The organism is Sphaerotilus uruguayifluvii (assembly GCF_013294065.1).
Taxonomy (GTDB): Bacteria; Pseudomonadota; Gammaproteobacteria; order Burkholderiales; family Burkholderiaceae_C; genus Sphaerotilus; species Sphaerotilus uruguayifluvii.
In genome coordinates this window covers 1-54,101 of sequence record NZ_JABSNM010000025.1, presented here as the reverse complement: position 1 = coordinate 54,101, position 54,101 = coordinate 1, and the positions used below count along the sequence as shown (strand labels likewise).

Here is a 54,101-nt window from a genome sequence, read left to right as displayed (position 1 = left end):
CCGACGCGATCAAGCGTTTCTTTGTCACGCTGCGCGATGCCAATCCGCAACCCGCCTCCGAGCTGGAATACAGCTCGGTGTTCGAGCTGCTCGCCGCCGTGCTGCTGTCGGCGCAGGCCACCGACGTGGGCGTCAACAAGGCGACGCGCCGGCTCTTTCCGGTCGCCAACACGCCGGCGAAGATCGTCGCGCTGGGCGTGGAAGGCGTCGAGGCCTACATCCGCACCATCGGCCTGTTCCGCAACAAGGCGAAGAATCTGGTGGCGACCGCGCAGATCCTGCTGGACCAGCACGGCGGCCAGGTGCCGCGCAGCCGCGAGGCACTCGAGGCGCTGCCCGGCGTCGGGCGCAAGACCGCCAACGTGGTGCTCAACGTCGCCTGGGGCGAGCCGACCTGCGCGGTCGACACCCACATCTTCCGCGTCGGCAACCGCACCGGGCTGGCGCCGGGGCGCACGCCCTACGAGGTCGAGATGAAGCTGCTGGCGCGCATCCCGGCCGAGTTCGCCAAGGACGCGCACCACTGGCTGATCCTTCACGGCCGCTACGTCTGCCAGGCGCGCAAGCCGCGCTGCCGCGCCTGCGCGGTGGCGGACTGCTGCGACTTCGACGCGAAGACCGATCAGGCGTGAAGCCGCGCCCAGTCCTGCAGGCGGCGCTGGATCTGGCGCACGCCGTCGGTCAGCGCGGCCGGCCCGGGCTGCAGGATCTCGCTCGACTTGATCTCGAACACCTGCGCGTTCACGACCGCCGGCACGGATTCCCAGCCGGCCCGAGCCATGACCTGCTCAGGCCGGAACTTGCGGCCGCACCAGGAGCCGAGGATCACGTCCGGCGCGCGCCGCACGACCTCCAGCGGGTCGGCGACGATGCGGTCCTTGCCCAGTGATTTCCCCGCCAGCTCGGGAAAGCATTCCTCGCCGCCGGCCAGCCCGATCAGCTCCGACACCCAGCCGATGCCGGTGATGATCGGCTCGTGCCATTCCTCGAAGTAGACCCGCGGGCGGCGCGGCAGCGCACGGCCGGCCGCGGCGACCGCATCCAGGCCCTGCTGCAGCTCGGCCAGCAGCGCCGCGGCCTGCGCCTGCGCGCCCACCATCGCACCGACCATCGCGATCATGCGCAGGATCTCGGCCACCGTGCGCTGGTTGAAGACATGCACCGCCACGCCGGCGCGCACCAGCTGGCTGGCGATGTCGGCCTGCAGGTCCGAGAAGCCCAGCACCAGGTCGGGCTCCAGGTCGAGGATCCTGTCGATCTTCGCGCTCAGGTAGGCCGAGACCTTCGGCTTCTCCTGACGCGCGCGCGGCGGGCGCACGGTGTAGCCGGAGATGCCGACGATGCGCTCCTCCTGGCCGAGCAGGTAGAGCGTCTCGGTCGTCTCCTCGGTCAGGCAGACGATGCGGCGGGGGAACAGGTCGGAGGAAAGAGAGGCGGCTGCTTGCATGGGGCGTCATGGTAGGCGCTCCGGCCGGCCGGCGCCGCGACCTTCAGAGCAGCACGCCGCCCGACGCCTCGATGCGCTGGCCGTTGATCCAGCCGGTGCGATCGGACAGCAGCGCGCTCACGGCAGCGCCGATGTCGTCGGGCAGGCCGACCCGCCCGAGCGCGGTCTGGGACGCGATCATCGCGTTGAGCGCCTGGTTGTCGCGCACGGCACCGCCGCCGAAGTCGGTCTCGATCGCGCCGGGCGCCAGCGTGTTGACACGGATGCGACGCCCGCCCAGCTCCTTGGCCAGATAGCGCGTCATCACCTCGACCGCACCCTTCATCATCGCGTAGGCGCCGTAGCCCGGCAGGCTGAATCGCGCCAGCCCGCTGGAGACGTTCAGGATGCTGCCGCCGTCGCGCAGCAGGGGCAGCAGGGCCTGCGTCAGGAAGAGCACGCCCTTCAGATGCACGTTCACGAGCGCGTCGAACTGCGCCTCGGTCGTCTCGGCGAGCGGGGCGTGCACGCCGAACCCGGCGTTGTTGACCAGCGCATCCAGCGCCGCACCGCCGAAATCGCGCGCCAGCACCTCGCTCAGCTCGGTGACGAAGCGGGCAAAGCCGGCGGTGCTCGACGTGTCCAGCCGCAGCGCGGCGACTCGGCGGTCCGAGGTGCGCGGATCGGCGGCCAGCTCGGCGCGCAGCGCATCGGCCGCATCCACGCGCTGGTGGTAGGTGAACACCACGTCCCAGCCATCGCGGGCCAGGTGCAGCACGGCCGAGCGGCCCAGGCCGCGACTGCCGCCGGTGACGAGAACGACGCGGCGCGGGGAGAGGAAAGAATCGGTGCTCATCGGGGGCTCCTGGGAACGAAGGAAGAAGGTCGCCACTCTATTCAGGCGCCCGATCCGGACAAACCTCATCTCTTCGATCACACTGTCTCGCCTCATCGTCCAATCCGGCCGGAATCGGGCATGATCGGGCATGACTTCTCCCGCCTTCTCGCCGGACGACCTGCGCGTCTTCCTGAGGGTGGCCGCGCTGGCCAGCTTCAGCGAGGCCGCGCGCCAGCTCGACCTGCCCCGGGCCACCGTGTCCTCGGCGGTGCAGCGGCTGGAGGCGCACCTGGGCACCCGGCTGCTGCACCGCACGACCCGCCGCGTGCAGCTCACGCCCGATGGCCAGGCCTTCGCCGAGCGCGGCCAGGACGTGCTGGCGGACCTGGACGAGCTGCGCACGCTGTTCCAGCACGATCCGGCGCAGCTCACCGGCCGACTGCGCGTGGACATGCCGCTGGGCGTCGCCCGCGGGCAGGTGCTGCCCCGGCTGCCCGAGTTCCTGGCCCGGCATCCGGCGCTGAAGATCGACGTGTGCAGCACCGACCGGCGCGTCGACCTGGTGCGCGAGGGCTTCGACTGCGTGCTGCGGGTGGGTCCGGTGGTGGCCGAGGGGCTGGTGGCCCGGCCGCTCGGGGCGCTGGAGATGGTCAACATCGCCAGTCCGGCCTATCTGGCCCGTCACGGCGTACCGACCGGCCTGGCCGATCTGGAACGGCACCGGCTGGTGCATTACCAGCCCAACCCGGGTGTGCGGCCGGCGGGCTTCGAGTTCGTCGACCCGGATGGCGCGCCCGGCGACGACCGCCCCCGCTCGATCGCGATGCCGGGCGCAGTCACGGTCAACAACAGCGAAGGCTACATGGCCGCCTGCGAAGCCGGGCTGGGCATCGTGCAGATCCCGCGCGCCCGGGCCCGCGAGCGCATCGCGGCCGGCACGGTGGTCGAGATCCTGCCCGACCACCGGCCGGCGCCGATGCCGGTCACGCTGCTTTACGCGCACCGGCGCCACCAGCCACGGCGCGTGCGCAGCTTCATGGACTGGCTGGCCGGGCTGTTCGGGCCCGACGCGGCGTCCTGAACCGCGCCCAGGCCACCGCGCTCAGGCGCGGGTCTTCATCCCGAGCTTGTCCAGCAGCGCGCGGTCGCGCTCGGACTGCGGGTTGCCGGTGGTCAGCAGCTTGTCGCCGTAGAAGATCGAGTTGGCGCCGGCCAGGAAGCACAGCGCCTGCACCGCCTCGCCCATCTGCTCGCGGCCGGCCGACAGGCGCACGCGCGCGGTCGGCATCGTGATGCGAGCCACCGCGATGGTCCGCACGAATTCCAGCGGGTCGAGCTTGTCGGTGCCGTGCAGCGGCGTGCCTTCGACCTGCACCAGCTCGTTGATCGGCACCGATTCCGGGTACGGCGTCAGGTTGGCGATCTGCGCCACCAGCCCGGCGCGCTCGCGGCGCGACTCGCCCATGCCGACGATGCCGCCGCAGCACACGTTCATGCCGGCGCGGCGCACGTTCTCCAGCGTGTCCAGGCGGTCCTGGTAGTCGCGGGTGGAGATGATGCGGCCGTAGGCCTCGGGCGCGGTGTCGAGGTTGTGGTTGTAGTAGTCGAGGCCGGCGTCCTTGAGGGTGTGCGCCTGCGACTCGCTCAGCATGCCCAGCGTGCAGCAGGTCTCCAGGCCCATCGCCTTCACGCCCGAGATCAGCTCGGCGACCTTCTCGATGTCGCGGTCCTTCGGCGCGCGCCAGGCCGCACCCATGCAGAAGCGGGTCGCGCCCTGGCCCTTGGCGCAGCTGGCGGCCTCCAGCACCGCCTTGATGTCGAGCATCTTGCCGGCCTCGACGCCGGTGTCGTGGTGCACCGACTGCGGGCAGTAGCCGCAGTCCTCCGGGCAGCCGCCGGTCTTGATCGACAGCAGCGTCGAGAGCTGCACCTCGTTGGCGTCGAAGTGCTCGCGGTGGACCTGCTGCGCCTTCCAGAGCAGATCGTTGAAGGGCAGATCGAACAGCGCCTCGATCGCCTCGACGCTCCAGCGGGCGTCCGCGGCGGGCTCGGCCGCGCGCGCCGGCCGCACCAGCGTGATCGGCTGCGAGGCGTCGGCGGACGGGGCGGCGCAGGCGGACGGGTTCTGGACAAGGCTCATTCGGGAATCTCCAGCGCGGGAACAAGAAGCGCGCAACAGGTCAGGACAGATCGGACGGATCAGGACAGGAAAAGGCTCGGCTGCCAGCCCTGGGGCCAGCGCGAGGCGTGCGGCACGTCGGCCAGCAGCGGCGCCGGGATGTGCCGGCGCAGGAAATCGAGGTTCTCGTCGGCGCAGGCCATCGCCGGGTCGATGCGGTTGGCGACCCAGCCGGCCAGCGTCAGGCCGCGCGCGCGCACCGCCTCGGCGGTCAGCAGCGCATGGTTCAGGCAGCCCAGGCGCAGGCCGACCACCAGCACCACCGGCACGCCCAGCGCCTGCGCCAGATCGGCGCCGGTGAGCAGCGGCGCGCCGGGCGCAGGATCGCCATCGCCCTCGTCCAGCGGCACGAGAAAGCCGCCGGCGCCCTCGACGATCACCCGGTCGGCCTGGGCACACAGCGCGCGGTGCGCCGCGACGATCGGCGCCAGCGTGATGCGCCGGCCGGCGCGGCGCGCCGCCAGATGCGGCGACAGCGGATCGGGCAGGCAGAACGGATTGACGAGCGCCGGATCGGCCGCGACGTTGCCGGCCGCCTGCAGCGCCAGCACGTCGCCGCAGGCCCGCGAGCCGTCGGGCTGCAGGTCGAGCCCGGCGGCCACCGGCTTCATGCCGACCGCGCGCAGCCCGGCCTGCGCCGCGCCGCGCAGCAGCGCCGCGCTCACCAGCGACTTGCCCACGCCGGTGTCGGTGCCGATCACGAAGACGGAGCGCAGATCAGACTGATCAGACCGCATCGATGGCTCCGGTGCCGGACGGGGCGGCCGAGGGCGCGGGCGCGACCTCGCCCTCCTGCGCCAGCGTGGCCTCGAGCGCCTCCAGCGCGGTGCGCGCCAGGAAGGCGCCGCTGCCGTCCTCGCCCGCAGGATCGATCGCATAGGGCGGCATCAGGTAGAGCGTGCGGCCGATCGGGCGCAGCAGCAGACCGCGCTCCAGCGCCGCGCGGCCGTAGCGGCGGGCGAAGTCGGGCAGCGTCGTGTCGATGTCCCAGGCCCAGATCATGCCGGTGCGCCGGGCGTGGCGCACCCGCGGGTGCGCATGCAGCGGCGCCAGCCGGGCGTCGAGCGCGGCGGCCGTCTCGCGGTTGTGCGCCAGCACCGCCTCGCGCTCGAAGAGGTCGAGCACCGCCAGCGCCGCACGGCAGGCCAGCGGGTTGCCGGTGTAGGAATGCGAATGCAGGAAGCCGCGCGCGACCTCGTCGTCCCAGAAGGCGCGGTAGACCGCGTCGGTGGTCAGCACGGCCGAGAGCGGCAGCATGCCGCCGGTCAGGCCCTTGGACAGGCACAGGAAGTCCGGCCGGATGCCGGCCTGCTGGTGCGCGAACAGCGTGCCGGTGCGGCCGAAGCCGACCGCGATCTCGTCGAGCACCAGATGCACCCGCCAGCGGTCGCACAGCTCGCGCACCCGGCGCAGGTAGACCGGATCGTGCATCGCCATGCCGGAGGCGCACTGCACCAGCGGCTCCAGGATGACGGCGGCCGTCTGCGCGTGGTTCGCCTCCAGCCATACGGCCAGTGCGGCGGCGGCCCGCTCGGCCACGTCGGCGGCGCTTTCGCCCGGGCGGGCACCGCGGGCATCGGGGCTGTCGACGGTGGCGGCCAGGCGCACCAGCGGCGCGTAGGCGTCGCGGAAGATGCCCAGGTCGGTGACCGCCAGCGCGCCCACCGTCTCGCCGTGGTAGCCGCCGGCCAGGCCGACGAAGCGGGTCTTGTCCGGCTCGCCCTGGTTGCGCCAGGCATGCGCGCTCATCTTCAGCGCGATCTCGGTGGCCGAGGCGCCGTCGCTGCCGTAGAAGGCATGGCCCAGGCCGGTGAGCGCACCCAGCCGCTCGGACAGCTCCACCACCGGCGGATGGGTGAAGCCGGCCAGCATGACGTGGTCGAGCCGGCCGAGCTGGTCGACCAGCGCCTCGCGCAGCGCCGGGTGGTTGTGGCCGAACAGGTTGACCCACCAGGAGCTGATGCCGTCGAGGATGCGGCGCCCCTCGGCGTCATGCAGCCAGACGCCCTCGGCGCGCACCACCGGCACCAGCGGCAGGCCGGGGCGGCCGCCGGGCTGGCCCTCGTGCAGCTTCATCTGGGTGCAGGGATGCCACACCGCGCGCAGGCTGCGGGCGCGCCAGTCGTCGTTCAGGCTCACGGGCAAGGCGGTCCGGTCGGGGTCGTCGGCTCAGCGCAGCGGCGAGGTCTGCTCCGGGTTCTCCGGATGCGAGCGCAGCTCCTTCACCTGGTTCTTCTCGTCCATGAAGACGAGCTTGGGCTCGTGGGCGGCCACGCCCTCCTCGGCCACCAGGCCGAAGGCGGCGATGATGATCAGGTCGCCGACCGAGGCGCGACGCGCCGCCGAGCCGTTCAGAGAGAAGATGCCGCTGCCGCGCGGCGCCTTGATCGCGTAGGTGACGAAGCGCTCGCCGTTGTTGATGTTCCAGATGTGGATCTGCTCGTTCTCGCAGAGGTTGGCGGCGTCCATCAGGTCCTCGTCGATGCCGCAGGAGCCTTCGTAGTGCAGCTCGCAGTGGGTGACGGTGGCGCGATGGATCTTGGACTTCAGCAGCGTGCGGAACATGGCGGTCGGGGTCGGATGAGTCGGTCGGAGGCGGCGGATGGTAACGGCTGGCGGGACGATTCGCCGCAGTCCGGTCGAGTCGGACGACCGTAATTATTAATCACAAAAGGGTCGCCACACGAATGGCCCCATGGCGCGGTGGCGCGGGCCAGTCGGCGGCGGTGGGCGCGTCCCGTCGGCCGTGCAGCGCCAGCGCGTTCATCCAGCCGGCGTGCCCGACCGCCAGCACCGGCCGGCCGGCCGCGGCCAGCAGCATCAGCACGCCGGCGACCCGCTCGCGCAGCCGGTCCAGCGACTCGCCGCCGCCGGGCGCATGGCCGGCAAAGTCGGCTTCCCACGCCGCCACCTCGGCCCAGGCGATCTCGCGCCAGGGCCGGCCGTCCCAGGTGCCGAAGTCCAGCTCGATCAGGCCCGGCTCGATGCGGTGCGTCCAGCCCCAGCGGCGCAGCCAGCGCCCGACCTCGCGCCCGCGCCGCAGCGGCGAGGTCAGGATCTCGCGCGGCAGGCCGTGGCGGCGCGCATGCTGGCGGATGCGGTGCGCCAGGCGGCGGGCCTTGCGAGGATCGACCGGCAGGTCGGTGCGACCCAGGCAGCGGCCGGAGGCGCCGACCGGCTTGGGGTGCCGCCAGATGTGCAGTTCGTTCATGCGTCCCCCCGTCAGGCCCCGCCCAGCGCCGCCAGCCAGCCCAGCAGGCCGGCGACCTCGCCGAGCTGCTGCGAGGCGCCCAGCGTGTCGCCGGTGTAGCCGCCCAGGCGCTGCCGGTACCAGCGCGCGCACCAGAGCGTCATCGCAGCCGTGGCGCAGGCGCCGGCCAGCACGGGCCGCGCGCCGACCCACGCCGCCGCGCCCGCGCACAGCGCCAGCGCCACCGCGATCACCCAGCCCAGGCCGCCGCCGGAGATCTGCTGCGCCATCGGCTTGGCCTTGGCGTGCTCCGGGTCACCCGCATAGGGCAGCGCGCGCAGCAGCAGCACCGGCGCCACCCGCGACAGGCCATGCGCCCAGGCGGTCGCCAGCGCGGCGGCCGTCAGGTCCTGCGCGGCCAGCCCGTGCAGCGCCGCGGCCTTCAGCCCCAGCACGCCGACCAGGCCGAGCGCGCCATAGCTGCCCAGGCGCGAGTCCTTCATGATGGCGAGCGCGCGCTCGCGGCCGACGCTGCCGCCCAGGCCGTCGCAGGTGTCGGCCAGACCGTCCTCATGGAAGCCGCCGGTCATCCAGACGGTGGCCGCCATCGACAGGCCCACCGCCACCGGCAGCGGCCACAGCCCGGCCGCGCCCAGCAGCACCGCCGCGCCGACCGCGCCGACGCACAGCCCGACCAGCGGATAGTGGCGCGAGCTGGCGTGCATCCACTCCGGCGACCAGCCGACCCAGGCCGGCACCGGCACGCGGGTGAAGAACTGCAGCGCCACGAAGAACAGGCGCAGCTCGTGCAGCAGCAGGCTCATCGGGCGGTGTCCACGCTCAGGCCTCGCGGTCGGACACGCCAGCCGCCTCGAAGCTGGCCATCTCGGCCAGGATGCGGCAGGCCGATTCCAGCAGCGGCCAGGCCAGCGCACCGCCCGAGCCCTCGCCCAGGCGCAGGCCCAGCGCCAGCAGCGGCTCGGCCTCCAGGCGGGCGAGCATCAGCCGGTGGCCGCTCTCGTCGGACTGGTGCGAGAACACGCAGCGCTGCAGCACCGCCGGTGCCAGCCGGGAGGCGACCAGCACCGCGCTGCTGACGATGAAGCCGTCGACGACGATGACGCGGCGCTCCATCGCGGCCTGCAGCACCGCGCCGACCATCATCGCGATCTCGAAGCCGCCCAGCGCTGCCAGCGCGGCCAGCGCGTCGGTCGCGTCGGCATGGCGCGCCAGCACCTGACGCAGGATCTCGGTCTTGCGCACCAGCGCCGGGCCGTCGACGCCGGTGCCGCGGCCGGTGCAGCGGTCGATCGACTCGCCGGTCAGCCGCGCCATCAGCAGCGCCGCCGCCGAGGTGTTGCCGATGCCCATCTCGCCCAGCAGCAGCGCGTTGCCCGGCAGGCTGCGCACCACGCCGGCGCCGGTCTCGATCGCGGCGACGCATTCGGCCAGCGACATCGCCGGCTCCTGCAGCGCGTCGGCGGTGCCCCAGCCGATCTTGCGCGAGATCAGGCCCGGGCGCGGCGCGAACTCGTGCTTGACGCCCGCGTCGACCACCGACAGCGCCAGCCCGTGCTGGCGCGCCAGCACGCTGACCGCCGCGCCGCCCGCCAGGAAGTTCTCGACCATCTGCCAGGTCACGTCGCTCGGGAAGGCGGAGACGCCGCGCGCGGCCAGGCCGTGGTCGGCGGCGAACACCACCATCTGCGGATGCTGGAGCTGCGGGCGCTCGAGGCCCTGGATCAGCGCCAGCTTCAGCGCCAGCGACTCCAGCCGGCCCAGCGAGCCCTGCGGCTTGGTCTTGCGGTCGAGCGCGAGCTGCACGCGCGCCTGCAGCGCCTCGTCATGCAGGTCGGCGACATCGAGCAGCCCGGCCAGGGCGGCGCGGGCGGAGGAGAGGTCCATCGTCATCGGTCTTGTCCTTTGTGCTTCTCGGGGGGACAGGGGAAACAGGAAAAGCGCGGATCAGCGGATCAGCGCGTCCAGCGTGTCCGGCGCGACATGGCGGTCGAGGAAGTCGGCCAGGCCGTCGAAGACGGCGTCGAGCGTGCGCACCTGCGCGCCGAACAGCGCGCGCAGCACCGCCGGCGACTCGAACAGGCCGTGCGCGTACAGGCCCAGCACCGGGCCGCGCTGCCAGCCCAGCACCTCGCCGGCAGCGTTGCGCAGCGCCACTGCGGGCGCGGGCAGATCGGCGTGCGGCGCGGTGCGGCCGTGGTGGATCTCGTAGCCGTCGAAGCGCACGCCCGAGAGCGCGGCCCACGGGCCCGACAGCGCGGCGAAGGTGGCCTGCGTCGGCGCCAGCAGCTTGTCGGGCTCGAACAGCGTCACCAGCGGCAGCAGGCCCAGGCCGGGGCCGTTGCTCTCGCCGCCGGGCGAGTCGATGCCGTGCAGGTCGACCAGCGCCTCACCCAGCATCTGCAGGCCGCCGCAGATGCCCAGCACCACGCCACCCGCGGCCGCATGGCGCGCGATCGCCGCGTCGAGCCGCTGCGCGCGCAGCCAGGCCAGGTCGGCGCCGGTGTGCTTGGAGCCGGGCAGGATGATCCAGTCGACGCCGTCCAGATCATGCGGATGGCGCGCCCAGCTCAGCCGCACGCCGGCCAGGTTGCGCAGCGGCTGGAACTCGTCGAGGTTGCTCAGGCGCGGATAGGCCACCACCGCGACGCGCAGCGGGCGTGCCGCCGCGGAGGCGCCGGTGCTGCGGTCGTCGAAGACGCCGTCCTCTTCCGGCAGGCCGTGCTCGCGCCACATCGGCAGCACCGCCAGCGTGGGCACGCCGGTGAGCTGCTCGAGCATCTCCGGCCCCGGCGAGAGCAGGCCCGCGTCGCCGCGGAAGCGGTTGAGCACGAAGCCGCGGATCAGCACGCGCTCCTCCACCGGCAGCAGCTGGTGCGTGCCGTAGAGGTGCGCGAAGGCGCCGCCGCGGTCGATGTCGGTCACCAGCAGGCAGGCGGCCTCGGCGGCGCGCGCGGTGCGCATGTTGACGTAGTCGCTGGCGTGCAGATTGATCTCGGCAGGGGAGCCAGCGCCTTCGATCACGACCAGATCATGCTCGGCCTGCAGCGAGGCCAGCGCCTGGCGCGCATGCGGCCACAGCGCCTCGCTGCGCCGGCGCCACGGCACCTCGGCCAGGTCGCGGCGCACCTCGCCCATCACCACGACCTGGCTGCGGGTGTCGGCCTCGGGCTTGAGCAGCACGGGGTTGTGGCGCACCTCGGGCACGGCACGCGCCGCCAGCGCCTGGAAATACTGCGCGCTGCCGATCTCGCCCATGCGCCCGTCCGGCGCCGGCACGACCCGCGCGTTGTTGCTCATGTTCTGCGCCTTGAACGGCGCCACCCGCAGACCGCGCCGCGCATACCAGCGGCACAGCGCGGTGGCCAGCCAGCTCTTGCCCGCCCCGCTGGTGGTGCCCAGCACCATGATCGCCTTGCCTGTCATCGTCCTGGTGTCCTAGTAGGTCGACAGCGACTGGAAGCCCGACTGGCGCACCGTCGGCACGAAGGTCGACTCGCCGATGACCTGGCGCCAGACCTGCGACAGCGCCTGCTGCGAGGGCGGCGCCTGCACGCTGACGCGCACCCAGCCCGGCAGCCCCATCGAGCTGCAGTCGCGCAGCTTCACGCCCATCGCGCGCAGCTCGGGCAGCAGCCGCGCCGGGTGGGCCGGATCGTCGGCGGCCTGCCCCGACTCGTCCCAGCGGCCCCAGCGCGCCAGGTAGAAGGGCGTGACGCTGGCCTGGCAGGTCCAGCCGAGCCGGCGGTGGCAGATCTCGAGCTGCTGGCGACGCCAGCTGCGCAGGATGTGCAGGCTGGCGCGCACCCAGGACTGGGCCTCCTCGCCGGCCCAGGCGCTCAGCATCGCCACGCCATGCACGCCCAGCGGCCACGACGGCGCCAGCCGCTCGAGCTGCAGCACCAGCCAGTCGACCAGCTCGGCGGTGACCGGGTCGCGCTCCGGCGCGATCGCGTAGGCGCCGCGCACGCCCGTCAGGCCGAGCGCCTTGTTCGGCGACCACAGCTGCCAGGCCTGCGGCGACAGCGCCGGCGCCTCGCCGTCCAGGCGCAGCGGCGCGTAGGCGCGGTCGATGACCAGCACCGAGTCGGTCGGGTCGAACAGCGGCGCCTCGCGCGCATCGCCCGCCGGGCTGCCCGGCTCGGTGTGCCAGATCAGGTAGGGCGGCACCGTCGCGTCGATCTCGGCCGCGCGCAGCGGCAGCAGGCCCAGCGCCTGCGCGGCCGCCGCGTATTCGCCGTAGGCATAGTCGGGCACCTGCACCCGTGCGCCCGGCTTGAGCATCGCGATCGCCAGCGTCATGCGGCGGATGAACTCGCTGGCGCTGGCCGCGATGACGATGCGCGCCGGATCGACCCGGTGCAGCTGGCCGAGCTGGCGGCGCAGCGCGGTGAAGGTCGGATCGGGATAGCGGCGCGCGTCGACCTGGCGGATCATCTCCAGCGCCATCGGCGCCGGCCCGCAGGCGTTGGCATTGGTGGAGAAGTCCCAGCGCGGCACGCCATGCGCGTCGGGTCCGCCGTGGGTGCTCGCCAGCGCGAGCGAGAGGTCGTTGTCGTCTTGAGGCGTCATGAATCAGAGCGGCCCCCCGGCCAGCCGTGTCAGCGTGATCAGCGCCCCGCCCCCCAGTCCCCCCGCGAGCACGCCCGTACAGATCCGCGCGGCCGACCGGGCCAGCCGCAGCGCCCGGTCCAGGTCCGCGGCCTCGGGAGATCGTCCTGCGGCGTGCAGAGCATAGACGCCCGGCTTGCGCAATCTGACATCCAGACGTAACGCCATCGCGCCCATCGGCCAGCCGCCGTTGGGCGACGGGGTGCATGCGGCCTCGCGGGCCAGCCGGGACCATTCGCGCGGACGCCAGGCCGGGCGCAGCAGCAGCGCGGTCAGCCGCGCGGTCGGCCAGGACAGCAGGTCGTCGGCATGCGCGGCCCACTTGCCCGCCCATTCCCAGCGCCCGCGGTAGCCCCACATCGCGTCGGCGGTGTTGGCGAAGCGATACAGCACCGCCCCCGGCAGCCCGGCCAGCGCGAACCAGGCCAGCGGCGCCACCACCGAGTCGTTCAGGTTCTCGGCCAGCGTCTCGATCGCCGACTCGCGCACCTCGCCGGCGTCGAGCCGCGTCACGTCGCGGCTGACCAGCCAGGCCAGCCGGGCGCGCCCGGCCTCGAGCGACTGCGCCAGCGCCGCTTCCACCGCGGCGACCTCGTCGCACAGCATGCGGCAGGCGAACAGCGGCTTGAGCGCCAGCGCCAGCAGCACGAGCGCCACCGGCCCCGGCAGCGCGAGGATCCAGCGCTGCAGCGCCCAGGCCGCACCCGCCAGCGCCGCCGCGATCAGCAGCCACGACAGCGCGCCGCCCGCGAAGGCCGGCGCCGGCGCACGATCGCGCCAGAAACGCCCGACCGGCCCGAGCAGCCGCCCGAGCCACGCCACCGGATGCCAGCGGTCCGGCGGCTCGCCGAAGCGGCGGTCCAGCGCCCAGGCCAGCAGCAGCGCGCCGGCCTGCAGCAGCGGCCAAGGCCAGGGCGAGCCCAGCAGCGCGGTCAGCGGCTCCGGCAGCGGCATGGCGATCAGTCCTCGATGCCGCGCTGCGCCGGCACGCCGGCCTGGTAGTGGTGCTTGACCAGGCGCATCTCGGTCACGGTGTCGGCCAGGTCGACCAGCTCCTGCGGCGCATTGCGCCCGGTCAGTACCACATGCACATGGGCGGGGCGCTCGCGCAGCGCCGCCAGCACCGGCTCCAGCGGCACCCAGCCGTAGCGCAGCGGGTACATGATCTCGTCGAGCACGACGAGGAAGTGCTCGCCGGCGCGGATCGTCGCCTCGGCGCGCGCCCAGCCGTCGCGGGCGAGCTGCGCGGAATGCTCCAGATCCCTGCTCTTCCAGCTGAAGCCGTCGCCCAGGCCCTCGATCGGCACGCCGAGCTGCTCGAACATCCGGTGCTCGCCGAAGCGCGCGCTGGGCACCTTCATGAACTGGTAGATCTTCACCGGCCTGCCGCGGCCGTGCGCACGCAGCGCCAGGCCGAAGGCGGCCGTGCTCTTGCCCTTGCCGTCGCCGGTGTGGACCAGGACCAGGCCGCGGCGCTCGCCCTCGGGGGCCTGGCGCTCGCGTTCGGTCGGCGGGTTCTCGATCTGCATCTCGTGTCTCCTGGATCAGGCGGGAAAGAAAGCGGAAGGTGGCGGAGACGGGCCCGTCACAGCCGCGGCAGCACGACCCACTGCACCATGTCGGGCGCGTCGCTGCGCGGCACCGACTCGATCCGGATCGCGCCGCCGAAGACCTCGACCAGCGTGCGCTGCACCAGCGGATCGCCCGGATGGCCGACCGCATGCACCTGGCCGGCGGCCATCACCACCAGCCGGTCGGCCGCCAGCGCCAGGCTCAGCTCGTGCAGCACGCTGACGACGGTGCGGCCCTCGTCGCGGGCCAGCGAGGCCATGCGGCGCACCAGCGCGATCTGGTGCGGCGGGTCGAGGTGGGTGGTCGGCTCGTCGAGCAGCAGCACCGGCGACTGCACCGCCAGCGCCCGTGCCAGCAGCACCCGCTGGCGCTCGCCGCCGGAGAGCTCGCCCAGCCGGCGGTGGCGCCAGGGCACGCAGCCGGTGTCGGCCATCGCACGCTCGACCGCGCGCTCGTCCTCGCGCGAGGGATGCCCGAAGAGGCCGACATGCGGCAGGCGCCCGAGCCGCACCACGTCGTGCACCGTCAGCTCGCCCGAGGCATCGCCCTGCTGCGCCAGCCAGGCCAGGCGGCAGGCACGCTGGCGCGGCGACCAGGCCGACAGCACATGCCCGTCGAGCCGCACCTCGCCGCTCTCGAGCGGCTGCAGCCCGGCCAGCGCACGCAGCAGCGTCGACTTGCCGGCGCCGTTCGGGCCGACCACCGCGGTCCAGCCGGCGTCGAACTCCAGGTCGATGCCGCGCACCACCACCCGCTCGCCCAGCCGCACCTGCAGCCCGTGGGCGACCAGCATCGGAGGACGCACCGGCACCGGCCCCATGTCAGTGGTCCTCGCGGCGCTGCAGCAGCCACAGCAGGTAGAGCCCGCCCAGCACCGCGGTCAGCACGCCCACCGGCAGCTCCTGCGGCGCCACCAGCCAGCGCGAGAGCACGTCGGCCAGCGTCAGCAGCGTGCCGCCCATCGCGGCGCTGGCCATCAGCCGGTAGCCGTGCGTGGCCTGCACGCAGCGCCGCACCAGGTGCGGCGACACCAGGCCGACGAAGGCGATCATGCCGGCCTGCGCCACCGCGGTGCCGGTGGCCAGCGCCATCAGCACCACCATCATCAGCCGCAGCTGCGGCAGCGCCAGGCCGAGGCTGGCGGCGCTGTCCTCGCCCAGCGACAGCGCGTCGAGCACCCGCGCCAGCCGCCAGGCCGGCGGCAGCACCAGCGCCAGCGCCAGCAGCAGCAGCGCGCACGAGGGCCAGCCGAGAAAGCCGGTCGTGCCGAGCAGGAAGGCCTGCTTGCCGCGCAGCGCCTCCGGCGCCAGCGTGGTCAGCAGGTCGTTGATCGCGCCGAGCACCACGCCGACGACGATGCCCGCCAGCAGCAGCCGCGTCGTGCGCGCCGCCCCGCGTGCCAGCGACAGCGTCAGCGCGACGCCGGCCAGCGCGCCGGCGAAGGCGGCCGCCACCAGGCCGAAGCGCGACATCCAGCCGATCGCGCCCAGCGACAGCGAGCCGGCCGACAGCACCAGCACCACGCCGAGCGAGGCGCCCGCGGCCGAGCCCAGCAGATAGGGATCGGCGAGCGGATTGCGGAACAGCCCCTGCGCGATCGCGCCGGCCAGCCCGAAGAGCGCACCGGTCAGCCAGGCGCCGAGCGTGCGCGGCAGGCGGATCTGGCCGATCACCAGACCGGCCGAACCGTCGTCGACCAGCGCGACCAGCCCGTGCAGGCTCATGCCGTCGCTGCCGACCAGCAGCCCGGCGACCAGCGCCAGCATGGTGACCAGCGCCAGCGCGCGGGCCAGCAGCCGACGACGACGCATTTCCTGCTGGCTCATCTCTGCTTCAGCGCGCCCAGGCAGTCGGCGATCAGGTCGGCCGCCTCGCCCAGGCGCGGCCCCGGCCGCACCAGGGTGTCGTAGCGCCCGTCGGCGAAGGCGCAGGTGCGCCGCGCCTGCAGCGCCTGCAGCGCCCCCCAGCCGGGGCGGCGCGGCATGTCGGCGATCTGGCGCTCGACGGCCATGACGACGTCCGGCTGGGCTCGCACGATGAATTCCGGGTTGAGCTTGGGAAACGGCCCGAGCTCGGCGGGCACGATGTTGATCAGGCCGAAGCGCTGCAGCAGCTCGCCGATGAAGGAGGCGCGGCCGGCGCCGTACGGCGCGGAGTCGACCTCGAAGTAGACGCTGCGCCCGCGCCAGGCAGCCGGCGCCCGCGCCACCGCGCGCTGCACCTGCGCATCGATGCGCGACCACAGCGCAGGGCCGTCGGCCGGGCGGCCCAGCAGCGTCGCCACCGTGGCGACCATGCGGCGGGCCTCGTCGGCGGTGCGCGACTCGATCACCACCACCTTCAGACCGAGCGACTGCAGCCGCTCGACCGCGCGGGTCGACGGCGAGGCCAGCACCACGTCCGGACGCAGCGCGACGATGCGCTCGACCTGGGCGTCGTCCATGCCGCCGAGCCGCGGCAGGCGCATCACCTCGGCCGGCCAGTCGGAATAGCGGTCGGTGCCGACCAGGCGGTCGCAGGCGCCCAGCGCGCAGACCGTCTCGGTCAGCGAGGGCATCAGCGTGACGATGCGCTGCGGCGGTCCGGGCAGGCGCAGCTCGGTGCCGCGGTCGTCGTGCAGCGTGACCGGCGCGGCCGCCGCCGCGCCGGCGAGCATCAGGCCCGCCAGCAGGCCGACCCGCAGGAGCGTCCGCCGCAGCCCGCCGCTCACCGCCGCACCGCCATCTCGAGGCCGGCCACCATCAGCGTGACGCGTGTGCAGACGGCGGCGACCTGCTGGTGCAGCCGGCCCAGCGCATCGACGAAGTGCCGGGCCTCGCGCGACAGCGGCGCCAGGCCCAGGCCGATCTCGTTGGAGACCAGCACCACCGGGCCGGGCGCCTCGGCCAGCGCCGCGGCCAGCGCGTCGCTGGCCGCCTGCCAGCGCGCCGCGTCGGCCGGCTCGCCCTCGAGCGGCATCAGCCAGCGGGTGGTCCACAGCGTCAGGCAGTCGACCAGCACCAGCGTGTCGGGCGCGGCATGGCGGCGCAGCGCGGCGGCCAGGTCGAGGCAGTCCTCGTCGGTCGCCATCGCCGGCACCCGCTCCAGGCGGTCGAGGCGGTGGCGCTCGATGCGCTCGCGCATCTCGCCGTCGCCGCCCAGCGCGGTGGCCAGCAGCACCGCGCGGCGCCCCGGGGCGCCGGCCAGCCAGCCGGCCGCGCGCAGCTCGCCGCAGCGCGACTTGCCGCTGCGCTGGCCGCCCAGGATGAGCTCGGTGTCCGGACCTGTCGTCATCGCGCGATGATCGCTCACGCTCAGCGCGGGCTGTAACGCAGCGTGACGTAGAGCTCGCGGCCGGGCTGGTTGTAGCCCCAGGCGGTCTCGTACTGGCGGTCGAACACGTTGTTCAGCCGCGCGCCCAGCGACCAGTCGCGCTGGAACTGCCACTGCGCATGCAGGTCGGCGACGGCATAGCCGGCCAGGCGGCGGGTGTTGGCGACGTCGTCGAAGCGGTGGCTGTAGGCCTGCATCGCGGTGCCGACCGTCCAGGCGCCCAGCTCGACATCGGCCGACAGCTTGGCGTCGTTGCGTGCGCGGCGCTGCAGCAGATTGCCCTGGCTGGTGCTGCCCTCGGTGTCGTTGCGCGGGTTCATGTGGTCGACAGCGGCCGACAGGCGCACCGGACCGAGCTGGCCGTCATAGGCCAGCGTCACGCCGTGGCTCTGCGCATACGGCAGGTTGACCGGGTTGGCGCCCTGGGTGATGTAGCCGCGCATGCGGTTGCCGAACACGGTGGCCGACAGCTGGTGCGCCCCCTGCACGTAGCGCAGGCCGATCTCGGCGTGCTTGCCCTTCTCCGGCTCGAGCCGCGGGTTGCCGTAGGACGGCCAGTAGAGCTGGTTGAAGCTCGGCGCGACGAAGCTGGTGCCGGCCTGCGCGGTCAGGCGCAGCGCCGGGGTCAGCGCATAGCCGTAGCCGAGGTTGCCGGTGGTCTGGTCGCCGTACTGCGAGTTGGCGTCGTGGCGCACGCTGGCCTGCACGGTGTGCGCGCCGACGACGGCGTTGTAGCCCAGCGCGACGCTGCGGATGGTGCGCTCGGTGATGTCGTAGTCCTGGGCCGGCTTGGACACCTTCTGCGTCAGGTGCTCGGCCACCAGCAGCAGCGAGCCCACCGGCAGCGCGAAGGTGTTGTCCCAGCTGATCTGCTGCTGCACGGTGGCGATCGTGCCCAGGTCGGTCCACGGCGAGGCCGAGGCCATCGTCTCGTAGTCGTTGGCGCTGCGCGCGACACGCAGCTGCGTCGTCCAGCCGGACAGCACCTGGCCGGTGGCATCGACCGAGGCGACCTGCGTGCGCAGGCGGGCCAGCGAGTCGGCACCGGGGCCGTCGTCATAGGCCGAGCGGGCCTCCGACTGCAGCAGCCGGGCGTTGAGCTGCCAGCCCTGCGGCAGGCGCAGGCCCAGCTGCACGCTGCCGGCGTTCTGGTTGAAGCCGTCCGGATCGGCGTTGTGGCTGCCGTAGAGCACGCGCTCGTTCGTCGACGAGAAGCCGCGGTTCTCGGTGTGCACCAGCTGGACGGCGCCGTTCCACAGGCCGTCGTCGAAGCTCAGGCCGCCGCTGCCCTGGGCGTAGGCATGGCTGCCGGCCGTCAGCGAGCCGTTGCCGCGCAGGCCCTGGCCGGGCTGGGCGCGGCGGGTGAAGACCTGCACCACGCCGCCGACCGCATCGCTGCCGTACAGGCTGGCCAGCGGGCCGCGCACGATCTCGATGCGCTCGATGTCGCCCAGCGGCAGGTTGTCGAAGTCCGGCGTGCCCAGCGTCGCCGAGCCGTAGCGGACCCCGTCGACCAGCAGCAGCACATGACGGGCCTCCAGGCCGCGCACGAACAGCGAGCTCGACTTGCCCTGGCCGCCGTTGGAGCTGAACTGGATGCCGGCCTGCTGCGCCAGCACCTCGGAGAGCGTGCGGCCCGACTGGACCGCCAGGTCGTCGGCGCTCAGCACGGTGACGTCGGCGACGGTGCGGTCGACCTGGACCGGCGTGCGGGTGGCGGTGACGACGACGGCCGGCAGCGAGGCGGCGGCGGTCGCCACGGCAGGTGCGGACTGGGCGGCGGCGACCAGCGGCAGGCACGACAGGACGGCCGCGGCCAGGGCGGTGGCGCGCAGGCGCGGTTCGGGCAGACGGCTGCCACGGGACAGGATGGACATGGGAGGAGCGGATGGTCGTCTCGTGCACGCCAGCTTCCCCGCAGGCGCCGCACATCACGGCCTGTCGCGCCACGGCAGTCGCGGCATCGTCAGGCCCCCCGTTGGCCGGTATCCGGGCTGTCGGACGAACCTTCCGCGACCTTCCCGGCATCGCAGTGACGCCAGTGGTACCGTGCGCAGAAGGCAGAGAGCCGCGAGGCTCCCGTCCGCTTACCGTTGCGGGGGCAGCACAGGTTGGGCCGACCCGGCGGGTCTCGACCTTCCTGTTTCCCGTTTAACCCGACCGCCGTGACTGGCGGCACGAGCACCAACAGCGTGAATTGTAAACGTTGCGGCAGCGCACCACTACAATCGGACGGGGAATCGGCGACCGCCTGTCGCGTCCGAGCCAAACCCGAGACCGCCAACACCGCAGCGCAATGTCCACACTCGAAGACCTCGCCGACCGCGCCGAACGGCTGATCCTTCGTCACGAAGAACTCAAGCGCATCAATGCCCAGCTCGAGCAGCAGCTCACCTCGGTGGCCGCCGAGCGCGACAACCTGCGCTCGCGCCTGGCCGCCGCGCGGGCGCGCATCGACGCGCTGATCGAGCGGCTGCCGGCCGGCGATGTCGACACCCATGACCGCGGCGCCTCGGGAGGCGGGGTATGAGCATGAAGCAGATGGAAGTCAGCATCATGGGCCAGAGCTACGTGCTGGCCTGTCCGGACGGCGGCGACGCCGTGCTGGCCGAGGCGGTCACCCGCGTCGACCGCGAGATGTGCGCGATCCGCGATGCCGGCCGCGTCAAGGCGCGCGAGCGCATCGCCGTGCTGGCGGCGCTGAACATCGCCTACTCGCTGAGCGAGCAGCGCCGCGCCGGCGGTGCGGTGCTGCCGCTGACCCCGCCGCCGCCTCCCCCGCCGCCGCCGATCCCGATCGATGTCGACGGCCTGGTCAACCGGCTCGAGGCGGCACTCGGTCCGGAGGGAATGCGGCTAGAATGACACCTGTCCGTCGCGTTCGCGGGGGTCTTATATTTCCTTGAACCGATGCTCTTGCGAGCCCGGGCTTGGAACATTGGCCGGCTGGTGCGATCGTCTCGCGTCAGATGAACCCGAAGCCGTTCTGACCTTGCCCCCCTGAATCCCCTGGGTTCAGGAATGCGGCCTTCGGCTCGCGGCGGACACCCCCTCCTCTCTCCTTTCCCCCTTCCTCCGACCATGCCCATCGACCTCCCGCTGGTCGCGCAGCTGCTCGTGCTGGGCGGCTGCACCGGCTTTCTCGCCGGGCTGCTCGGCATCGGCGGCGGCATGCTGATCGTGCCGTTCATGACGCTGATCCTGTCGGCACGCGGCGTCGAGTCGGCGCTGGCCGTCAAGATGGCGATCGCGACCTCGATGGCGACGATCATGTTCACCTCGGTGTCGAGCGTGCGCGCCCATCACCGCCGCGGCGCGGTGCGCTGGGACCTGGTGCGGCAGATCGCGCCCGGCATCGTCGTCGGCGGGCTGATCGCCGGGGCCGGCGTGTTCTCGGTGCTGCGCGGCACGACGCTGGCGCTGGTGTTCGCGGTCTTCGTCGCCTTCTCGGCCACGCAGATGCTGCGCGGCCGCCAGCCGGCCGCATCGCGCCAGATGCCCGGTCCGGCCGGCAGCCTCGGCGCGGGCTCGCTGATCGGCTTCGTCTCCGGGCTGGTCGGCGCCGGCGGCGGCTTCATCTCGGTGCCGTTCATGACCTGGTGCAATGTCCCGATGCACCAGGCGGTGGCGACCTCGGCCGCGCTGGGCTTCCCGATCGCGCTGGCCAACACCGTCGGCTACGTCGTCGGCGCCTGGTCGATGCCCGCGCCGCTGCCGGGGGCGCTGGGCTGGCTGTGGCTGCCCGGGCTGGCGACGATCGCCTGCGCCAGCGTGCTGACCGCCCCGCTGGGCGCGCGCACCGCCCACGCGATGAACGTCGCACAGCTCAAGCGCGTCTTCGCGCTGGTGCTCTACCTGCTCGCGCTGTACATGGGCTGGAAGGCGCTGGGCTGACCGGGTCCCGGGGCCGGCGCCGGCCCCCGATCAATCGATCACTCGATCACTCGATCACTCGATCGGCACCGCCTCGCCGAGCCGGATCGACGCCAGCGCGATGCGGTTGCCGCCGCGCAGCCGCGCGTCGCCGAGCGCCCGCACCGCCGCCTGGCTGAGCTCCGACAGGCTCGCCGCGGTGTGCGGGAAGCTCGCGATGCCGATCGACACCTCGAAGCCCAGGCTCTGGCCGTCCTGCACCACCACCTGCGTGGCGCAGGCGCGGCGCAGGTGCTCCATGCGCGCATGCGCGGTCGCCAGGCCCACGCCCGACAGCAGGATCGCGAAGCGGCCGTCGCCGAGCTGCGACAGCACGTCCATCGCCCGGGTGTTGGTGCGCATCAGGTGGCCCATCACCTCGACGACACGCTGCACCGCGGCCTCGCCGCGGGACTGGCGCAGCGCCTCGATGCGGTCGATCGCCAGCAGCACCAGCGCGAACTCGCGGTGCTCGCGCTGCGACAGCGCGGCCTCGCGGCGCAGGTGCTCCTCGAAATGCTCGCGCCGGAACAGCTCGCCCGGACGGTCCAGGCCCTGCTCGTGCTGGCGGCGCATCGCCTCGAGCGCCTGGTGCTGGCGCTCGATCTGGCCGAGCGCCTGCTGCAGCTGCTGCGCCTCGCGGCGCAGCACCGTCACGTCGCGCCACAGCGTCAGCAGCCGGCGCTCGCCGTCGGGCTCGGTCAGCACCCGGCGCACCGCATGGAACTCGACGCGCCGGTCGCGCCCGCCCTGCTCGAAGACATGGTCATCGACCGAGACCGGCCCGGCCGCGGCCAGCGCCCGCAGGTCGGCCGCCTGGATGGCGTTGGCGGCCGCCTGCGGCAGAAGCTCCAGGTCGCTGGCGCCGCCGACCGGGCGCTCGTCCCCCACCCAGTCGCACCAGGCCGGGCTGGCCCAGAGGTAGCGCCCGTCCTCGGCGCGCTTGAGCGTGACCATCGCGCCGTCGACGCGGATCAGGTCCAGCAGTCCGGCGGTGAGTTCGGCGGACGCGACGGCGGCGTCGGGCGGCAGGTCGGCAAGGCTCATCCGGAGATGATAAGCAGCCCCTCGCCGGTCCCGACAGGAACCGGGGCTGCCGCGGCCGGATGCCGCGTGAATCCGTCACCGCCCGGGCCGACCCCTCGCTCAGCCCATCAGCATCTGCATGCTCTGCTCGTACTCGTGGGTCAGCGCGTCGAACAGCTCCAGCAGCGACTCGCTGCTGGCGGCCAGCGTGACGCGCGCGCCCTGCTGCGCGCCGGCGCGCACCGCGGCGAGCATGTCGCGCCAGGTGGCCTCGGCCCGCGCCAGGCCGTCGCGGATCAGCGGGGTCGACAGCGGGATCTCGCGCAGATAGGCCAGGCCGCGCTCGAAGGCCTCGGCGGTCGGCGCCAGGTCGACCGGCAGCGGCTCGCCGGCCGCCACCGCCGGGCCGCCGCGCAGCAGCGCCAGCTTGGCCAGGCGCTGCGCGAGCATGCGCTGGCGCCCCGAGACGTTGATGACATGCAGCGACGGCGCCAGCCCCGCATTCTCCAGCGCCTGCGTCAGCCGGTCGGACAGGTCCAGCAGCCGCTCGGCCTCCTGGTCGAGCAGCGCCACCCGCGGCGCCACCGGCGCGCTGCCCAGGCTCGAATGCACCGCGCTCCAGGTCTGCTGCACCGCATCGAGCAGGTCGCCGAAGGTCGGCCGCGACAGCGTGCGTCCCAGCACCGCCAGGCTCTGCTCGACCTGCGTCACCGAATCGGCCAGCAGCGCACGCGAGCCGGCCGACTCGACGCCGGCGGCCGCCAGCGCATAGAGCTTGACGATGCGCTGCGACAGCATGCGCAGCCGCCCGGACCGGTTGATCGCCTCCGCATAGTGGGCCGAGTCGATGACCTGCTGCGAGACCTGGCCGATGCGCTGCTTCGCATGCATCGAGGCCGAGCGCAGCAGCCGGAAGGCCTCGTCCTCGCTGATCTGGCGCGCGCTCATCAGGATGCCCTTGGCGCGGTCGACCAGCTTGCGCTCCTCGAAGCGGCGCTTCAGGTCGCCGAGCTCCTCGCGCATCTGGCGCACCTGGCGGTGGCGCGCCGCGGTGAACTGGATCAGCGGGCGCAGCCGTCCGGCCGCATAGCCGTTGACCACCCAGCCGTCGATGCCGGCCGCGATCGCGGCCTCCATCGTCTCGGCGCGCACGTCGCTGGTGAAGACCAGCACCGGCGCCGGCGCGGCCGACTCGAGCAGCCGCGCCGCCTCGAACAGCTCCTCGCCCGGGTGAGGCTCCCAGACGACGACCATGTCTGGTGCATGACGCACCGCTTCGCGCACCATGCTGGCGCATGTGCAGCGGGCACAGACCTGCAGTCCGTTGGACTCCAGGTCGGTCACGAGGGTCGGCGCATCGGGCTGCGCAGGGGCCACGGCAAGGATCTTCAGCACGGCGGGAATCCGGTGGGAGGACAGGAATGGACAGGATCGTTGTAGGCATGCTGCGGGCATCGGCACGAAGGCGGCCCGGCAGTCGTCCCCCTCATCTAGCAGACCTCAGGCCAGCCCCGCCGCCCGGCCTGGATCCGGGGCGTCGCAGGCATGACGCTTGCTTGGATTCGCGAATGGTCGCGCAGCCGCGACCGGCCGGCCCCACCGCAGGGCCGGGCCCGACCCGATGACGGGCCGGACCGTGTCACCCCGTGACACCTGCGTCCCGCAGGCGCGCATGCCTTGTGCCGCCCCGCTCCCCCTAGCTGACGCGACCCCATGACCGACTTCAAGACTTTCCTCAAGTCGGGGCACTGGCCGACCCTGGCCGCCTCGTTCCTGTACTTCGACTTCTGCTTCGCCATCTGGGTGCTCAACGGCGCGATGGGTCCGTTCATCAGCGAGACCTTCCACCTGAGCGCCGCCGAGAAGGGCTTCATGATCTCGGTGCCGATCCTGGCCGGTGCGCTGATGCGCTTCCCGCTCGGCATCCTGGCGCAGTACATCGGCCGCAAGAACGCGGCGATGGTCGAGATGAGCCTGATCATGGCCGCGCTGGCCTTCGGCTACTTCGCGGTCGACACCTACGACGAGGTGCTGGCGATGGGCGTGCTGCTGGGCATCGCCGGCGCCTCCTTCGGCGTGGCGCTGTCGCTGGGCTCGGGCTGGTTCCCGCCGAAGTACAAGGGCCTGGCGATGGGCATCGCCGGCGCCGGCAACTCCGGCACCGTGCTGGCGGTGCTGTTCGCGCCGCCGCTGGCGACGAAGTTCGGCTGGCAGACCGTCTACGGCCTGGCTGCGTGCACGATGGTGCTGCCGATGCTGGTGATGTGGTTCGCCGCGAAGGAGCCGCCCGATGTCGAGCACCAGACCTTCCGCGAGCACATCTCCTGCCTGTTCGAGAAGGACGGCTGGGCCTTCAGCCTGATCTATGTCGTGACCTTCGGCGGCTTCATCGGCCTGTCCAGCTTCCTGCCGACCTACTTCTACGACCAGTTCAAGGTCACCAAGGTCGAGGCCGGCCAGCTGACGATGCTGGCCACCGTGATGGGCTCGGGCGTGCGGGTCGTCGGCGGCTACATCTCCGACCGCATCGGCGGCATCAACACGCTCAGCGGCGTGCTGGTGCTGGTGGCGATCACGCTGGTGGCCTGCGGCCTCGCGGGCACCTCGCTGCCGGTGACGACGCTGCTGTTCATGCTGTGCTTCGCCGCGCTGGGCGCGGGCAACGGCGCGCTGTTCCAGCTGGTGCCGCTGCGCTGGCCGCTGTCGACCGCGGTGGCCGGCTCGATGATCGGCGAGGTGGGCGCGCTGGGCGGCGGCTTCATCCCGAACGCGATGGGCCTGTCGAAGCAGCATGCCGGCACCTACCTGTGGGGCTTCGTGGCCTTCGCGGTGCTGGCCGTGGGCATGCTGGCGATGCTGCGCATCGTGCAGATCCGCTGGACCCGCACCTGGGCCGAGAAGGGCGGCCGCGCCCGCACGGCCCCGACGACCGTCGGCACCTCGCCGGCCGGCGCCCGCCGCGCCGCCTGAGGAGACCGCCCGCGCCGGCCCTGCCGATCAGCTCGGCAGGATTCACCGCGGCAGGAACAGCAGCCAGATCACCAGCATCAGGTTGAAGCCCAGCGAGATCACGCAGGTGACCTTCCAGGCCCAGGCCGGGTCGCGCCGCACCAGCGGCGTGGACGCCGGCGCGTTCAGCGGCCTGGATGCGCCACGCTCGAGCGCCAGCGCGAACTCCTCGGCGGTCTCGAAGCGCTGGCGCGGATCGCGCGCGATCGCCTTCATCACCACATGGTCGAGCCAGATCGGCACCTCCGGGCGCAGGCGCGAGGGCGCCACCGGATCGCGCCGGAAGCGCGCGGTCTGCCACGGCTCGATCTCGCCATAGGGCAGCCGGCCGGTCAGCCACTGGTAGAGCGTCACGCCCAGCGCGAACAGGTCGCTGCCGGTGTCGGCCGGCCGGCCCTCGGCGCCCTCCCACTGCTCCGGATTCATGTAGCTGGGCGTGCCGGCATGCAGCGTGCGCGTGGACGCCGGCTCGCGGCCCGACACCGCCACGCCCAGATCGAGCACCCGCCACTGGCCGTCCTCGCCCAGATGCAGGTTGCCGGGCTTGATGTCGCGGTGGATCACCCCAATGCGGTGCAGCCGCCCGAGCGCGCGGCACACCGCCAGCCCGCCCTGCACCACCTCGGGGATCGCGAAGCGCCGCGCCTGCTCGGCCAGCAGCTGCTCCAGCGTGTGGCCGCTGTGCCAGTCGAAGACGGTGTAGAAGGCGCTCGGCGCGCGGACCTGGCGCACCCGCACGAAGCCGGGCGCGCCGCTGTCGGTCACCTGCAGGCCCAGCCAGGCCTCGTGCGCCAGCATCGCCTGCTCCTCGCGGTCGCTGGCGCGCGACTCGTGCAGCGTCTTGATCGCCACCAGCTCGCGGCTGGCCGGATCGCGCGCCTGGTAGAGCCGGTGCACGCCGGTGTCGGCCACCAGCGCGGTGATGCTCCAGCCGTCGAGCACGTCGCCGGGACGCATGCGCGGCGGCACCGGCAGCTGGCGCGCCTGCAGCAGCGTGTCCTGCAGCCGCACCGGCTCCAGGCCCAGAACTTGCATGACCAATGCCGTGACGTTGTCCTGACTGCCCGCTTCCAGTGCGGCCTTGACGATGGCCTCGCTGGCGATCTGCGCTGGCGTGGCCGCCAGCAGGCCGCGGATCTGCTCGGGCCGGAGCACGCCATGCACGCCATCGGTGGTGAGCATGAAGATGTCGCCGGTCTGCAGCTCGCCCTGGAGGTAGTCGGCGCGCACCGCCAGGTCGAGGCCGACCGCGCGGGTGAGCTGGCTGCGGAAGTCGGGATGATCGATGGCATGGTCCTGGGTGAGCTGCTGCAGCTCGCCCGCACGCAGCAGCCAGGCCCGGGTGTCGCCGACGTGGGCGACCGTCCAGGTGTGGCCCTGCAGGGCCAGCGCCGTCAGCGTGGTCAGTCCGGAGGCACGATCGCCGCCGGGGCCGCCACGGCGTCGGTTGTGGTCGGCGAGCCAGGCGTTCTGGGCGCCGATCAGGCGGTCAAGGACGACCGTCGTCTCCCAGGTGGCCGGTGCGGCATGGAAGTCCTGCACCAGGCTCATCACCGTGGTCTGCGCGGCCTCGCGCCCCAGGCCGCCGGCCGACACGCCATCGGCCACGGCCGCGATCAGGCCGCGACCCGGCTCCTGCGCACCGGCGCGCACGGCAGCGGCGAAATCCTCGTTGTGTTCCCGCACCCCGCTGGCGCTGGTGTGTCCGATGTCGACGTCGAAGCTCATGCGTCGGCATTGTGGATGGGAACACGACTCATTCCACTGAATTTTTGCGTCCTTCCTCATGGAGGGACGGCCACCAGGAGTCCGCAATGCCCAGGATGAAGCTCGTGATGGTCGGCAACGGCATGGCCGGCGTGCGCGCGCTCGAGGAGCTGCTGAAGATCTCGCCGGATCTCTACGACATCACGGTGTTCGGCGCCGAGCCGCACCCGAACTACAACCGCATCATGCTCAGCCCGGTGCTGGCCGGCGAGCAGACGCTCGACCAGATCGTGCTGAACCCGCTGTCGTGGTACGCCGAGCACGGCATCACGCTGCACGCCGGCGCCACCGTCACCGCGATCGACCGCGCACGCCGCCAGGTCCGCGCCGTCCGCGCCGACGGCACGACGGTCAGCGCCGGCTACGACCGGCTGATCCTGGCCACCGGCTCGACGCCCTTCATCCCGCCGGTGCCCGGTCACCGGCTCGAGGGCGTCATCGCCTACCGCGACATCGCCGACACCGAGACCATGATCGAGACGGCGCGCACCCGCCGCCATGCGGTGGTGGTCGGCGGCGGCCTGCTCGGCCTGGAGGCCGCCAACGGCCTGAAGCTGCGCGGCATGGAGGTCACCGTGGTGCATCTGGGCGCCTGGCTGCTCGACCGCCAGCTCGACGAGACCGCCGGCCGGCTGCTGCAGCAGGCGCTGGAGGCGCGCGGCCTGCGCTTCGCGCTGCAGGCGCAGACCGAGGCGCTGCTGGGCGACGCCGAAGATGGTCAGGCCGGCCGGGTGCGCGCGCTGCGGCTGAAGGACGGCCGCGAGATCCCGGCCGACCTGGTGGTGATGGCGGCCGGCATCCGGCCCAGCACCACGCTGGCGCGCGAGGCCGGCCTGCTGTGCGACCACGACGGCCGCGGCGGCATCCGCGTCACCGACACGATGCAGACCGTGACGGACGCGCGCATCTGGGCGGTGGGCGAATGCGCCAGCCACCGCGGCATCGCCTACGGCCTGGTGGCGCCGCTGTACGAACAGGGCCGCGTGCTTGCCGGCCACCTCGGCCAGACCGGCGTCGGCCGCTACACCGGCAGCCAGACCGCGACCCGGCTGAAGGTCACCGGCATCGACCTGTTCTCCGCCGGCGACTTCATGGGCGGCAGCGACAGCGAGCAGATCGTGCTGGCCGACCCGGCCGCCGGCGTCTACCGCAAGCTGGTGCTGCGCGACGGCCGTCTGGCTGGCGCCTGCCTGTACGGCGACACCGCGGACGGCAGCTGGTACTTCGACCTGATCCGCCAGGGCCGGCCGATCGGCGCGATGCGCGAGCTGCTGATGTTCGGCCGCGCCCTGGCCGAAGCGGCAGAGGCGGCAGAGGCGGCAGAGGCGGCCGAAGCGACGGCGCGTGCCGCGGCGCCGCGGCCTGCGCCCGCCGACACGCTGCTGGCCGCCTGAGCGCACCGCCCGCCCCGAACGCTCCAACCGATCCGAACGACCCCGCCCCCTGTGCTCCCGCCGGACGCAGGAAGACCCACCGAAGGACTGCCATGACGCAGACCCAGCAGACCCGTTCCACCTGTCCCTACTGCGGCGTCGGCTGCGGCGTGATCATCGAGTCCGATGGCACGCAGATCACCGGCGTGCGCGGCGACCCCGAGCATCCGGCCAACTTCGGCCGGCTGTGCACCAAGGGCAGCACGCTGCACCTGACCGCCGCCGAGCCGGTCACGCGCGGCAGCCGGCTGCTGCAGCCGATGCTGCGGCTGCAGCGCGGCGCCACCCCGCAGCCGATCGACTGGACCCGCGCGCTCGACACCGCGGCCGGCCGCATCGCCGACGTCGTCGAGCGCCACGGCCCCGACGCGGTCGGCTTCTACCTGTCGGGCCAGCTGCTGACCGAGGACTACTACGTCTTCAACAAGCTCGCCAAGGGACTGCTCGGCACCAACAACGTCGACACCAACTCGCGGCTGTGCATGTCCAGCGCGGTGGCCGGCTACAAGAAGACGCTCGGCGCCGACGCGCCGCCGTGCAGCTACGAGGACTTCGCGCACGCCGACACCGTCTTCATCAGCGGCAGCAACACCGCCTGGGCGCACCCGATCCTGTTCCGCCGGCTGGAGGACGCCCGCGCCGCGCGCCCCGGCCAGCGCTGGATCGTCGTCGACGTGCGCCGCACCGAGACGGCCGAGACCGCCGACCTGTTCCTGCAGATCCACCCCGGCACCGATGTGGCGCTCTACCACGGCATGCTGCACGTCATGCTGGCCGAGGGCCTCACGGACGCGCGCTACATCGGCGCGCACACCACCGGCTTCGAGGCGCTGCGCGAGACGGTGAGCGGCTGGACGCCGGCGCGCGCCGCCGAGGTCTGCGGCATCGCCGAGGCCGACCTGATCCAGGCCGCGCGCTGGTTCGCGCAGGCCGACCGGCCGGGCGGCGCGACGCTGTCGCTGTACTGCCAGGGCCTGAACCAGAGCGCCGCCGGCACCGACAAGAACGCCGCGCTGATCAACCTGCACCTGGCCACCGGCCAGATCGGCCGCGAAGGCGCCGGCCCCTTCTCGCTGACCGGCCAGCCCAACGCGATGGGCGGACGCGAGGTCGGCGGCCTGTCCAACCTGCTCAGCGCCCACCGCGACCTGGCCGATCCGGCGCACCGCGCCGAGGTCGCCGCGCTCTGGGGCCTGCCCGACGTGCCGGCCACGCCGGGGCGCAGCGCGGTCGAGATGTTCGAGGCGGCCGCCGACGGCGAGATCCGCCTGCTGTGGATCGCCTGCACCAACCCGGCGCAGTCGATGCCCGACCAGGCGATGGTGCGCCGCGCGCTCGAGCGGGCCGAGTTCGTCATCGTGCAGGAGGCCTTCGCCACCACCGCGACCGTCGCCCACGCCGACCTGCTGCTGCCGGCCACCACCTGGGGCGAGAAGATCGGCTCGGTGACCAACTCCGAGCGCCGCATCAGCCGGGTGCGCCCGGCGGTGGCGGCCCCCGGCCAGGCCCGCCACGACTGGCAGATCGCCATCGACGTGGCCCGCCGCCTGGAAGACCGGCTGCCCGAACGCCTGCACGGCCAGGCCACGCTCTTCCCTTATGCGGACGCCGAGTCGATCTGGAACGAGCACCGCGAGAGCACCCGCGGCCGCGACCTGGACATCACCGGCCTGAGCTGGACCCACCTCGAGCAGCACGGCCCGCAGCAGTGGCCGATGCCCGAGGGCGCCCTCGCCGGCCGCACCCGGCTGTACGAGGACGGCGTCTTCCCGACCGCGGACGGCCGCGCCCGCTTCGCCGCGGCGGCCTTCCGCCCGGTGGCCGAGCCGGTCGACGCGCCGTACCCGTTCGGGCTGGTCAGCGGCCGGCTGCGCGACCAGTGGCACGGCATGAGCCGCACCGGCACGCTCGGCCGCCTGTTCGGCCATGTGCCCGAGCCGGTGGTCGAGATGAACGCCGCCGACCTGGGCGCGCTGGGCCTGGCCGACGGCGATCTGGTCGAGGTGCGCTCGCGCCGCGGCAGCCTGGTGCTGGCCGCGCAGGCCAGCGAGGGCATCGCGCCGCGCCAGGCCTCGATCCCGATGCACTGGGGCGAGGAGGTGCTCGGCGGCACCGCGGCCGACGGCACGCCGCGCCTGGGCGTCAACGGCCTGACGCTGCCCACCTTCTGCCCGGGCTCGAAGCAGCCCGAGCTCAAGCACTGCGCGGTCTCGATCGCGAAGGCCGACCTGCCCTGGCGCATGGTCGGCCTGGCCTGGCTGGCGCAGGACGAGGCGCTGCAGGTGCGCGAGCGCCTGCGGGCGCTGATGCCGCGCTTCGCCCACGCGATGGTGCTGCCCTTCGGCCGCGAGCCGCATGCCCGCGGCCTGTCTGGCCTGATCTGGCGGGCCTCGGCGAGCGCACCGGTCGAGGCCGCGCTGATCGACGAGATCGCCGCGCTGCTCGGCCTGGAGGGCGACCGCGGCGCGATGCACTACGAGGACCGCGCCCGGGGCCAGTTCCGCCGGGTGCGCCTGGACGGTGCCGAGGGCACGGAGCGGGTGCTGCGCGGCGTGCTGCTGGCCGGCGACACCCGCGCCGAGTCGTGGATCCGCACGCTGGTGCAGGACGAGCGCCCGGCGCAGGCCTTCGGCCGGCTGCTGCTGGCGCCGGGCGCGACGCCGCCGGTGGCGATCGCCGACCGGGGCCGCCAGGTCTGCACCTGCTTCGACGTCACCGAGCCGCAGATCGTCGATCAGCTCGGGCGCTGCCACGGCAGCGACGACGAGCGGCTGGCGCAGCTGCAGGGCGCGCTGAAATGCGGCACCAACTGCGGCTCCTGCCTGCCGGTGCTGCGCGGTCTGGTGAAGGCCTCGATCCCGCTGGTGCCGGTGGCCGGCTGAGCCGGGTCACAATCCGGCCCATGAGCATCGCCCCCTACCTGAAGGAAATCGGCCGCGGCAAGGACGGCGCCCGCTCGCTGAGCCGCGAGCAGGCCTGCGACCTGATGTCGCGCATCCTGGACGGCCGCGTCACCGACCTCGAGCTCGGCGGCTTCGCGCTGGCCATGCGCATCAAGGGCGAGACGCCCGAGGAGCTCGCCGGCTTCGTCGACGCGACGATGGCGCACACGCTGGCGCTGCCCGATCCAGGCCGGCCGGCGGTGCTGCTGCCGTCCTACAACGGCGCGCGCCGCCTGCCCAACCTGACGCCGCTGCTGGCGCTGCTGCTCGCCCGCGAGGGCGTGCCGGTGCTGGTGCACGGCGCGGTCAGCGACCCGACCGGGCGCATCACCAGCGCGGCGATCTTCACCGAGCTGGGCCTGCCGCCCTGCCCCGACGCCGCCACGGTGGCGGCGCGCTGGGCTGCCGGCCAGCCGGCCTTCGTCGCGATCGAGACGCTGAACCGGCCGCTGGCCAGCCTGCTGGCGATCCGGCCGGTGCTGGGCCTGCGCAACAGCGGCCACACCGTCGCGAAGATCCTGCCCGCGCTGCCCGGCGCGCTGCGGGTGGTGAACCACACCCACCCGGAATACGCCGTGAGCCTGACGCAGTACCTGGGCGACAGCCAGGCCTGCGCGGTGCTGATGCGCGGCACCGAAGGCGAGCCGGTGGCCGATGCGCGCCGCCAGCCGCGCATGCAGGTCTTCCGCGACGGCCGGATCGACGCCGAGGCCTCGCTGGCGCCTCAGGACGGCGTGCTGGTCGAGCTGCCGGTGCTGCCCGCCGGCATCGATGCCGCCACCACCGCCGCGCACCTGCGCGAGGTGCTGGCCGGCACGCAGCCGGTGCCCGCACCGATCGCGCAGCAGGTGGCCTGCCTGCTCGGCGCGCTGCCGCGCGGCTGACGCGTCCGGCCGCGCCGGTCCGGCTCAGCGCACCGGCCGGTTCAGCGGTCGCACATTGCCGGCGACCGGGCCCGGACGGCCGCGCTCGCGCGCCGGCTCGACGCTCTCCGAGCCCGCCTCGCGCACGACGCGCTCGTCGCGCATCAGGATCACGTCGGTGCCGGTCAGGAAGGCGATCTGGCGCGCGATCTCGGACGAGCGCTTCAGCGCCGAGAAGGCGCCGAGGATCTCGGGCGCGACATAGTCGCCCACGCTGCGCGACTCGCCCCGTCCCGGGCGGTCCTTGCCGAAGAAGATGCTCATGCGCCGCTCCAGTCCACCAGCTTCGGGGCCGGCCCCGAGTTGTCGAAATGCACCCACAGGTCCACCAGGTCCTTGTAGATGCCATGGAAGTTGGCCAGTCCGGCCTCGAATCGCCGGCGCACCGCGTCCGGCGGCACCCGGTGCCCGCCCTGGCGGACCCGCTCGCCGACGCGCTGCACCGCCAGCTCCGGGCTGGCCAGCGACAGGAAGACCAGCTGAACCACATAGCCCTGGTGACGCCACTCCGGGATCTGGCTGGCCATCTCGCGGCTGCGCAGTGTCGTCTCGAAGCCGAAGGTCTCGCGCATGCGCAGCAGATCGCCCATCGTGATCTGCATCAGCTTGTGCGCCCGCATCGTCATGCGCTCCGGCGCGAACGGCGACAGGCCCTCGGCGATCAGGTCGGCATCGACGAAATTGCGGCAGGCGGCTTCCTGGGGCAGGTACTCCTTCGCGAAGGTCGTCTTGCCCGCTCCCGGCGGGCCGGCGATGATGTGGATGCGCGGCATTGAACAGCTCCGCCCTGCGACGGGTCCCTGAAGATGTGATGAGATCTGCCGTCGATTATGTAATCAGTTGTGACGAAGTTCACTGTTCTTCCTGAACGCAGGATGAAGGCCCCGACGACGCGGCACGCGGCATGCATGAGACCGGCCGCGCCGACGCACGCATGAAAAAGGCCCCGTGGGACACGGGGCCTTGGCGGGCAGGCCGGGGTGCCGGCCTGGGGACGGGCGAGCGGGACTCGTGCCTCAGGCCACCAGATCCTTGATCTGCATGAGCGCGGCCGGGTCTTCCATCGTCGTCAGGTCGCCGGCGTCGCGGCCTTCGCAGACCGCCTGGATGGCGCGGCGCAGCACCTTGCCCGAACGGGTCTTGGGCAGCACCGAGACGAAGCGCACCGAGGCCGGCCGCGCCACCGCGCCGAGCTGGCCGTCGACCACCTTCATGATCTCGGCCTCCAGCGCCTTGGCGTCGTCCGGACCGGCGACCTTGCTCGGGTCCTTCAGCACCGCGAACGCGACCGCGACCTGGCCCTTGAGCTGATCGGCCACGCCCACCACCGCCACTTCGGCGACGTTCGGGTGGCTGGAGATGCTCTCCTCGATCTCGCGGGTGCCCAGGCGGTGGCCGGCGACGTTGATCACGTCGTCGGTGCGGCCGAGGATGAAGAAGTAGCCGTCCTCGTCCTTCACGCCCCAGTCGAAGGTCGAATACATGACCTTGTTGTGGATGCTCGACCAGTAGGTGCTGACGTAGCGCTTGTCGTCGCCCCAGACGGTCTGCAGGCAGCCCGGAGGCAGCGGGCCTTCGACGGCAATGACACCCTTCTTGTTGGCCTCGGTGATCTCCTCGCCGGTGGTCTCGTCGATCAGCTTCACGTCGTAGCCGTAGACCGCCTTGCCCGGCGAGCCGAACTTGGTCGGCGCCGGTTCGACGCCGTTGCAGATGGCCATGATCGGCCAGCCGGTCTCGGTCTGCCAGTAGTTGTCGATGATGGGCTTGTTCAGCGCGCCGCCGATCCAGGTGGCGGTCGGCTCGTCGAGCGGCTCGCCGGCCAGGAACAGCGCCTTCAGGGACGAGAGGTCGTACTTGGTCAGGAAGGCCGGATCCTGCTTCTTGAGCACGCGCGCGGCGGTCGGGGCCGAGAACATCACGGTGACCTTGTACTTCTCGACCAGGCTCCACCAGATGCCGGCGTCCGGGCGGATCGGCAGGCCCTCGTACATGATCGTGGCCATGCCGTTGATCAGCGGGCCGTAGATGATGTAGCTGTGGCCGACGACCCAGCCGATGTCCGAGGTCGAGAAGTAGGTCTCGCCCGGGTTGCCCATGTAGATGTGCTTCATCGACGCGGCCAGCGCGACGGTGTAGCCGGCGGTGTCGCGCTGCACGCCCTTGGGCTTGCCGGTGGTGCCGGAGGTGTACAGGATGTAGCTCGGGTGGGTGGACTCGACCCACTCGCAGGGCACGGCCGCGTCCAGGTTCTGCTCGCGCAGCGTCGCGTAGTCGACGTCGCGGCCCTCGACCCGGGCGAAGTCGGCCAGGCCGCGGTTGACCATCAGCACCTTGGCGGGCTTGTGGGCGGAGAGGTTGATCGCCTCGTCGAGCAGGTGCTTGTACGGCACCGACTTGCCGCCGCGCATGCCGGCGTCGGCGCTGACGATGACGGTCGGCTGCGCGTCGTCAATGCGGCTGGCCAGCGAGTGGCTGGCGAAGCCGCCGAACACCACCGAGTGGATCGCGCCGATGCGCACGCACGCCAGCATCGCGAAGCAGGCCTCGGCGATCATCGGCATGTAGATCAGCACGCGGTCGCCCTTCTTGACGCCGAGCGACTGGTAGATCGCGGCCATGCGGTTCACTTCCGCGTGCAGCTCGGCGAAGCTGTAGGCCTTCTCGGTGTTCGTCTCGGTCGAGACGAAGATCAGCGCGTTCTGGTCGGCGCGGTCCGTCAGGTGACGGTCGACCGCGTTGTGGCACAGGTTCGTCAGGCCGCCCGGGAACCACTTCGCGAACGGCGGGTTCGAGTAGTCGCAGACCTGGTCATAGGGCTTGTGCCAGTCGATCAGCTGGGCCTGCTCGCCCCAGAAGGCATCGCGATCCTCGATCGAGCGGCGGTGGAAATCGGCGTAGTTCGGCATGGGTCTGTCTCCTTCTCGGCGTTCGGCGAATCCGATGAATTCATAATTCAAAATGATCGACCTGACTGACGGCTGTCAACCGGCCGTCGACCGGTCCGTCCACGCCAGCGCGCCGGGCAGATTGCCCCCGTCACGACGGGCAAGCCGCCCTGGGCGGATCGCCGCTGCGCGACCTATCGTCCCGTCATCGATGCACTTTCCCGGCAACGCCCATGACGACGATCATCCCCGATGCGGCACGACACGGCGCCTGGCTGCTGGCGCTGACCCTGGCCGGCGCGCCGGCGCTGGCGCTGGAGCCGCCCGCGACGCAGAACGAGGGCAGCGGCCACTGCGGCCAGGCCCTGTCGGACCCCGACAGCGACCTCTCCGTGGCCCATGCGGCGCGCCAGCCCGCAGGCCTCGTCACCTGCAGCATGGGCTACCTCGCGGCCAAGTGCGGCGACTACGCCACCGCCAACCTCATCTTCGACAAGTGCATCGCCAAGGGCTATGCGGGCGCGATGATCTGGAAGGCGCAGATGTTCGAGAACGGCAACGGCGTGCCGCGCGATCTCGCCCGGGCGGCCGAGCTGCTTCGCCAGGCCTCGCAGAGCGAGGACGAAGGCTATGCGGCGCTGGGCAAGCTGCACTACGCCAGCGCGCTGCACGAGGGCCGCGGCGTCGAGCGCGACGAGGCCGAGGCACGGCGCTGGTTCGAGGCGGCCGCCGCCCAGGGCAGCGAGGATGCACGCGAGTTCCTGCGCACCGGCCACCACAGCGCCTCGCGCGACGCCTTCGGTCGCGGCGTGGGCAGCGCGCCAGGACAGGACGATGCTGCGCAGCGCCTTCTGCGCAGGGTGGAGGCGGCGCTGCCGGCCGCGCTGGCCACGCCGCAGGCCCTGCTGTTCGGCCTGGGGCTGGCGATGCTCACGGTGCTGGGCGCCGCGCGGCAGCTGCGCCCCCGTCGCGCCGATGCCCGCCGCACGCCGGCCTGAATCCCTTGCCCTCCACTGCCCCCCTGCCCCGTCACGACCATGAACACTGCCGTCGAGCACGCCATGTACGGCGTCAGCCAGCTCTTCCTGCTTCCGGTGCTGCTGGCCATCGCCCTGCTGTTCGCCCACGCCTTCGTCGCGCTGGGCGCCTTCCTGGTACAAGCCTGGCAACGCCGGCGCGGACACCCGGCCGGCTTCGAGCTGCGCCAGGAGCAGGCTCGCACGCCCGGCCTGTCGACGGCCGGGCTGGAGCTGCTGGCGCTGCGGCGGCTCGAGCGCGTGCGCGTGGCCACCCGCGTGGCGCCGATGCTCGGCCTGGTGGCGACCATGATTCCGATGGGGCCGGCGCTGCAGGCGCTCTCCAGCGGCCAGATGACCGAGGTCGGCCGCGCGCTGGGCGTGGCCTTCTCGGCGGTGATCCTGGCGCTGCTGGCCGCGGCGATCACCTACGCCATCGGCCAGGTGCGCCGGCGCTGGTATGCCGCCGAGCTGATCGCGCTCCAGCCGCAGGAGGCCGCATGATCGCCGAGCGCCTGCTCCACGAGGAGGATGACGATCCGGTCCTCTCGCTGGTCAACCTGGTCGATGTCTTCCTGGTGCTGGTCGCGGCGCTGATGATCGCGGCGAATCCGCACCCGGCCGGCACCGGCCCGCAGCAGGGCGACTACACGCTGATCCGCCATCCCGGCCGGGCCGACATGGAGATCATCACCCGCAAGGGCCAGAAGATCGAGCACTACCGCGCCGAGCCGGCCCCGCGCTCGGATGGCGGCGGCAGCCAGGGCGTGCGGGCCGGCGTGGCCTACCGGATGCCCGACGGCAGCATGATGTTCGTGCCCGAGTGAGCAGTTAACAAAACCGAATCAGCGTGCGCAGGCAGATGACGCAGCAGGCCAGCCTGAGCAAGGCGACATGCGTCTGGGCCTGACGCTCGAAGCGGATGCGCAGCATTTCCAAATGCCGCCAGCCACGCATGGGTGCGCTCGACCACCCAGCGGTGACGCCCCAGTCGCTCCCGGCTCTCGACACCTCGGCGCGCAATGCGCACCTTGATGCCCTTGGCCCGCAGATGGGTGCGGCAGCGCTCGAAGTCGTAGCCCTTGTCGGCGTGCAGCCTGTCGGGCCACCGCCGGGGGCGTCCCCGCAACCCGGCCACTGCCGGCAACGCGTCGACCAGTTCTTCAAACACCACCGAGTCATGTCGATTCGCCCCTGTCACGCAGAACATCAGCGGCAGGCCTTGCCTGTCGGTGACGAGGTGGCGTTTGCTGCCAAGCTTGCCCCGGTCCGTCGGGTTCGGCCCCGTGAATTCGCCCCCCGGGGGCTGGCGACGCTGGCGCCATCCACACACGCTCGACTGAAATCGAGCTGACCCGCGCCGCGCAACTCCGCCAGCAACACCAGATGCAGCCAGTGCCACACGCCCGCAGCCTGCCAAGCTCTCAGCCGTCGCCAGCACGTCATGCCGCTGCCGTAGCCCAGCTCCTGCGGCAGGTGTTCCCACCCAATCCCGGTGCGCAGCACGAACAGGATGCCGTTCAAGGCCCGCCTGTCGTCCACTCGCGGCCGGCCTCCCTGGGCCGAGCGCCGCGGCGCCTCAGGCAGCAACCGTTCCAACTTCTCCCACAGGGCTGCGCTGACTTCCTTGTCTCTCATCGGCCTTCAACGATTCAGACAGCGATGGCGACGACTGTGTTTTGTTAGCACAGGTGCGGGGCGGAAGTGGGGTTGGGCTGTGGGGTGGGGGCGAGGCATCCAGCTTATGGCGCTCCACCCCGGGCTGCGCCGTGGGGCTATTCCCGGGATTCCAGACGGATGCCCTTGAGCGAGGTGGCCGGCACGCCGAGCCTGACCGCCTGCCCCCGCAGGTAGCGGTCGAAGAAGTCGGACAGCACCTGATGCTGGACATTCAGGATCTCACGTGCGTCGGCCAGGTTGACGGCGGTGGCGTCCACCGGCACGCCCGCAGCCGCCCACAGCCCCGCGTCGGTGAAGTTGGCGTGGCGTGCGCCGGGAACGGTCAGCAGATGGGCCGGGCGCGAGGCCGCGTAGGCCGTCTGGGGCACGCCCCGGTTCGCTACGGCACTTGCCTGGGGCTGCGTCATCCCCATGGCCTGCAGTTGGGACACCCGCGCCGCGATGTTCCCGCCCGCCATGCCGTCGCCGCTAAGCACCGTGAGCAGTGCCTTTCCCGCCCCGGCCCCCTGGGCGTAGTCCTCCGAGAACAGCGTGCCATCGATGTTCGCTGCGGCGACCACCCGCGGAATGTGACGGGCGGCGCGAAACGCGTGGGCGCCGCCGAAGGAGTGGCCGAATGCCCCCACCCGCCCCAGTTCGAGGCGATGACCGAACTTGGCGCTACCGCTGTTCAGGAGATCGAGTTGATTCAGCGCGCTGGCGAAATCCGCCGATACGTACTCGTCCAGCCTGACGGTGTATTGCCAGTTGGCCGTGAAGTCCTGATAGGAAGAGGTTGCGCCAATCTCAGGAAGCGCACCGATGGGGTCGCAAGCGAAGTCCATCGTGACGATGTCGCCGTTGGCGAAGAAAGTGGCGATGCTCTGATACGGGTGGAACAGGCCGACCACTACGTAACCCTTGGCCGCCAGCGCTTCGGCGGTGCTCGCGTATTGTTCCGGAAAACCGCCCCCGCCCCCGTGGGACATGAGGAGCACCGGGTAGGAGGTGCTGCGCCGGGACAGGGGCGCGTCGGCGTAGCTCTCGCCGGGAAGGCTCTTCAGCACCGCGGCAGAGACTCCCTGGGTGTCGGCCAGAAAGGAGGCCATCTCGGGGGTCAGCAGCGGCGATTTCCGCGCATTGGCCTGCGGATCCGATGGGTACCACAGGTAGGCCTTCAGCCTTCGTGTTGCGCTGCCGGCCTGCTTGCCGCAGCGCTCGGTTCGCGAACTGTCCAGCCATTCGATGCTGGTCCGCCCCACGCCATAGGCGGTGGCGTCCTTATCGTCGCCCGACCCGCCGCAGGCAGTCAGCACAGCCCCCGAAACAATCGCCGCGGCGAGCGCCGGCACTAAACTTGAACGAAACATGGTGAGTGAATCCGTTTGAAGGGGGCGAAGGTCAGGCGCGGCCGTCCTCCGGCCCCGGGGTGAAAACCTGCGCGGGGCGGCCCGCGCGTGGGCGTGGCGTCAGGTGAGCCGCGCCATTGTGGCGACGTCGACGAACTGGCCGTCGACCCGATAGGCCCGCCGGCTCATGCCTTCGAGCGCGAACCCGAAGCGCGTGTAGAGCCCGATGGCGTCGCGGTTGTCTGCCCGCACGGCAAGCTCGATCCGCGACAGGCCCTTCGATTCGGCGCAGTCGATGGCCGCCGTCAGCAGCCGTGTGCCTGCGCCCCGCCGGCGAGCGGCGCGAACAACCCCCATCCCCAGCGCCCCCACATGAGCGCAGGCATCCCAGGGCTTCGGAAGAATGTCGCACCAGCCGATTACCGCGCGCCCGTCGAGGGCCACGAACTGGCACTGGTCGTTCTCGACGATGCTCCGAAAGAAGCCGAAGGCCGCCTCGACCGGCGGGGCCTGGAAAAACGCCAGGTAGCGCCTCTCCCTCGCCACCTCGTCGATGGCAGTGTAAAGGCCCTCAAAGTGCGCCACGTGCGTGCGGACAATCTCCAGGCTCATGTCTGCGGGCCCTCTGCGATGCACCGGAGAATGCGCGGAGGCAGATCGGCGCGGATGGTGCCGGCCTCGTTATCCACCACCACCGGGTTCTCGAAGCACACCACCATCGGCTCCGACTGGTATCGCTCCCGGATGAAGCCGCGCCACTCGTCGGAATAAAAGCGATCGGCATCCGCCTGGCTCTGCCAGAGATACAGCCCGCCTGCGGTTTCGCCATCCTTCGACAGCAGGTAGTGCTTCCTGAGCAGCCCCGGAACCGCCTGGTACTTCGGCGCGGTGGCCGAAAATGCCTCCCGCGCTTCGTCGATGGTGATCGCCCGACCGAGCCTGAACTGGACAAGGGTGGCAATCATCGCGGCGCCTCCGGCATGCCGCCGGCCCCGGCTCTAGCGAAGGCCGACAAGCGCGTACCAAATAGCAGCCGCGGAGGCTGCGCCAGCAGCGCACCAAAGCGATCGAGCAGCGCCTTGGCGGAGGGGTAGTGCAGGTGCGCCTCCCACGCGGCCTTGTCCCGATAGACTTCGTAGAGGAAGAAGCGGTTGGGGTCTTCCGCGCAGACCTGAACCGCATAGAGATCGATCCCCGGCTCCTCAGGCGCCAGCGCGACCAGCGACTCCAGCGCCTGCACAAGCGATTCGCGTCGATCCGGAACCGCTTCAAGCTCCACCAGCAAAACAAACATAGGTCAGCCCTCTTGGAAATGGAGGTGCCAGTCTGCCCAGTCAGCTTGCGGGAAGATTGTAAAAATGCGTCCTGCTGCGGGTGGCTGACAGGTAGCTGGCCGGCGGCATGCCCACGCGCTGGCGGAAGTCGCGGATCCAGTGGGATTGGTCGTAATACCCGTGATCGAGCGCGAGGGAGAGCGGATCGCGCCCGGGGTTCAGCAGCATGCGCTTGAGCGTCTGCTGAAACCGGATCGCGCCCCTGGTTTCGCTGGGGGTCTGGCCGCAATAGCGCAGCCACCGCTTTTCCAGCTGGCGGCGGCCAATGCCAAGGTGGGCAGCCAGGTTGTCGATGGTCTGCTGCCCCCCGACCCGATAGAGCGCTGCCATGCCATGAACGATCAGCCGATCCTCTTCGCCCGCGCACAGGCAGCGGCGAAAGAAGTCGATCAACAGCGTGCACTGTTGGGGCCAGTCCGCCGCATCCTGCACCCGTCTGGCCACGATCTGGCCGGCCTGCCCCCAGCAGGCGTCCACCGGCAGCACCCGATCCAGCAGTAGTGCTGGGGGCAGCGGCACAAGGCGGTGGACCTGCCCGATCCGGAAGCGCACTGCCACAAAGCCCACCCCGCGCGCAGCGGCCAGGGGCAGATTGATCTGGCGCAGGCACAGCAGATAGGCATCCGGCAGTGCAACGCTTGCCTCCGTGCGAAACGCCGTGCCGTAATGAATGTGAAGCTCGGCGCCGGTCCCCGGCAACAGCCTGGGCAGCGAGAGAGGCTCATGTGCCGCAGCGCGCCACCCCCAGAAACGGTCTATGTACGGCGCCAAATCCGGCGGCGGCTTGGCAAAAAAAACATCCATCTTTGAATAGGGCAATCGTGTTGTCAGGCCCAGAGCCTACCGCCCGCCCCATCAAGCAGGCAGGGCGATTGCATTAGAGGGTGTAGACAGAATCAACCCGGCAAGGCCAACCTGCGCAGAAGGATCTGAGCCTGAGCAAACCAGACCCATGCGGTGGACGTGCTGAGTTTGCGGTCGTGATGCATCACCAGGCGGCGGCAGCGTTCACCCCAGGCGTGGGTGCGCTCGACCACCCAGCGCATGCGCAGAGGCACAAAGCCCCTGGGGGCGACGGGCAGGGGCCGGCCCGCCTGCAGGTCATGGAAGACATGCGTGTTGCCGTTGCCGGGATGGCGCACGACCTGCACGTCCAGGCCATGGGTCGCCTGCAGGCGCTGCGCGCACGAGCCGCTGTAGGCGCCGTCGACGAACAGCACGCTCAGCGTCGGCACCTTGGTGCAGGCCTGTGCGACGACGGCCGCGGCCCCGTCGCGGTCCTGCACGCTGGCGGCACTCACCGTCACGGCCAGCAGCAGGCCGAGCGTGTCGACCACCAGATGGCGCTTGCGCCCCTTGACCTTCTTGCCGGCGTCAAATCCGGCCTCGCCGCCCTGCGGCGAGTGCCGCGTGGACTGCGAGTCGAGCACGGCCGCACTCGGGCCCGCATGCCGACCCAGCCGCTCGCGCCACTGCTGGCGCAGCCGCTCCTGTATCAGCTCGAACCGCCCCAGCGCCGCCCAGCGGCTGAACGACTTGTAGACCGTCGTCCAGGCCGGAAACGACCGGGGCAGGTCTCGCCACGCACAACCCGTGCGCAGGACGTAGCAGCAGGCATCCACCAGTGTGCGTCGATCCAGCCGAGGTGGCATGCCGCGACTGCCCGCCGTATGCTCGAACAGGTCCGCCACCAGTGCCCACTCCGCATCGGTCAGGCTGCAGCCGTAGTCCCGCCCGTCGGCCTCACGCCGGTGTGCCGCGGTGTAGCCATAGCGCCGGGCTGCACGGGCCGAATCATCCTCAGTGGTTCGGCGCAGCGGCTTGACCCTGACGACCCCAGCCTCCCTCAGCGCCTTGCGCACCGTCAGGCTGCACACCTTGACCCCGCAGCGCTCGGCCAGCATCTGCGTGATCGCATCCAGCGTCGCCCCGGGATGCTCGGCGGCCATCTCCTTCAGGGCCAGCACATGCTCTTCGCGCAACGCCCGCGGACGCCCTCCGCGCTTTCGCTCGATCGTCTGATCTGTCTGCGCCGGGCTCATGTCGACTTTCTTTGGGCTTGACCGACGACAGCATGCTCCTGTCTGGTTGATTCTGTCTACACCCTCTAAGCGGCCGGGCCGCCGTCCAGCCACAGCGGCAGCCGCCGCAGCCCGCGGTAGAGCGGATTGCCCTGCCAGGCCGGCGCAGCCTCGGCCAGCCGCAGGCCCGGCCAGCGGCGCAGCAGCGCCTCCAGCGTCAGCTCGGCCTCCATCATGCTGAGCGAGGCCCCGATGCAGACATGCGCACCGGTGCCGAAGGCCAGCGAGGCGCGGCCGCGGCGCGTGATGTCGAAGCGCTCCGGATCCTCGAAGCGCGCGGCGTCGCGGTTGGCCGCGCCCAGCAGCACGATGACGGCGTCGCCCCGGCGCAGCCGCTGGCCGGCGAAGTCGTGCGACACCGCGACGCGCCGGCCGGTGTACTGCACCGGACACTCGGCGCGCAGCACCTCGCGCACCGCGCCATGGACGCGGCCGGGGTCGTCGCGCAGCTGCTGCCACTGCGCCGGGTGCGCCAGCAGCGTCTGCACCAGGTTGCCCAGCAGGTAGCGCGTGGTCTCGTGTCCGGCGAAGAGCAGCATGACGGCCTGCGCCATCAGCTCGTTCGCGTCGCGGATGACGCCCTGTTCCCTGGCCCGAAGCAGCCGGCCCAGCAGCCCGTCGCCGGGCATGCCGGCGGCGCGGCGCGCGGCGAACTCGCGCTCCAGGAAGGCGGCCATCTGCAGCAGGCCGCGCTGGGCGCGGCGCGTGGTGTCGGCGTCAGGCACCGGCTCGCCGATGAAGACCGCGATCTCGTCGGACCAGGCCATGACCCGCGCCTCGTCGCCCGGCGCCAGGCCGAGCACGCGCGCGATCACGCTGGCCGGCAGCGGCCGCGCCACCTGCGCGATGAAGTCGACCGGCCGCGACGGCTCGCCCGCCTGGGCCGCCTGCAGGCCGTCGAGCAGCGTCTCGATGCGCTCGACCAGCCAGGGCCGCAGCGCCGTCAGCCCGGAGGGCGTGAAACCGGCATGCATGAGTCCGCGCAGCCGGCCGTGGTCAGGCGCGTCGACGAACAGGAAGGCCTGCGCCATCAGGCGCTGCAGCGGCGAGAGCTCCTGGCGGCTCAGGCGGTGGTCGCCGCAGGTCGCCTGCGCCGCGGCGCGGTCGCCGCCGCCCACCCAGCCGTTGGTGCGCTGCGCCGAGAAGCGCACGTCGTCGCGCAGCACCTGCTCGGCCTCGAGGTGGCGCGCCACGATCCAGGCGCCGCCGAAGAGCGTGTCGCTCCAGTGGATCGGACCCGAGGCACGCAGCTCGGCGTAGAGCGGATACGGGTCGATCAGGTCGGCCGCGCTCCACAGGCGGCCGGCCGGCACGCGCGGACGGGCGGCGGCTTCGAGGGCGGACAGGGCCGCGTCGGCAGGGGCGTTCATCGGACAGGGCTCATGCGGAAGGAAGGGCCAGGCTCGACGCGAGCGTGCCGAGCAGGCGCGTCACGTCGGCCGCCGTGTGGGCCGCGCTCAGCGTGATGCGCAGCCGCGCCGTGCCCTCGGGCACGGTGGGCGGGCGGATCGCCGGCACCCACAGCCCGGCCTGGCGCAGCCGCTCGGCCAGCGCGGCGGCGCGGTGGTTGTCGCCGATCAGCAGCGGCTGGATCGCGGTGGCGGACTCGGGCAGCGACCAGCCGCAGTCCGGATGCGCCGCCAGCAGCGCCGCCAGCCCCTCGCGCAGCTGCCGGATGCGCGCCTGCAGCGCCGCGCGCCGCGCGTCGCCCTCCGGCCCGCGGATGATCTCCAGGCTGGCGCGCGTCGCCTCGGCCAGCGCCGGCGGCGCGGCGGTGGTGTAGATGCCCGGCCGCGCGGTCTGCAGCAGCCACTCGACGATGACCGGATCGGCCATCACGAAGGCGCCGGCCACGCCGAAGGCCTTGCCCAGCGTGCCCATCAGGATCAGCCGGCGCCCGCGCAGGCCGAAGTGCGCCAGGCTGCCGCGACCGGCCTCGCCGAGCACGCCCAGGCCATGCGCGTCGTCGACCACCAGCCAGGCGTCGTGGCGCTCGGCCAGCGCCAAGAGCCGGTCCAGCGGCGCCAGGTCGCCGTCCATGCTGAAGACGCCGTCGGTGACGATCAGCTTCACGGGCATGGCGCACTCGGCCAGCATCGCCTCCAGCCGGTCGACGCGGTTGTGCGGATAGCGGCGCACCTCGGCGCGCGCGAGCTGCGCGCCGTCGATCAGCGAGGCGTGGTTGAGCCGGTCGGTGAACAGCGTGGTGCGCGCATCGCCCAGCGCGGTCATCAGCGCCAGATTGGCCAGATAGCCGGTGCCGAAGCCCAGCACCCGCGCGCCCTCGGGCCACAGCGGCGCCAGCCATTCGGCCAGCGCCTGCTCGAGCCGCTCGTGCGCACGGCCGTGGCCGCAGACCAGGTGCGAGGCGCCGCTGCCGGCGCCCCAGCGCCGCGCGCCCTCGGCCAGCGCCTCGACCACCGCCGGATGCGCGGCCAGGCCGAGGTAGTCGTTGCTGCAGAAGGCCAGCATCGGCAGCGGCGCGTCGGCATCCGCGTCGGGCCGGCTCACCGGCAGGTGCGGCGCGCACGGCCCCTCGGCGATGCGGCGCACCCGCTCGAGGCCGAGCTCGCGGCGCTGCTGCAGCTGTTGGCTCAGGTGATCGATCAGCATGGAAGATGGCAAATCCGAATGGAAACGGCCCGGCATCCGCAGACAACGGACACCGGGCCGTCACAAGGTCGGCGAGCTTAACCGAGCGCGGCGATCACCTCGGGCGGCGCCTGCACCAGCTCGATCAGCACCCCTTCGCCGCCGATGGGGAACTGCTCGTTGCCCTTCGGGTGGATGAAGCAGATGTCGAAGCCGGCCGCGCCCTTGCGGATGCCACCGGGCGCGAAGCGCACGCCGTTGGCCGTCATCCACTCGACCGCCCGGGCCAGATCGTCGACCCACAGGCCGACGTGGTTCAGCGGCGTGGCGTGCACCGCCGGCTTCTTCTCGATGTCGAGCGGCTGCATCAGGTCGACCTCGACCGCGGTCGGGCCGTCGCCCAGCGCGCAGATGTCCTCGTCGACGTTCTCGCGCTCGCTGACGAAGGTGCTCTTGACCGACAGGCCGAAGATGTCGACCCAGAGGCTCTTCAGCCGCTGCTTGTCCGGCCCGCCGATGGCGATCTGCTGGATGCCGAGGATCTTGAAGGGCTTGGCTTGCATCGGGGCTCCCGGCTTCACTCGAAGATGATGATCTGCTGGTCCACGCTCAGGCTCTCGCCGACCGTGGCCCGGATCTCCTTGACCACGCAGTCCTGCGTGGCGACGAGGATGTTCTCCATCTTCATCGCCTCGATGACCGCCAGGCGCTCGCCGGCCTGCACCTTCTGGCCGACCGCCACCGGCACCTGCACCAGCAGGCCCGGCATCGGCGACAGCAGCATCTTGCTGGTGTCGGGCGGCGCCTTGTAGGGCATGAGCTTGTGCAGCTCGGCCGCGCGCGTCTGCAGCACCAGCGCCTCGAGCGCGGTGCCGTTGTGCGCGATGCGCATCGCCAGCGGGCGCTTGGCCGAGCCGCGCTCGACCTGGGCGCTGAAGGGCTGGCCGTTGACCGAGCCGGTCATCAGGATCTCGCCGAGCTTGGTGGTGCTGCGGATCGCGTAGACCCGGCCCCCGACGGTCACGTTCATCGTGCCGTGCGCCGCGTCGAAGTCGCCGAGCTGCACGTCGTGATAGACGTTCTGGCCGTCGGCACCGAGCTGCACCACCACCAGCGCGCTGCCATGCTCGACGCCGTGGCCGGGCAGCTGGCCGCTGATGCCGGCGGCGCGCTCGCGCGCCTTGCGGCGCACGAAGGCGGCCAGCGCGACCAGGAACAGCGGGTCGTCGTGCGGCACGTCCGCGGCGTCGAAGCCCTGGGCGTAGTGCTCGGCGATGAAGCCGGTGTTGAAGTCGCCGGTGACGAACTTCGGGTGCGCCAGCAGCGCGGCCTGGAACGGGATGTTCGAGCTGATGCCGCGGATCACGAAGCCGTTGAGCGCGGCGCGCATCTTGGCGATCGCGTCGTCGCGGTCACGACCGTGCACGATGAGCTTGGCGATCATCGAGTCGTAGAACATCGGGATCTCGCCGCCCTCGTACACGCCGGTATCGACGCGCACGCCGCCGAAGCGCCCGGCCTCGTAGGCCGCGCCCTGCAGCGTCTCGCTGCCCTGCACCAGGTCGGCCGCCGGCGGCTGGTACTTCACCAGACGGCCGGTGGAGGGCAGGAAGTTGCGGAACGGGTCTTCCGCGTTGATGCGGCACTCTATCGCCCAGCCCTGGCGCGGGATCTGGTCCTGCGTGAAGCCGAGCTTCTCGCCGGCGGCCACGCGGATCATCTGCTCGACCAGGTCCAGCCCGGTGATGCACTCGGTGACCGGGTGCTCCACCTGCAGGCGGGTGTTCATCTCCAGGAAGTAGAAGTCCTGGTTCTTGCCGACGACGAACTCGACCGTGCCGGCCGACTGGTACTTCACCGCCTTGGCCAGCGCCACCGCCTGCTCGCCCATCGCCTTGCGGGTGGCGTCGGAGATGAAGGGGCTCGGCGCCTCCTCGATGACCTTCTGGTGGCGGCGCTGGATCGAGCACTCGCGCTCGTGCAGGTAGACCACGTTGCCGTGGCTGTCGCCCAGCACCTGGATCTCGATGTGGCGCGGCTGCTCGACGAACTTCTCGATGAAGACGCGGTCGTCGCCGAAGCTGTTGCGCGCCTCGTTGCGGCACGACGCGAAGCCGTCGAAGGCTTCCTTGTCGTTGAAGGCCACGCGCAGGCCCTTGCCGCCGCCGCCGGCCGAGGCCTTGATCATCACCGGATAGCCGATGTCGCGGGCGATCTCGACCGCACGCTCCGGACTCTCGATGGCGTCGTTCCAGCCCGGAATCGTGCTGACCTTGGCCTCGTTGGCGAGCTTCTTCGAGGCGATCTTGTCGCCCATGGCCGCGATCGAGTAGTGCTTCGGGCCGATGAAGGCGATGCCCTCCTCCTCGCAGCGGCGGGCGAAGTCCTCGTTCTCGGACAGGAAGCCGTAGCCCGGGTGCAGCGCCTCGGCGCCGGTGGCCTTGCACGCGGCGATGATCTTGTCGGCGACCAGATACGACTCGCGCGAGGGCGCCGGGCCCAGCAGCACGGCCTCGTCGGCCAGCTCGACATGGCGCGCGTCCTTGTCGGCCTCGGAATAGACGGCCACCGTCTTGATGCCCATCTTGCGGGCGGTGGCGATGACGCGGCAGGCGATTTCGCCGCGGTTGGCGATCAGGATCTTCTTGAACATGATGGTTTGCTTTCGCGCCGCGTGATCAGAGGGGGATGTTGCCGTGCTTGCGCCACGGGTTGTCCAGCTTCTTGTCCTTGAGCATCACCAGCGAGCGGCAGATGCGCTTGCGCGTCTCGTGCGGCTGGATCACGTCGTCGATGAAGCCGCGGGCGCCCGCCACGAAGGGGTTGGCGAAGCGGGCCTTGTACTCGGCCTCGCGCTCGGCCAGCTTGGCCGGATCCTTCTTCTCCTCGCGGAAGATGATCTCCACCGCGCCCTTGGCGCCCATCACCGCGATCTCGGCGTTCGGCCAGGCGAAGTTCACGTCGCCGCGCAGGTGCTTGGAGCTCATCACGTCATAGGCGCCGCCGTAGGCCTTGCGGGTGATGACGGTGACCTTCGGCACGGTGCACTCGGCGTAGGCGTAGAGCAGCTTGGCGCCGTGCTTGATGATGCCGCCGTACTCCTGCGCGGTGCCGGGCATGAAGCCGGGCACGTCGACGAAGGTGATGACGGGAATGTTGAAGGCGTCGCAGAAGCGCACGAAGCGCGCGGCCTTGATCGAGCTCTTGATGTCCAGGCAGCCCGCCAGCACCAGCGGGTTGTTGGCGACGATGCCCACCGTCTGGCCTTCCATGCGCGCCATGCCGATGACGATGTTGGCGGCGTAGTCGGGCTGCAGCTCGAAGAAGTCGCCGTCGTCGACCACCTTGGCGATCAGCTCCTTCATGTCATAGGGCTTGTTCGGATTGTCCGGCACCAGCGTGTCGAGCGAGTGGTCCAGACGCAGCGCCGGGTCGCCGCTCGGGCGCACCGGCGGCTTTTCCTTGTTGTTCAGCGGCAGGTAGTTGAAGAAGCGGCGCAGCATCAGCAGCGCTTCCACATCGTTCTCGAAGGCCAGGTCGGCCACGCCGGACTTGGCGGTGTGGGTGACCGCGCCGCCGAGCTCCTCGGCGGTCACTTCCTCGTGCGTCACCGTCTTCACCACCTCGGGGCCGGTGACGAACATGTAGCTGGAGTCCTTCACCATGAAGATGAAGTCGGTCATCGACGGCGAGTACACCGCGCCGCCCGCGCACGGGCCCATGATCATCGAGATCTGCGGGATCACGCCCGAGGCCATGACGTTGCGCTGGAACACCTCGGCGTAGCCGCCCAGGGACGCCACGCCTTCCTGGATGCGCGCGCCGCCCGAGTCGTTCAGGCCGATCACCGGGGCGCCCACCTTCATCGCCTGGTCCATGATCTTGCAGATCTTCTCGGCATGCGCCTCGGACAGCGCGCCGCCGAAGACGGTGAAGTCCTGGCTGAACGCGAAGGCCAGGCGGCCGTTGATCATGCCGTAGCCGGTGACCACGCCGTCGCCGGTGATCTTGTTGTCCTGCATGCCGAAGTCGGCACAGCGGTGCTCGACGAACATGTCCCACTCTTCGAAGGTGCCTTCGTCGAACAGCAGCTCGAGGCGCTCGCGCGCGGTCAGCTTGCCCTTGGCGTGCTGGCTGTCGATGCGTTTCTGCCCGCCGCCCAGGCGCGCCTTGGCGCGCTTGGCTTCGAGCATCTGCTGGATGTCATGCATGGGGATCTCCTCGGGTGGGTCCGTGATTCGAAATCGGTTCGGGAATCAGGAAAGGTCGGGCGGGTCGGGGGGAGTCAGGTCATCAGGTCGAGCAGCCGGCGCGCGGCCACCGACGCGGCGGTGCGCCCCTCGCGCACCTGGGCGGTGAGCTCGCCGAGCTGGCCGCGCACCTCGGGGTGCGCGCGGAAGCGCTCGCGCAGGCCGGACTCGATGCGTTCCCACATCCAGGCCAGGTTCTGCTGCTGGCGGCGCTGCGCCAGCCGGCCGCTGGCCTGCTGCAGTTCGCGGAAGGTGCTGACGGCCCCCCAGAAATCGTCGAGCCCGGCGCCCTTGAGCGCGCTGATCTGGATCACGCGCGGCAGCCACAGGCTCGCGCCGTCGTGGCCGCGGTCGGGATGGCCGTGCTGGGCGTGCATGCCCAGCAGGCGCAGCGCGCTGGTGATCTGCGCACGGGCGCGGGTGGCGGCGTCGGGATCGATGTCAGCCTTGTTGATGACCACCAGGTCGGCCAGCTCCATCACGCCTTTCTTGATCGCCTGCAGGTCGTCGCCGGCATTGGGCAGCTGCAGCAGGCAGAACATGTCGGTCATGCCCGAGACCGCGGTCTCGCTCTGGCCGACGCCGACCGTCTCGATGATGACGATGTCGTAGCCGGCGGCCTCGGCGACCAGCATCGCCTCGCGGGTCTTCTCGGCGACGCCGCCGAGCGTGCCCGAGGACGGGCTGGGGCGGATGTAGGCGTGCGGGTGCACCGACAGCCGCTCCATGCGGGTCTTGTCGCCCAGGATGGAGCCGCCGGAGACGCTCGACGACGGATCGACCGCCAGCACCGCCACGCGGTGCCCCAGGCCGATCAGGTGCAGCCCGAGCGTCTCGATGAAGGTCGACTTGCCCACGCCGGGAACGCCGGAAATGCCCAGCCGGAAGGAGCGCCCGGTGCGCGGCAGCAGCGCGTCGAGCAGCGCGTCGGCGCGGGCGCGGTGGTCGGCCCGGGTCGACTCGAGCAGCGTGATCGCCTTGGCCATCGCGCGCCGCTGCACCGCCGGCTGCGTGCCGGCGATGCCGGCAGCCAGGGCCTGCTCGGAGGCAGGCAGGTGGGAGAAGTCGTCGGTCATCGAAGGAGGCGAGTGATCGCCCGGTGTGATCGCTAGTGATCGCTGGCCGGATGCGCCGGCCTTCGGAAATACAGATCCCATTCGCCCTCGGCCTCCAGGATGAAGCCGTGGCGCTCGTAGAAGCAGGCCGCCGCGGTGTGCTTCAGCGCGGTCACCGAGATCGGCATCGACCGCGCATCGGCCTCCGCCAGCACCCGGCGCATCACCCAGCTGCCGATGCCCTCGCCCTGCGCGCTGGGGTGGATGTAGAGGTGATCGAGCAGCATGTCCCCGGGCCGCGGGATCACCACGACGAAGCCCACCAGATCGCCGTCGCGCAGGATGTGGCGCGCATGGATCGGATTGAAGCCCCGGCTCAGCCGCTCGCGCACCCGCTGCGGATCGAAGTGGCCGAGCCGCGTCAGGCTCTCCCTCATCGCCGCCATCCGCAAGGACAGCAAGGCCTCGAAATCGTCTTCACCGGCAGGGGTGAGCTGGAGATGCGGGGTGCCGACGGCAGAAGCGGCTGAGGGAGGTTGCATGGATCACCGATGGGTCATGGGCGCACCTCAGGCCGCAGACACATGGGCTTTGATCTGCTCCAGAACATCCTTGGCCGAGGCCGGAATCGGCGTGCCGGGGCCGTAGACCCCCTTCACGCCGGCTTCGAACAGGCAATCGTAATCCTGTTGCGGAATGACACCGCCGACGAAGACGATGATGTCGTCGGCGCCCTGCTTCTTCAGTTCCGCGATGATCGCGGGCACCAGGGTCTTGTGACCGGCCGCCAGCGTCGAGACGCCGACCGCGTGCACGTCGTTCTCGATGGCCTGGCGGGCGCATTCCTCCGGCGTCTGGAACAGCGGGCCCATGTCGACGTCGAAGCCGAGGTCGGCGTAGGCGGTGGCGACGACCTTGGCGCCGCGGTCATGGCCGTCCTGGCCGAGCTTGGCGATCATCACGCGCGGACGGCGGCCGTGCTCCTCGGCGAAGGCGGCGATCTCGCCCTGCAGCTTCTCCCAGCCCTCGGCCGAGTCGTAGGCCGCGGCGTAGACGCCGGTGACCTTCTGGATGTCGGCGCGGTGGCGGCCGTAGACCGCCTCGAGCGCATCCGAGACCTCGCCGACCGTGGCGCGCAGGCGCACCGCCTGGATCGCCAGATCCAGCAGGTTGCCCTGGCCGGTCCTGGCCGCATCGGTCAGCGCCGCCAGCGCGGCCTGCACCGCCGCGGCGTCGCGCGTGGCGCGGATCTGCTGCAGGCGCGCGATCTGCGCGTCGCGCACCTTCATGTTGTCGACCTCGAGGATCTCGACCGGATCCTCCTTGGCCAGCTTGTACTTGTTAACGCCGACGATCACGTCCTTGCCGGAGTCGATGCGGGCCTGCTTCTCGGCCGCCGAGGCCTCGATCTTCAGCTTGGCCCAGCCGGAATCGACCGCCCGGGTCATGCCGCCCATCGCCTCGACTTCCTCGATGATGGCCCACGCCTTGTCGGCCATCTCCTGCGTCAGCGACTCCATCAGGTAGGAGCCGGCCCACGGATCGACGACGTTGGTGATGTGGGTCTCTTCCTGGATGATCAGCTGCGTGTTGCGGGCGATGCGCGAGGAGAACGCGGTCGGCAGCGCGATCGCCTCGTCCAGCGCGTTGGTGTGCAGCGACTGCGTGCCGCCGAAGACCGCGGCCATCGCCTCGACCGTGGTGCGCACGATGTTGTTGTACGGATCCTGCTCGGTCAGCGACCAGCCCGAGGTCTGGCAGTGCGTGCGCAGCATCAGGCTCTTCGGATTCTTCGCGTCGAAGCCCTTCATGATGCGCGCCCACAGCAGGCGCGCCGCGCGCATCTTGGCGATCTCGAGATAGAAGTTCATCCCGATCGCCCAGAAGAAGCTGAGCCGCCCGGCGAAGGCATCGACGTCCAGGCCCTTGGCCATCGCGGTCTTGACGTATTCCTTGCCGTCGGCCAGCGTGAAGGCCAGTTCGAGCGCCTGGTTCGCGCCCGCTTCCTGCATGTGGTAGCCGGAGATCGAGATCGAGTTGAACTTCGGCATCTTCTGCGCCGTGTACTCGATGATGTCGCCGATGATCTTCATCGACGGCTCCGGCGGGTAGATGTAGGTGTTGCGGACCATGAACTCCTTGAGGATGTCGTTCTGGATGGTCCCGCTGAGCTTGTCCTGCGACACGCCCTGCTCTTCCGCCGCGACGACATAGCCCGCCAGCACCGGCAGCACCGCGCCGTTCATCGTCATGGACACGCTCACCTTGTCGAGCGGGATCTGGTCGAACAGGATCTTCATGTCCTCGACCGAGTCGATCGCCACGCCCGCCTTGCCGACGTCGCCGGTCACGCGCGGGTGATCCGAGTCGTAGCCGCGGTGGGTCGCCAGGTCGAAGGCGACCGAGACGCCCTGGCCGCCGGCGGCCAGCGCCTTGCGGTAGAAGGCGTTCGATTCCTCGGCGGTCGAGAAGCCGGCGTACTGGCGGATGGTCCACGGACGCACCGCGTACATCGTGGCCTGCGGACCGCGGATGAAGGGCTCGAACCCGGGCAGCGTGTCGGTGAAGGGCAGCCCCGCCACGTCGGCCGCGGTATAGAGCGGCTTGACGGTGATGCCGTCCGGCGTGACCCAGTTCAGCGCATCGACGTTGCCGCCGGGCGCGGACTTGGCGGCGGCCTTGAGCCACTGTTCCATCGAGGCAGGCTGGAATTCGGGGGAGTTCGACATGTTGTGGGGTTCCTGACGCAGTGCATCACCATGATACATGATGCATAATTATGAATTCAAGACCGCAGCCCGGTCAGCTATCATCCCGGCCCGATTCTGAATGATGCCCACCGTGCGCCTGCCCCTCCCAGATCAAGACAACGCGCTGGCTCCACGCGCCCTCTATCAGGACGTGGCCGAGCGCCTGCGCCAGCAGATCTTCAACCGCGAGCTCGAGCCCGGCAGCTGGATCGACGAGCAGAAGCTCTCGGCCGAGTACGGCATCAGCCGCACGCCGCTGCGCGAGGCGCTGAAGGTGCTGGCGGTCGAGGGGCTGGTGACGATGCGGGTGCGCCGCGGCGCCTATGTGACGGAGATGTCGACCGACGACGTGCGCCAGGTCTACCACCTGCTCGCGCTGCTGGAGAGCGACGCCGCCGGCGAGGTCGCCCGCAGCGCCGCCAGCGAGGATCTGGCCACGCTGCGCGCGCTGCACGAGCGGCTCGAGCGCGAGGTCGGGCAGCGCGAGTTCTTCTTCGCCACCAACGAGGCCTTTCACATGCAGCTGCTGGCGGTGGCGGGCAACCGCTGGCGCCAGCAGATCGTCACCGACCTGCGCAAGGTCATGAAGCTCAACCGACATCATTCGCTGTTCAAGATGGGTCGCCCCGAGGAATCGATGCAGGAGCATCGCGCGCTGATGGAAGCGCTCGAGCGCCGCGATGCCGAGGCGGCGAGCCGGCTGATGCGCCAGCACTTCGAGAACGGCCTGGAGGCTGCGTCACCCTGAGGTCAGCTTGGGAACGCAGAGTGCCGCAGCGCCTGCGCGGCCTGAACGTCCCCTGCCCGCAGAGAAGACCAGCTCCCCACCGCATCCACCCACAGGTTCACCACCCGAAGATCGAGGAGATCGCCCCGATGAAGATCCACGAATACCAAGGCAAGGAAATCCTGCGCCAGTTCGACGTTCCGGTGCCGCGCGGCTACCCGGCGTTCACGGTCCAGGAGGCG

50 protein-coding genes, 1 other RNA gene, 2 pseudogenes and 1 riboswitch (1 of these 54 running past the window's edge) are annotated in these 54,101 nt (G+C 71.5%); of the genes and pseudogenes, 14 read left to right on the top strand and 39 right to left on the bottom strand.

The genetic code is table 11. The features are described from left to right. A protein-coding gene (nth, locus tag HNQ01_RS20050; protein WP_173807284.1) for an endonuclease III crosses the window boundary here: on the top strand, positions 1 to 632 show its 3' portion. 7 nt of this gene lie to the left of the window's left edge; the window shows 632 of its 639 coding nt (coding positions 8-639); the start codon falls outside the window, past its left edge; it ends in the stop codon at positions 630 to 632. Here the strand turns inward: nth and HNQ01_RS20045 are convergent. Next, complete coding sequence (locus HNQ01_RS20045) at positions 623 to 1,447, bottom strand: cobalamin-binding protein (protein ID WP_173807283.1); 825 nt, start codon at positions 1,445 to 1,447, stop codon at positions 623 to 625. The two genes, nth and HNQ01_RS20045, sit on opposite strands and share 10 nt — an antisense overlap. 43 nt (positions 1,448 to 1,490) lie before the next feature. After that, positions 1,491 to 2,282: an SDR family NAD(P)-dependent oxidoreductase gene (locus tag HNQ01_RS20040; protein WP_173807282.1), complete on the bottom strand. Its 792-nt coding sequence runs from the start codon at positions 2,280 to 2,282 to the stop codon at positions 1,491 to 1,493. Positions 2,283 to 2,412: 130 nt separating this feature from the next. Here HNQ01_RS20040 and HNQ01_RS20035 point away from each other — a divergent pair, with 130 nt between their 5' ends. Further along, positions 2,413 to 3,345, top strand: a complete 933-nt coding sequence (locus HNQ01_RS20035) for a LysR family transcriptional regulator (RefSeq protein ID WP_173807281.1) — start codon at positions 2,413 to 2,415, stop codon at positions 3,343 to 3,345. 21 nt (positions 3,346 to 3,366) lie between these two features. Here HNQ01_RS20035 and bioB read toward each other — a convergent pair whose 3' ends face one another. The 16 genes from bioB to HNQ01_RS19955 all read right to left on the bottom strand — a co-directional run bounded on the left by bioB (position 3,367) and on the right by HNQ01_RS19955 (position 19,023). After that, positions 3,367 to 4,404: a biotin synthase BioB gene (bioB, locus tag HNQ01_RS20030; protein WP_173807280.1), complete on the bottom strand. Its 1,038-nt coding sequence runs from the start codon at positions 4,402 to 4,404 to the stop codon at positions 3,367 to 3,369. Positions 4,405 to 4,463: 59 nt separating this feature from the next. After that, positions 4,464 to 5,180: a dethiobiotin synthase gene (gene bioD, locus HNQ01_RS20025; RefSeq protein ID WP_286181017.1), complete on the bottom strand. Its 717-nt coding sequence runs from the start codon at positions 5,178 to 5,180 to the stop codon at positions 4,464 to 4,466. After that, a complete protein-coding gene (gene bioA, locus HNQ01_RS20020) occupies positions 5,170 to 6,519 on the bottom strand; it encodes an adenosylmethionine--8-amino-7-oxononanoate transaminase (protein ID WP_217427629.1) in 1,350 nt (449 codons plus the stop codon). Before bioA ends, bioD begins: the two co-directional genes overlap by 11 nt. 93 nt (positions 6,520 to 6,612) lie before the next feature. After that, positions 6,613 to 7,008 carry an aspartate 1-decarboxylase gene (gene panD / locus HNQ01_RS20015; protein WP_173807279.1) on the bottom strand — a complete coding sequence of 132 codons (396 nt, stop codon included), beginning with the start codon at positions 7,006 to 7,008 and terminating at the stop codon, positions 6,613 to 6,615. Between the two features lie 100 nt (positions 7,009 to 7,108). Beyond that, positions 7,109 to 7,654, bottom strand: a complete 546-nt coding sequence (locus HNQ01_RS20010; RefSeq protein ID WP_173807278.1) for a histidine phosphatase family protein — start codon at positions 7,652 to 7,654, stop codon at positions 7,109 to 7,111. 11 nt (positions 7,655 to 7,665) lie between these two features. Beyond that, positions 7,666 to 8,457, bottom strand: coding sequence for an adenosylcobinamide-GDP ribazoletransferase (cobS, locus tag HNQ01_RS20005; protein ID WP_173807277.1), 792 nt, complete (start codon positions 8,455 to 8,457; stop codon positions 7,666 to 7,668). Positions 8,458 to 8,473: 16 nt separating this feature from the next. Further along, complete coding sequence (gene cobT, locus HNQ01_RS20000; protein WP_173807305.1) at positions 8,474 to 9,538, bottom strand: nicotinate-nucleotide--dimethylbenzimidazole phosphoribosyltransferase; 1,065 nt, start codon at positions 9,536 to 9,538, stop codon at positions 8,474 to 8,476. A 60-nt stretch (positions 9,539 to 9,598) separates the two neighbouring features. Then, on the bottom strand, positions 9,599 to 11,077 hold the full coding sequence (locus HNQ01_RS19995) for a cobyric acid synthase (RefSeq protein WP_173807276.1): 1,479 nt from the start codon (positions 11,075 to 11,077) through the stop codon (positions 9,599 to 9,601). A gap of 12 nt (positions 11,078 to 11,089) precedes the next feature. After that, positions 11,090 to 12,223 carry an aminotransferase class I/II-fold pyridoxal phosphate-dependent enzyme gene (locus HNQ01_RS19990; protein WP_173807275.1) on the bottom strand — a complete coding sequence of 378 codons (1,134 nt, stop codon included), beginning with the start codon at positions 12,221 to 12,223 and terminating at the stop codon, positions 11,090 to 11,092. 3 nt (positions 12,224 to 12,226) lie between these two features. After that, complete coding sequence (cbiB, locus tag HNQ01_RS19985) at positions 12,227 to 13,216, bottom strand: adenosylcobinamide-phosphate synthase CbiB (protein ID WP_173807274.1); 990 nt, start codon at positions 13,214 to 13,216, stop codon at positions 12,227 to 12,229. Between the two features lie 5 nt (positions 13,217 to 13,221). Beyond that, positions 13,222 to 13,791, bottom strand: coding sequence for a cob(I)yrinic acid a,c-diamide adenosyltransferase (gene cobO / locus HNQ01_RS19980; RefSeq protein WP_173807273.1), 570 nt, complete (start codon positions 13,789 to 13,791; stop codon positions 13,222 to 13,224). Positions 13,792 to 13,847: 56 nt separating this feature from the next. Further along, positions 13,848 to 14,654, bottom strand: a complete 807-nt coding sequence (locus HNQ01_RS19975) for an ABC transporter ATP-binding protein (protein ID WP_173807272.1) — start codon at positions 14,652 to 14,654, stop codon at positions 13,848 to 13,850. A gap of 1 nt (position 14,655) precedes the next feature. Further along, complete coding sequence (locus tag HNQ01_RS19970; RefSeq protein ID WP_173807271.1) at positions 14,656 to 15,660, bottom strand: FecCD family ABC transporter permease; 1,005 nt, start codon at positions 15,658 to 15,660, stop codon at positions 14,656 to 14,658. After that, positions 15,657 to 16,544 (bottom strand): ABC transporter substrate-binding protein, encoded by an 888-nt coding sequence (locus tag HNQ01_RS19965; RefSeq protein WP_353621745.1) that lies wholly within the window; start codon positions 16,542 to 16,544, stop codon positions 15,657 to 15,659. The genes HNQ01_RS19970 and HNQ01_RS19965 overlap by 4 nt, the downstream gene beginning before the upstream one ends. Further along, positions 16,541 to 17,107, bottom strand: a complete 567-nt coding sequence (locus HNQ01_RS19960) for a bifunctional adenosylcobinamide kinase/adenosylcobinamide-phosphate guanylyltransferase (protein WP_173807270.1) — start codon at positions 17,105 to 17,107, stop codon at positions 16,541 to 16,543. The genes HNQ01_RS19965 and HNQ01_RS19960 overlap by 4 nt, the downstream gene beginning before the upstream one ends. Positions 17,108 to 17,127: 20 nt before the next feature. Beyond that, a complete protein-coding gene (locus HNQ01_RS19955; RefSeq protein WP_173807269.1) occupies positions 17,128 to 19,023 on the bottom strand; it encodes a TonB-dependent receptor domain-containing protein in 1,896 nt (631 codons plus the stop codon). An 86-nt stretch (positions 19,024 to 19,109) separates the two neighbouring features. Next, a riboswitch (cobalamin riboswitch) is annotated at positions 19,110 to 19,350 on the bottom strand. A gap of 92 nt (positions 19,351 to 19,442) precedes the next feature. On the opposite strand from HNQ01_RS19955, the gene HNQ01_RS19950 reads away from it, so the two are divergent. The 4 genes from HNQ01_RS19950 (at position 19,443) to HNQ01_RS19940 (ending at position 21,040) form a co-directional block, all read left to right on the top strand. Further along, positions 19,443 to 19,676: a DUF904 domain-containing protein gene (locus HNQ01_RS19950; protein WP_173807268.1), complete on the top strand. Its 234-nt coding sequence runs from the start codon at positions 19,443 to 19,445 to the stop codon at positions 19,674 to 19,676. Positions 19,677 to 19,678: 2 nt separating this feature from the next. Next, positions 19,679 to 20,011, top strand: coding sequence for a cell division protein ZapA (locus HNQ01_RS19945; RefSeq protein WP_173807303.1), 333 nt, complete (start codon positions 19,679 to 19,681; stop codon positions 20,009 to 20,011). Between the two features lies 1 nt (position 20,012). After that, positions 20,013 to 20,197, top strand: a non-coding RNA gene (gene ssrS / locus HNQ01_RS22665) — 6S RNA. Positions 20,198 to 20,227: 30 nt separating this feature from the next. Next, on the top strand, positions 20,228 to 21,040 hold the full coding sequence (locus HNQ01_RS19940; RefSeq protein ID WP_173807267.1) for a sulfite exporter TauE/SafE family protein: 813 nt from the start codon (positions 20,228 to 20,230) through the stop codon (positions 21,038 to 21,040). A 54-nt stretch (positions 21,041 to 21,094) separates the two neighbouring features. Here HNQ01_RS19940 and HNQ01_RS19935 read toward each other — a convergent pair whose 3' ends face one another. Beyond that, positions 21,095 to 22,105, bottom strand: coding sequence for a GGDEF domain-containing protein (locus HNQ01_RS19935; protein WP_173807266.1), 1,011 nt, complete (start codon positions 22,103 to 22,105; stop codon positions 21,095 to 21,097). 99 nt (positions 22,106 to 22,204) lie between these two features. Then, the gene (locus HNQ01_RS19930) at positions 22,205 to 23,479 is read right to left on the bottom strand and encodes a type IV pili methyl-accepting chemotaxis transducer N-terminal domain-containing protein (RefSeq protein ID WP_173807265.1); all 1,275 of its coding nucleotides are present in this window, start codon (positions 23,477 to 23,479) and stop codon (positions 22,205 to 22,207) included. Between the two features lie 318 nt (positions 23,480 to 23,797). Here HNQ01_RS19930 and HNQ01_RS19925 point away from each other — a divergent pair, with 318 nt between their 5' ends. After that, positions 23,798 to 25,054, top strand: a complete 1,257-nt coding sequence (locus tag HNQ01_RS19925; protein ID WP_173807264.1) for an MFS transporter — start codon at positions 23,798 to 23,800, stop codon at positions 25,052 to 25,054. A gap of 42 nt (positions 25,055 to 25,096) precedes the next feature. Here the strand turns inward: HNQ01_RS19925 and HNQ01_RS19920 are convergent, their stop codons facing one another. Beyond that, the gene (locus HNQ01_RS19920) at positions 25,097 to 26,821 is read right to left on the bottom strand and encodes a bifunctional protein-serine/threonine kinase/phosphatase (protein WP_173807263.1); all 1,725 of its coding nucleotides are present in this window, start codon (positions 26,819 to 26,821) and stop codon (positions 25,097 to 25,099) included. Positions 26,822 to 26,907: 86 nt separating this feature from the next. On the opposite strand from HNQ01_RS19920, the pseudogene HNQ01_RS19915 reads away from it, so the two are divergent. The 3 genes and pseudogenes from HNQ01_RS19915 to ybiB form a co-directional block, all read left to right on the top strand. Further along, a pseudogene (locus tag HNQ01_RS19915) lies at positions 26,908 to 28,197 on the top strand (NAD(P)/FAD-dependent oxidoreductase); the annotation flags it as partial. Positions 28,198 to 28,346: 149 nt separating this feature from the next. Beyond that, on the top strand, positions 28,347 to 31,175 hold the full coding sequence (locus HNQ01_RS19910; protein WP_173807261.1) for a nitrate reductase: 2,829 nt from the start codon (positions 28,347 to 28,349) through the stop codon (positions 31,173 to 31,175). A 20-nt stretch (positions 31,176 to 31,195) separates the two neighbouring features. Next, the gene (gene ybiB, locus HNQ01_RS19905) at positions 31,196 to 32,119 is read left to right on the top strand and encodes a DNA-binding protein YbiB (protein WP_173807260.1); all 924 of its coding nucleotides are present in this window, start codon (positions 31,196 to 31,198) and stop codon (positions 32,117 to 32,119) included. Positions 32,120 to 32,143: 24 nt separating this feature from the next. Here the strand turns inward: ybiB and HNQ01_RS19900 are convergent, their stop codons facing one another. The 3 genes from HNQ01_RS19900 to HNQ01_RS19890 form a co-directional block, all read right to left on the bottom strand. Continuing rightward, a complete protein-coding gene (locus HNQ01_RS19900; protein ID WP_173807259.1) occupies positions 32,144 to 32,422 on the bottom strand; it encodes a hypothetical protein in 279 nt (92 codons plus the stop codon). Further along, a complete protein-coding gene (locus HNQ01_RS19895) occupies positions 32,419 to 32,931 on the bottom strand; it encodes an ATPase (protein WP_173807258.1) in 513 nt (170 codons plus the stop codon). Before HNQ01_RS19895 ends, HNQ01_RS19900 begins: the two co-directional genes overlap by 4 nt. A 243-nt stretch (positions 32,932 to 33,174) precedes the next feature. Continuing rightward, positions 33,175 to 35,067: a propionate--CoA ligase gene (locus HNQ01_RS19890; protein WP_173807257.1), complete on the bottom strand. Its 1,893-nt coding sequence runs from the start codon at positions 35,065 to 35,067 to the stop codon at positions 33,175 to 33,177. Positions 35,068 to 35,279: 212 nt separating this feature from the next. Here HNQ01_RS19890 and HNQ01_RS19885 point away from each other — a divergent pair, with 212 nt between their 5' ends. Genes HNQ01_RS19885 through HNQ01_RS19875 form a run of 3 tightly spaced genes read left to right on the top strand, consistent with a single transcriptional unit; the run spans position 35,280 to position 36,889 of the window. Further along, entirely contained in the window at positions 35,280 to 36,044 is a 765-nt protein-coding gene (locus HNQ01_RS19885; RefSeq protein ID WP_217427628.1) for a tetratricopeptide repeat protein, read from the top strand. 39 nt (positions 36,045 to 36,083) lie between these two features. Next, positions 36,084 to 36,566, top strand: a complete 483-nt coding sequence (locus HNQ01_RS19880) for a MotA/TolQ/ExbB proton channel family protein (RefSeq protein WP_173807256.1) — start codon at positions 36,084 to 36,086, stop codon at positions 36,564 to 36,566. Beyond that, positions 36,563 to 36,889 carry a DUF2149 domain-containing protein gene (locus HNQ01_RS19875; protein ID WP_217427627.1) on the top strand — a complete coding sequence of 109 codons (327 nt, stop codon included), beginning with the start codon at positions 36,563 to 36,565 and terminating at the stop codon, positions 36,887 to 36,889. The genes HNQ01_RS19880 and HNQ01_RS19875 overlap by 4 nt, the downstream gene beginning before the upstream one ends. Positions 36,890 to 36,893: 4 nt before the next feature. On the opposite strand, the pseudogene HNQ01_RS19870 reads toward HNQ01_RS19875, so the two are convergent. The 15 genes and pseudogenes from HNQ01_RS19870 to scpA form a co-directional block, all read right to left on the bottom strand. Further along, positions 36,894 to 37,700 (bottom strand): annotated as a pseudogene (locus HNQ01_RS19870) (IS5 family transposase). A 137-nt stretch (positions 37,701 to 37,837) separates the two neighbouring features. Then, a complete protein-coding gene (locus HNQ01_RS19865; protein WP_173807255.1) occupies positions 37,838 to 39,091 on the bottom strand; it encodes an alpha/beta hydrolase family protein in 1,254 nt (417 codons plus the stop codon). A 99-nt stretch (positions 39,092 to 39,190) separates the two neighbouring features. Next, positions 39,191 to 39,682, bottom strand: a complete 492-nt coding sequence (locus HNQ01_RS19860) for a GNAT family N-acetyltransferase (RefSeq protein ID WP_173807254.1) — start codon at positions 39,680 to 39,682, stop codon at positions 39,191 to 39,193. Then, positions 39,679 to 40,035 (bottom strand): YdhR family protein, encoded by a 357-nt coding sequence (locus HNQ01_RS19855; RefSeq protein WP_173807253.1) that lies wholly within the window; start codon positions 40,033 to 40,035, stop codon positions 39,679 to 39,681. The genes HNQ01_RS19860 and HNQ01_RS19855 overlap by 4 nt, the downstream gene beginning before the upstream one ends. Beyond that, positions 40,032 to 40,364, bottom strand: a complete 333-nt coding sequence (locus tag HNQ01_RS19850; protein WP_173807252.1) for a putative quinol monooxygenase — start codon at positions 40,362 to 40,364, stop codon at positions 40,032 to 40,034. Before HNQ01_RS19850 ends, HNQ01_RS19855 begins: the two co-directional genes overlap by 4 nt. A 40-nt stretch (positions 40,365 to 40,404) precedes the next feature. After that, on the bottom strand, positions 40,405 to 41,223 hold the full coding sequence (locus HNQ01_RS19845; RefSeq protein WP_173807251.1) for a helix-turn-helix domain-containing protein: 819 nt from the start codon (positions 41,221 to 41,223) through the stop codon (positions 40,405 to 40,407). 77 nt (positions 41,224 to 41,300) lie between these two features. Further along, positions 41,301 to 42,446, bottom strand: a complete 1,146-nt coding sequence (locus tag HNQ01_RS19840) for an IS5 family transposase (RefSeq protein WP_173807250.1) — start codon at positions 42,444 to 42,446, stop codon at positions 41,301 to 41,303. Between the two features lie 65 nt (positions 42,447 to 42,511). After that, positions 42,512 to 43,855 carry a cytochrome P450 gene (locus HNQ01_RS19835; protein ID WP_173807249.1) on the bottom strand — a complete coding sequence of 448 codons (1,344 nt, stop codon included), beginning with the start codon at positions 43,853 to 43,855 and terminating at the stop codon, positions 42,512 to 42,514. Between the two features lie 10 nt (positions 43,856 to 43,865). Continuing rightward, positions 43,866 to 45,098, bottom strand: a complete 1,233-nt coding sequence (bioF, locus tag HNQ01_RS19830; RefSeq protein ID WP_173807248.1) for an 8-amino-7-oxononanoate synthase — start codon at positions 45,096 to 45,098, stop codon at positions 43,866 to 43,868. 77 nt (positions 45,099 to 45,175) lie between these two features. Further along, positions 45,176 to 45,640, bottom strand: coding sequence for a VOC family protein (locus HNQ01_RS19825; protein ID WP_173807247.1), 465 nt, complete (start codon positions 45,638 to 45,640; stop codon positions 45,176 to 45,178). 14 nt (positions 45,641 to 45,654) lie between these two features. Further along, entirely contained in the window at positions 45,655 to 47,730 is a 2,076-nt protein-coding gene (locus HNQ01_RS19820; RefSeq protein WP_173807246.1) for an acetyl-CoA carboxylase biotin carboxylase subunit, read from the bottom strand. Between the two features lie 25 nt (positions 47,731 to 47,755). After that, on the bottom strand, positions 47,756 to 49,288 hold the full coding sequence (locus tag HNQ01_RS19815) for an acyl-CoA carboxylase subunit beta (RefSeq protein WP_173807245.1): 1,533 nt from the start codon (positions 49,286 to 49,288) through the stop codon (positions 47,756 to 47,758). Positions 49,289 to 49,362: 74 nt separating this feature from the next. Beyond that, complete coding sequence (meaB, locus tag HNQ01_RS19810) at positions 49,363 to 50,403, bottom strand: methylmalonyl Co-A mutase-associated GTPase MeaB (RefSeq protein WP_173807244.1); 1,041 nt, start codon at positions 50,401 to 50,403, stop codon at positions 49,363 to 49,365. Positions 50,404 to 50,435: 32 nt separating this feature from the next. Then, a complete protein-coding gene (locus tag HNQ01_RS19805; RefSeq protein WP_286181012.1) occupies positions 50,436 to 50,819 on the bottom strand; it encodes a GNAT family N-acetyltransferase in 384 nt (127 codons plus the stop codon). Between the two features lie 132 nt (positions 50,820 to 50,951). Next, positions 50,952 to 53,111, bottom strand: a complete 2,160-nt coding sequence (gene scpA, locus HNQ01_RS19800) for a methylmalonyl-CoA mutase (RefSeq protein WP_173807242.1) — start codon at positions 53,109 to 53,111, stop codon at positions 50,952 to 50,954. Between the two features lie 103 nt (positions 53,112 to 53,214). Here scpA and HNQ01_RS19795 point away from each other — a divergent pair, with 103 nt between their 5' ends. Further along, positions 53,215 to 53,880: a GntR family transcriptional regulator gene (locus tag HNQ01_RS19795; protein WP_173807241.1), complete on the top strand. Its 666-nt coding sequence runs from the start codon at positions 53,215 to 53,217 to the stop codon at positions 53,878 to 53,880. Positions 53,881 to 54,101: the final 221 nt, after the last annotated feature.

Excerpts from the sequence above, each read along its gene's own strand:
- HNQ01_RS20045 (WP_173807283.1), bottom strand. The coding sequence starts at position 1,447 with ATGCAAGCAGCCGCCTCTCTTTCCTCCGACCTGTTCCCCCGCCGCATC.
- HNQ01_RS20040 (WP_173807282.1), bottom strand. The coding sequence starts at position 2,282 with ATGAGCACCGATTCTTTCCTCTCCCCGCGCCGCGTCGTTCTCGTCACC.
- HNQ01_RS20035 (WP_173807281.1), top strand. The coding sequence starts at position 2,413 with ATGACTTCTCCCGCCTTCTCGCCGGACGACCTGCGCGTCTTCCTGAGG.
- bioB (WP_173807280.1), bottom strand. The coding sequence starts at position 4,404 with ATGAGCCTTGTCCAGAACCCGTCCGCCTGCGCCGCCCCGTCCGCCGAC.
- bioD (WP_286181017.1), bottom strand. The coding sequence starts at position 5,180 with ATGCGGTCTGATCAGTCTGATCTGCGCTCCGTCTTCGTGATCGGCACC.
- bioA (WP_217427629.1), bottom strand. The coding sequence starts at position 6,519 with ATGAAGCTGCACGAGGGCCAGCCCGGCGGCCGCCCCGGCCTGCCGCTG.
- panD (WP_173807279.1), bottom strand. The coding sequence starts at position 7,008 with ATGTTCCGCACGCTGCTGAAGTCCAAGATCCATCGCGCCACCGTCACC.
- HNQ01_RS20010 (WP_173807278.1), bottom strand. The coding sequence starts at position 7,654 with ATGAACGAACTGCACATCTGGCGGCACCCCAAGCCGGTCGGCGCCTCC.
- cobS (WP_173807277.1), bottom strand. The coding sequence starts at position 8,457 with ATGAGCCTGCTGCTGCACGAGCTGCGCCTGTTCTTCGTGGCGCTGCAG.
- cobT (WP_173807305.1), bottom strand. The coding sequence starts at position 9,538 with ATGGACCTCTCCTCCGCCCGCGCCGCCCTGGCCGGGCTGCTCGATGTC.
- HNQ01_RS19995 (WP_173807276.1), bottom strand. The coding sequence starts at position 11,077 with ATGACAGGCAAGGCGATCATGGTGCTGGGCACCACCAGCGGGGCGGGC.
- HNQ01_RS19990 (WP_173807275.1), bottom strand. The coding sequence starts at position 12,223 with ATGACGCCTCAAGACGACAACGACCTCTCGCTCGCGCTGGCGAGCACC.
- cbiB (WP_173807274.1), bottom strand. The coding sequence starts at position 13,216 with ATGCCGCTGCCGGAGCCGCTGACCGCGCTGCTGGGCTCGCCCTGGCCT.
- cobO (WP_173807273.1), bottom strand. The coding sequence starts at position 13,791 with ATGCAGATCGAGAACCCGCCGACCGAACGCGAGCGCCAGGCCCCCGAG.
- HNQ01_RS19975 (WP_173807272.1), bottom strand. The coding sequence starts at position 14,654 with ATGGGGCCGGTGCCGGTGCGTCCTCCGATGCTGGTCGCCCACGGGCTG.
- HNQ01_RS19970 (WP_173807271.1), bottom strand. The coding sequence starts at position 15,660 with ATGAGCCAGCAGGAAATGCGTCGTCGTCGGCTGCTGGCCCGCGCGCTG.
- HNQ01_RS19960 (WP_173807270.1), bottom strand. The coding sequence starts at position 17,107 with ATGACGACAGGTCCGGACACCGAGCTCATCCTGGGCGGCCAGCGCAGC.
- HNQ01_RS19955 (WP_173807269.1), bottom strand. The coding sequence starts at position 19,023 with ATGTCCATCCTGTCCCGTGGCAGCCGTCTGCCCGAACCGCGCCTGCGC.
- HNQ01_RS19950 (WP_173807268.1), top strand. The coding sequence starts at position 19,443 with ATGTCCACACTCGAAGACCTCGCCGACCGCGCCGAACGGCTGATCCTT.
- HNQ01_RS19945 (WP_173807303.1), top strand. The coding sequence starts at position 19,679 with ATGAAGCAGATGGAAGTCAGCATCATGGGCCAGAGCTACGTGCTGGCC.
- HNQ01_RS19940 (WP_173807267.1), top strand. The coding sequence starts at position 20,228 with ATGCCCATCGACCTCCCGCTGGTCGCGCAGCTGCTCGTGCTGGGCGGC.
- HNQ01_RS19935 (WP_173807266.1), bottom strand. The coding sequence starts at position 22,105 with ATGAGCCTTGCCGACCTGCCGCCCGACGCCGCCGTCGCGTCCGCCGAA.
- HNQ01_RS19925 (WP_173807264.1), top strand. The coding sequence starts at position 23,798 with ATGACCGACTTCAAGACTTTCCTCAAGTCGGGGCACTGGCCGACCCTG.
- HNQ01_RS19920 (WP_173807263.1), bottom strand. The coding sequence starts at position 26,821 with ATGAGCTTCGACGTCGACATCGGACACACCAGCGCCAGCGGGGTGCGG.
- HNQ01_RS19910 (WP_173807261.1), top strand. The coding sequence starts at position 28,347 with ATGACGCAGACCCAGCAGACCCGTTCCACCTGTCCCTACTGCGGCGTC.
- ybiB (WP_173807260.1), top strand. The coding sequence starts at position 31,196 with ATGAGCATCGCCCCCTACCTGAAGGAAATCGGCCGCGGCAAGGACGGC.
- HNQ01_RS19900 (WP_173807259.1), bottom strand. The coding sequence starts at position 32,422 with ATGAGCATCTTCTTCGGCAAGGACCGCCCGGGACGGGGCGAGTCGCGC.
- HNQ01_RS19895 (WP_173807258.1), bottom strand. The coding sequence starts at position 32,931 with ATGCCGCGCATCCACATCATCGCCGGCCCGCCGGGAGCGGGCAAGACG.
- HNQ01_RS19890 (WP_173807257.1), bottom strand. The coding sequence starts at position 35,067 with ATGCCGAACTACGCCGATTTCCACCGCCGCTCGATCGAGGATCGCGAT.
- HNQ01_RS19885 (WP_217427628.1), top strand. The coding sequence starts at position 35,280 with ATGACGACGATCATCCCCGATGCGGCACGACACGGCGCCTGGCTGCTG.
- HNQ01_RS19880 (WP_173807256.1), top strand. The coding sequence starts at position 36,084 with ATGAACACTGCCGTCGAGCACGCCATGTACGGCGTCAGCCAGCTCTTC.
- HNQ01_RS19875 (WP_217427627.1), top strand. The coding sequence starts at position 36,563 with ATGATCGCCGAGCGCCTGCTCCACGAGGAGGATGACGATCCGGTCCTC.
- HNQ01_RS19865 (WP_173807255.1), bottom strand. The coding sequence starts at position 39,091 with ATGTTTCGTTCAAGTTTAGTGCCGGCGCTCGCCGCGGCGATTGTTTCG.
- HNQ01_RS19860 (WP_173807254.1), bottom strand. The coding sequence starts at position 39,682 with ATGAGCCTGGAGATTGTCCGCACGCACGTGGCGCACTTTGAGGGCCTT.
- HNQ01_RS19855 (WP_173807253.1), bottom strand. The coding sequence starts at position 40,035 with ATGATTGCCACCCTTGTCCAGTTCAGGCTCGGTCGGGCGATCACCATC.
- HNQ01_RS19850 (WP_173807252.1), bottom strand. The coding sequence starts at position 40,364 with ATGTTTGTTTTGCTGGTGGAGCTTGAAGCGGTTCCGGATCGACGCGAA.
- HNQ01_RS19840 (WP_173807250.1), bottom strand. The coding sequence starts at position 42,446 with ATGAGCCCGGCGCAGACAGATCAGACGATCGAGCGAAAGCGCGGAGGG.
- HNQ01_RS19835 (WP_173807249.1), bottom strand. The coding sequence starts at position 43,855 with ATGAACGCCCCTGCCGACGCGGCCCTGTCCGCCCTCGAAGCCGCCGCC.
- bioF (WP_173807248.1), bottom strand. The coding sequence starts at position 45,098 with ATGCTGATCGATCACCTGAGCCAACAGCTGCAGCAGCGCCGCGAGCTC.
- HNQ01_RS19825 (WP_173807247.1), bottom strand. The coding sequence starts at position 45,640 with ATGCAAGCCAAGCCCTTCAAGATCCTCGGCATCCAGCAGATCGCCATC.
- HNQ01_RS19820 (WP_173807246.1), bottom strand. The coding sequence starts at position 47,730 with ATGTTCAAGAAGATCCTGATCGCCAACCGCGGCGAAATCGCCTGCCGC.
- HNQ01_RS19815 (WP_173807245.1), bottom strand. The coding sequence starts at position 49,288 with ATGCATGACATCCAGCAGATGCTCGAAGCCAAGCGCGCCAAGGCGCGC.
- meaB (WP_173807244.1), bottom strand. The coding sequence starts at position 50,403 with ATGACCGACGACTTCTCCCACCTGCCTGCCTCCGAGCAGGCCCTGGCT.
- HNQ01_RS19805 (WP_286181012.1), bottom strand. The coding sequence starts at position 50,819 with ATGAGGGAGAGCCTGACGCGGCTCGGCCACTTCGATCCGCAGCGGGTG.
- scpA (WP_173807242.1), bottom strand. The coding sequence starts at position 53,111 with ATGTCGAACTCCCCCGAATTCCAGCCTGCCTCGATGGAACAGTGGCTC.
- HNQ01_RS19795 (WP_173807241.1), top strand. The coding sequence starts at position 53,215 with ATGCCCACCGTGCGCCTGCCCCTCCCAGATCAAGACAACGCGCTGGCT.